The following is a 57,253-nucleotide window of genomic DNA, read 5'->3' on the forward strand; positions in this document are numbered from 1 at the left end:
GTGCAGCTCCTGCTCGGTCAGGTTGCGCCACTGGCCGGGCTTCAGCGCACCGATCTTGATGTTGTCGATGCGCACGCGGCGCAGCTGGGTCACGCGGTAGCCGAACTCGGCCGACATCAGCCGGATCTGCCGGTTCAGGCCCTGCTGCAGGGTGATGCGGAAACCGAACTTGGCGATCCGTGAGGTCTTGCACGGCAGGGTCATCTGGTCATGGATGCGCACGCCGCGGGCCATGCCGCGCAGGAATTCGTCGGTGACCGGCTTGTTCACCGCCACCAGGTACTCCTTCTGGTGGCCGTTTTCGGCGCGCAGGATCTGATTGACGATGTCGCCGTTGCTGGTCATCAGGATCAGGCCTTCCGACTCTTTATCGAGGCGGCCGATCGGGAAGATGCGCTGTTCGTGGCCGACGAAGTCGACGATGTTGCCCTTCACCGTGCTTTCGGTGGTGCAGGTCACGCCCACCGGCTTGTTCAGCACGATGTACACGTGGCGGCGGGCACCCGGCTTGCGGGCAGTCCGCACGCGCAACGGCTGGCCGTCGACCAGCACCTTGTCCTCCTCGCCGACCACCGCGCCGGTGCCGGCGGCATGGCCATTGACGGTGACCCGGCGGGCGGCGATCAGGCGATCGGCCTCCCGGCGGGAGCAGAAGCCGGTGTCGGCGATGTATTTGTTGAGTCGGCTGGTCATCGCCCCATTATCCGGCATCACCGCCCTTCCCGCCTCATGCCGTGGCCAACGGATCCCCGGTTTCGCCATCAAACACCCGGTTACGGCCACTGCGCTTGGCCACATACATGGCGTGGTCGGCCCGTCGCAGCAGCGCCGCCAGGTCATCCTCGGCGGGCCGCCACTGTGCCAGGCCTATGCTCGCGGTCACCTCCAGGCCGGGCACCTGCAGGTCCCGGCAGGTCTCGGTAATGCGCTGGCGCAGGCGTTCCAGCCGGGCGGCGGCGATCTCACGCGGCATTCCCGGCAACAGCAGCAGGAACTCCTCGCCGCCCATCCGCACCACCTGGTCCTCGCTGCGGACAGCGGCGCGAAGCGCGCGGGCCACGGCTACCAGCACCTGGTCGCCGATTTCATGGCCATGACGATCATTGATGTCCTTGAACAGATCGATATCGAGGAAGCCGATCACCAGCGGCCCGCGCTCACGTTCGCCCGCGTGCAGATGCTGGGCCAGCTGGTGCAGGCCGGCGCGACGGTTGGGCAGACCGGTCAGCATGTCGGTCTCGGCGAGCTGGCGCATTTCATCGCGCTGCTGGCGCAGCCGGCCCAGTCGCAGGTTGAGCGCGTAGGCCGCCATCATCAGCAGCCAGGTGACCGCCAGCTGCAGGGCCTCCACCCGATACGCCATCAGCCAGTGCGCGCTGGCGGCGTCGGCCACGATCAGCACCAGCATCGGTGCCAGTGCGGCCAGCCCTGCCAGCGACCAGACATCGCCGCGCAGGCGGGCCCAGACGCCCATCGCCAGCGACAGTGCGCAGCCGACGACAAAGGTCCCCTGCAGAACCTGCGCGACCACGCCCAGACCATCGCGCTGCAACCATGGCACCAGCGCCGCCAGCCCCAGCAGCGACCACAACACCAGGTGCTGGCCCACCCGTGAACGCGGCAGTACCCGGTCGCCGCCGTTCAAGCGCCACAATGCCGGCAATACCAGCGCCTGTGTCGCCGCCGTCAGCGCCAGCAGCCACCAGTCACCGCGACCACCGACCCGCAGCCAGGGTTCGGGATAGCCGCTGAGGCCACCGAGGATCGACTGCCACAGCACCAGCACCAGCGTGGCACCGATGTACATCAGGAAACTGCGGTCACGGGTGGTCAGATAGGCCATCAGCGCCGACAGCGCCAGCGCGATCGCCACGGCGATGCACGCGGCGCGCACCAACAGCCGGGCAGTATCGTTCTGCTGCACCGGGCTGGGCGCACCCAGCTGCAATGTCGGAACCCAACGCGCCTTCAGCGGCGTCTGCCAGGAGACCAGGAAAGGCTCGTGGCTGCCGGCGGCGGGTACCGCGACCATGCCGATGCCCGCACGGAAGCGCGAATCGCGGGTGCGCGCGTCCTGCATGTTGCCGCAGATTTCGCGGTCACCGTGCTGCAGCCGCACTTCGCCGGCAAAGACGTTGAAGACATCCAGCGCCTGCGGCTCGCCGGACCAGCCTCCCGGCGGTGCATCCACCCGTGTCTGCTGGCGCGGGCCAGCCAGCATCTGCGGTGTGCACGCGCGATGGGGGGTGGGTTCGGCCGTCGCGGTGCCGACGAGAAGGTAATCGCGGCCGGCGTCGACGCTGCGCGCATGGCCCAGCCACGGCATTGCCAACCACACCAGCAGCAGGACAAGCACCGCCCCTGTTTCGAAACGCACCTGCCTGCCGCCCACGCCACGTCCTGTTCCTGCTTACGTCCGCGCCCATTGCGCGTCGCCCCTGGCGGCATTATCGCAGCCGAATGCACCGCCGATGTGTAGACCAAAGTGGTGAGGTGTTGGCCGGGCTGCCGCCCGGCGCCCGCAGTAGTGCCGGCCGCTGGCCGGCAACCTCAAAAGCAACAGCGAAAGCGGGCTACCGAGGTGGGCGGGGCGGTATGGGCAGGCAGGACACGCCGTAAACCCATCCATGGGGGTTCGATGGCGCCATCCATGGCGCCAACGGTCCTGCCTGCCCATACCGCCCCGCCCCTGACAGTGTCCCGCCATCTGGTAGATCCACGCCGCGCGTGGATGGATCTCCATCGAGTTCGAGTATTTCGACAATTGATCGAAGAGCATCCACGCATGGCGTGGATCTACGTGTCGACCAAGGTCGACACCCACCAAGAGCACCAAGAGCAGGCCAAGAGCAGGCCATGCCATTCCGACAGATGGCGGAAACCTGTCGAAGGCGGGGTGGGTCCGGTTGCGGGGGTGTCCGCGGCATGGATGCCGCGGCCAAGCCCCCAGGGATGGGTTCACGGCGTCCCCCGCAACCGGGCCCACCCCGCCATCCCACGGAACCCCGCTTTTGCCGTTGCTGTTGCTGTTGCTGTTGAGGTTGCCGGCCAGCGGCCGGCACTACCGCGGGTGCCGGGCGCAGCCCGGCCGCAGCGCCTTCAGCCGGCAGCCGATGGCCCCTGCGTGCCGGCCAACCGCATCGGTCGCAGGTCGGCCAGGGTCAGCCGTTCCAGTGGCTGCGGCCGTTCGATGGCGTAGCCCTGCAGACCCTGCACGCCCATCCCGGCCAGCGCCTCGGCAACTTCATGGGTCTCCACCCACTCGGCCACCACTTCCATCTGCAGTTCGCGGCCCAGTTCGCTGATCGCGCGCACGCTGGCACGGCTGACCGGATCGGTATCCATGTCACGCACGAAGGCACCATCGATCTTCAGCATGTCCGCCGGCAGCTGCCGCAGGTAACCGAACGAGGACAGGCCCGAGCCGAAATCATCCAGTGCCACCCGGCAGCCACGCGCCTTGACCGCATCGATGAAGGCACGCGCCTGGCTCAGATTGCCGATCGCCGCAGTTTCGGTGATCTCGAAACAGAGCTTGGACGCCAGTGCGCGGTTGCGCTCCAGCAGATCGCAGACGAACGCCAGGAATCCTGGTTCGGCAATCGACTGGGCCGACACATTGACGTTGCACAGGCCCAGCTGGCGTACGTGTGCCGGGCACACCTGCAGATGGCGGAACAACAGGCCGAGCACGTGCCGGTCCAATACCACCGCCATGCCGTAGCGCTCCACCGCCGGCATGAACTGACCCGGCAGGTGCAGCACGCCGTCGCTGTCACGCATGCGCACCAGCACTTCGTAGTGCAGGTAGGACGGATCACCCACCTTGGCGATGCGCTGCGCGTACAGCAGCATCCGGTTCTCGGCCATGGCACGGCTGACCCGCTGCAGGCGTTCGGCCTCCAGCCGCCGTTCTTCCAGGGCCAGCCGGTTTTCATTGAAGCAATGCACGCGGTTGCGGCCGGCCTGCTTGGCGGCATAACAGGCACTGTCGGCGGCGCTCATCAACCAGTTCGCGTCCGGTGCCTCGGCCGTCACTTCGACCACGCCCACGCTGCAGCTCAGCTGCGGGCTGCCCTCACTGACCGGGAACGTGGCCTGGCCCAGGTTGCGGATCAGGCGCTGCAGGACGCGCTTGGCTTCGTCCTGGTTGGCGCGGGCGAGGAACACCGCAAACTCATCCGCGCCCAGGCGGCCCACCCAGTCGCCATCACGCACAGCGCCGACCAGGTACTCGGCGAAGCTGCGCAGCATCTGGTCGCCGGCCGCGTGGCCGAAGCTGTCGTTGACCAGCTTGAAGTGGTCCAGGTTGATGTAGCCCAGTGCGTGGGTTCCACCGTCGGAGCGGACCTGCAGCAGGGCCTTTTCCAGCAGGCGCTCGATCTCGCGACGATTGATCAGTCCAGTGAGCGGGTCGTGACTGGCGTGATGCTCTATTTCGCGTGCCAGGGCATGGTTCTGGCTGACATCCTCGACGATGGCGAACACCGACAGGCCACCGCTGGCGGTACGCACGCCGGTGCCGCTCCAGCGTCCCCACACCAGGCTGCCATCGCGACGCCGGAAGCGCAGTTCGCCTGGCCGCAGCTGGCGATCCCAGTCGATACGGCCCGCCTCATCGATCACCAGTTCGCCTTCCATCAGCAGTTCGGCCAGCGACATCTGCAGCAGCACGTCCCGGCGATGGTCGAGGATGTCGGCCATCGCCTGGTTGGCCTCCACCACCCGGCCGGCCGCATCCAGCTTGAGCATGCCGACGTTGGCCTGGTAGAACGCCGCCCGGAAGCGGCTCTCGTGCTCGGTCAGGTCCTTGCCGACCCGGCGTGCCAAGGCCACCGCCATCAGGCTGATCAACAGGACCGACAGGCCGCCCACGGCCAGGGTCGCGATGCGCACTGCGCGGGCCATGCGCAGCAGCGCCTGCGAGAACGCCTGCGCCTGCGCCCGTAACTGGTGGTCGATGCCCCGCAACCGGTGCAGGTACTCATCCACGCTCGCCTCGTCCAGCGGACCGGAGCCATGGCGGCGTTGCAGCTCCTCCGACAGCGCCTGCAGGGCCAACAGGTCCGCGTCGGTCTGGCGCCACAACCAGGTGGCCTCGCGGAAGGCGCCGACATTGCGCGCATGGCGGAACGAGAAGATCAGGCGCGGAATGTCGGCGCGGGCATTGCCACCACGCAGGAAACCGGCCCGGGCTGTCGCCTCGTCCGGTTCGGGTTGCTCCAGCGCCTTGCGGGCCTGCAGGTCACCCAGCGGAACCTGCAGTGCCCGTTGGGCATCCTGCAGATCCTGCAGATGGCCACGCGCCAGATAACGGCTGAGCGCCGCGGTGGCGTCCTGCTGCCCCCGCGACCAGTAGCCCTGCCCTGCGATCCACGCGGTCGATGCCGCCTGCAGCTCCTGGATCACGGCCGACAGCGCAACCAATCCGATCGCCATACCCGTCAACAGCGCAAATCGCAGCCCCAGCCCGCGGGTCATCGGCACCCGTCGACGCTGCTGGTCCATGCCACTTCTACCCATCCTGGATCCCCCGAATGTGCTGCGGTGACAATCTCCTACGGAACTGCGCCAGCCTAGAACCGGGGATGTGTGGACCATGCGAAACCGGACCCGGCCGGTGATCGGCAGCGGCGACCGAGCCTGCCAGGTGCCCTGAAATGACAACGCCAGCCCGGAGGCTGGCGTTGTTCATCTACTTCAGCGCGGCTCAGAAGCTGCGCGGACCGCGCGGCTTGAAGCCATCACGACGCGGCGGACGGCTGTCACGGTCGCCGCCAGGGCCACCCGGACCACCGCGACGCGGACCACCCGGGCCACCCGGACCGCCCGGACCGCCCGGCCCACGCTTGTCGAAGCGCGGCTTGAACGGACGCGGCGCCGGATTGACCTCTTCACCGGCCGCCAACGGGCGCATCTGCAGTTGCTGGCCGGACACCCATACCTTCTGCAGGTGGGTCAGCACGTCCGACGGCATCTGTGCCGGCAGATCCAGCAGCGAGAAGTCGTCGTGGATGTCGATGCGGCCGATGAAGCGGCTTTCCAGGCCGGCTTCGTTGGCGATGGCGCCGACGATGTTGGCCGGCTTCACGCCATGCTGGTGACCGACCGAAATGCGGTAGGTCTCCATGCCCTGCTCCGGTGCACCGCGCGGCGGCACGTCACGGCGCGGGCGCTGCTCGAAGCCACCTTCGGCATCATCACGGCGCGGACCACGCTCGAAGCGCGGACCGCGCTCGTTGCGGTCGCCACGTTCCGGACGCTCGCTGCGCTCGAAACGCTCACGCGGCGCACGCTCTTCGCGCGGTGCGCGCACCGGCGGCTGCAGCAGGAACGGGGTATCGCCCTGCATCATCTTGGCCAGTGCGGCGGCCACTTCGATGGCCGGCACGTTCTGCTCGGATTCGAAGCGCTCCAGCAGCTGGCGGTAGAAGTCCAGACCGCCCTGGCCGAGCGTTTCGGTGATGCGCGAGGTGAACTTGTTGATGCGGTTGTCATTGACCGCTTCCACGCTCGGCAGCTGCATTTCTTCGATCGGCTGACGGGTCGCACGCTCGATCTGGCGCAGCATGCCCTTCTCGCGCGGGGTGGCGAACAGGATCGCTTCACCGCTGCGGCCGGCACGGCCGGTACGGCCGATACGGTGCACGTAGCTTTCGGTGTCGTACGGGATGTCGTAGTTCAGCACGTGGCTGATGCGCTCCACGTCCAGGCCACGGGCGGCCACGTCGGTGGCGACCAGGATGTCCAGCTTGCCTTCCTTCAGCATGGCGATGGTGCGCTCACGCTGGGCCTGCTGCATGTCACCGTTGATGGCGGCAGCGGCCAGGCCACGGGCCTGCAGCTTGCTGGCCAGTTCTTCGGTGCCGGCCTTGGTACGCGCGAAGATGATCATCGCGTCGAACGGCTCGACTTCCAGGATGCGGGTCAGCGCGTCCAGCTTGTGCATGCCGCTCACCCACCAGTAACGCTGGCGGATGTTGGCCGAGGTGGTGGTCTTGGTCGCGATGGTGACTTCGACCGGGTCCTTCAGGTAGGTCTGCGCGATGCGACGGATGGCCGGCGGCATGGTGGCCGAGAACAGCGCCACCTGGCGCTTTTCCGGCAGCTTCTTCAGCACCGCTTCGACGTCGTCGATGAAGCCCATGCGCAGCATTTCATCGGCCTCGTCCAGCACCAGCGTCTTCAGCTCGGACAGGTCCAGCGTGCTGCGGTTCAGATGGTCGATGACGCGGCCGGGGGTACCGACCACGATGTGCACGCCGCGACGCAGGGCCGTCAGCTGCTGGCCATAGGGCTGGCCGCCGTACACCGGCAGCACGCGGAAGCCGGGGATCTTCGAGGAATAGGACTGGAACGCCTCGGCAACCTGGATGGCCAGCTCGCGGGTCGGGGCCAGCACCAGGGCCTGCGGCTTGATCTGCTGCAGGTCGATGTTGGACAGCACCGGCAACGCGAAGGCCGCGGTCTTGCCGGTACCGGTCTGGGCCTGGCCCAGCACGTCGCGGCCTTCCAGCATCGCCGGGATGGTGGCAGCCTGGATCGGCGACGGCGTTTCGTAGCCGATGGCAGTGACGGCCTGCATGACAGAATCGGACAGGCCGAGCTGCGCGAACTGCAGCTGCGCTTGGGTTTCTTGGGACATGGGGAACTCCGAAGGCACTGCCACGAGCATGGCAGGCGAAAAAAAAGGGGGATTCCGCGCTTTGGGCGCCCTTCTTATCGCGTGCCCTGGCGCTGCTCGGTTGGAGCTGAGGTTTTACTCGCTCAGAGCGGAATGATACCGCACTGTTCCTGAACAAGGTGTACAGGAAACTGTCGGCATGCCGTTACGGCCCGCCGTGGCGCACAATAGGCGCCCATTTTACCGCTGCCGGCCCTGCCCTGCAGCGCCTGTCCCAGGAAACCCCGTGCCATGCAGATCCTCGAATTCGACCTCGACGGCGACTACGTCGAACTCAAGCAGTTGCTGAAGCTGGCCGACCTGGTCACCAGCGGCGGCGAAGCCAAGATGGTCATCAGCGAAGGCCTGGTGCTGGTCGATGGTGAGGTCGAGCTGCGCAAGGCCTGCAAGATCCGTGCAGGCCAGGTGGTCGAGTTCAACGACAGCCAGATCCGGGTGCTGGCCGCCGCTTGAGTCAACACGGGGCCGTCAGGCCACGCGTTGGGTCAGGTGGGCGGCAATCAGCTGCCGGAACGGCGCCACCCCCTGCGCCACGCGCAACCCGGCCGCCCGCAACAGGCGTGCCGGCCGGCGGTCGTCGGTATACAGGCTGGCAATCGCATTGGTCGCCTCATACAGCGGCCGCGCCGCCAGCCGATGTCCGCGCTGGTAGCTGCCCAGCATGCCGGCGGCGGCGATGTCCGCCCCGCGCCGCTGCTGCTCGGCGATGCCCTGCGCCAACCGCTGCGCACTGGCCAGGCCCAGGTTGAAACCATGTGCGGTGACCGGGTGCATGCCCACCGCGGCATCACCGATCAGTGCCGAACGTTCGCCGACGAAGCGCTGCGCATACACTCCGACCAAGGGATAGGCCTGCGGCGTCGCCACCGGCTGCATGCGTCCCAACCGGTGTTCGAAGAATCCGCCGATGGCGTCCCCGAACGCGATCTCGTCCATCGCCAGCAGTTCTTCGATCTGCCGCGGTGGCAGCGTGATCACTGCCGATGCCTGGCCTTCGTTGAGCGGCAGCAGCGCCATGGTGCGGCCGTAGCCGAACCACTCCCACGCGGTGTGGTGATGATCGCGCTCGACCTGCATGCGGCAGACCAGCATCGACTTGCCGAAGTCACGCATCTGCGCACCGATGCCGAGCATGCGGCGGGTGCCGGAGAAGCGGCTGTCGGCGCAGACCAGCAGCCGCGCATGCAGCTCGCTGCCATCATCCAGGCGCACCACATGGCCCTGGCTGTCGGCGCGCACCGCCTGCACCTTGCGGCCATCGAACAACTCCAACCCGTCCTGGCCCTGCACTGCCTGCCAGGCCGCGCGGCGGATCAGATGATTGGGCACCAGCCAGCCCAACGGCTGGCCATCGACCTGGCTGCTGGCGAAGGTCAGCGCGAACGGCGAGCCGCCGTTCATCACCCGCGCATCGCGCAGCTCGGCAATCTCGGTGTCGGGCAGGCGTTGCCACAGGCCCAGTTGTTCCAGGCTCTGCCGCGACGCATGGGTCAGGGCGATTTCACGGCCATCGAAGGCGGCCTCGGCCAAGGCCTGGCGCGGCTGCGCCTCGACCAGCCCCACCTGCAGGCCAGTACCAGCCAGCGCGCGCGCGAAGCACAACCCAGCCGGTCCGGCGCCGACCACCACCACGTCCATCCTGCGCATGCGCGCCTCCTGCCGTTGATCCAGTCGCGGCCAGCATAGCGCTGCGTGCCTGACCGGCCTTGATCTGGATCAGCTGCGCGTCACAGCAGCGCGAACACCAGCGCCAGGATCGCCAGGATCGACACCAGCCAGACCAGGCTGCGCACATAGGGAATGCCTGCCGCGTACAGCGGCAGGTACACCACACGGGCCCAGAAGTAGACCTGCGCGGCCAAGGCGGTGGTATCGCTGCCACGCCCGGCCACCACCACCGCGATCGCAGCGGCAGCGAAGAACGGGAAGGTCTCGAAGAAGTTGGATTGCGCCCGCTGCAGGCGCCCTGCCAGCGGGCTCAGCGGCTTGGACGAGTCGTCGCGTGCCGAGGCGTTCCATTTCATCCCGCGCTCGCGGGTGACCACGGTGGAGGCAGCGAAGATGTAGACGAAACCCAGCAGCATCGCCCACGCCAGCATCGTCAGTTCGGTGGCCATCGTCGATCTCCGTCAGGGGCTGGATGCACGCAGGCTGTAGCCGGCCAGGCGCCAGGTCTGGTCTTCGTCGAAGCGGAACGACACCAGCTCGCGGACCGGCTGCGCGCTGTTGGCGAAACGGGTCGGGAAACTGACGTTGATGTACAGGCCTTCAGGCACGGCGGCGCCTGCTGCGTATTTGACCCGGGTGATGGTCGGCTGGCCGCGGCCGGCCATCGCGCCCAGGCGCGTACGGTCCGCCGCAAGCTGGCTGACGAAGGCCGCCTTGGGCACCGCGCGGCGAGCCACGGCCGAGGCGCCGTCCCACAACTCACCCGCCCGATTGGCGTCGACCAGTTGCGCGGCCTTCAATGCGGCGCTGCCCATTTCCGCGTCCTGTTTCTGCACCTGCGCCTGCTGGGCAGCACTCAGCACCGGCGTGGCGGCTGTCGCCGGTTTCGCGGCGGCCGGGGCGCTCGGCGCGGGGCGCGCCGGCGCCGGAGCGGGCGTGGCCGGTGCAGGCGCTTGCGCCAGTGCAGCCAGGGGCAACAGGGACAGCAGCAGGAGCACGCGCTTCATGGACACCGCCGGTTCGATGGAAAGAACCGCAGTCTACGCCAGCGCAGTGAGTGGGCCGTCAGCGCGCCTGGACGCTGCCTTCGACGGCGCCAGCGCCGGCCTGCGCGGCCGGTGCCGCTGGCAGCTGCTCAGCCACTGGCGGCTGCTCCGGCGGTGCCGGCGGCAGCGTGGCCACGTCGATCTCCGACAGCGGACTTTCCTCCGGGCACACCGGATCGGGGAAGCCGAAGCGCTGCTTCAGCGACTGGCCACAGCTGTTGATCGATTCCATGTCGGCGCCATCGCGCTTGCATTGCTGGTCGAAGGCCACCAGGAACGCGTCCTTGCGCTGCACGAAGTCGTCGCCGCAGGCACGCATCTGCTTGATCCGCTCAAGGTCATCCTGCACGGCATTGGTTCCGTCCAGGCCATACTGGCGAAGCTCTTCGGCCGTCAGCAGGCGCAGGCTGCGGTTGGGCACGGTCATCATCAGGTCGGCCACGCCCACTGCCACGCCATTGCGTTGCAGGTAGTCCTTCACGTTGTCATAGACCTCGTGCAGCTCGCGGTTGAGCTCCGCGCGCGACGTGGCCTTGGAACTGATGCGCATCATGCGGTGGATGCCGACCTTGCCGGTCAGCAGGCGGTTGTCACCGGCAGCCAGTACGAACACGCAGGCACTGTGGCAGATCGAGCCCTCGCGCACCCAGATCGTCCAGCCCGATTCACCGATGCTGTCGCCGGCAACGATGGCCGATTCCACCTGGCCACCGCTGGAATCCAGGTCGAGGATGCGCTTGTGGATCTGCAGTTCGTCGGCAACCACGGCCAGCCGCCACATCATCTCGGCAAACCCAGGGTTGATCTTGCCGTTGTAGCGCACGCGCAGCAGGCCACGCTCGGCACATGGCGCCAGCGCCTGCTTCAGCTGTTCGCGCTGCAGCCCTTCCAGTTCGAGGCCATCGCCGCCTTCGCCGGCATAGTCGGTACTGCAGCTGATCCAGGCCTTGCCATTGTCCAGCTGGCTCTGCGGCCAGGGTCGATCGGCCCTGCTGCGCGCCTGCGGCGGCGGTGGCGGCGCATCAGCAGCATTGATCGACACCATGTTTTCGCCATCGCTGGCCGGCGCTCGCGTGGCCTTGTCGGCGGCAGTGACGTTGCCGGGATTCTCCAATTGACTGCAGCCCGCCAGGGCCAGGCACAACAGGGGCAACCAGCGGAGTTTGGCGGACATCGGGCAACCAGCATTCGGACAGGTAAGAACCACAGTCTACCTGCCCATGCCACGCATTCAGCGCGTGCCACTGAACCTGTTCTGACCCTCTGGTTCCATCCGTTTCATTGCAGCTTTACCCACCACTCCATCCACGCATGGCGTGGATCTACCGTGTCGACCAAGGTCGACACCTACCATCAGCAGCCCCGACAGTTCGCAGGAACCTGTCGAAGGCGGGGTGGGTCCGGTTGCAGGGGCGTGAGCGCCATGGATGGCGCGACCGAGCTTACATGGACGTACTTGCAGCGTCCCCTGCAACCGGACCCACCCCGCCTCCCCACAGGAAACCAGCTTCTGCTGTTGCTATTGCTGTTGCTCTGGCCTACGCGGGTGCCGGGCGCAGCCCGGCCTGACCCCCTTCAGCATCCATGTCCGAATATGGCGAGTACTGTCCCCCGGACGCGCCTAGACTGGCGCCATGGATACCGCCCTCGCCCTCGACACAGCCGCCTGCGATCGCGCCCGCCTGGCCCGTGATGCCCGCTTCGACGGCGTGTTCTTCACCGCCGTGCGCAGCACCGGCATCTACTGCCGGCCGGTGTGCCCAGCACCGCCCCCGAAGCCGCGCAACATCACCTATTACCCCACCGCAGCTGCCGCTGCTTCGGCCGGCTATCGCCCCTGCCTGCGCTGCCGCCCCGAACTGGCCCCGTTGGCACAACAGGCGCTGGCAGGACAAGCCGTGCAGCGTGCACTGGCGCTGATCCATGCCGGCTTCCTGCAGGACCAGCCGGTGGCCGACCTGGCAGGGAAGATCGGACTCAGCGCGCGCCAGTTGCAACGCCTGTTCGTCGAACGGCTGGGCGCAACGCCCGGGCAGATCCACGCCACCCATCGCCTGCTGCTGGCCAAGCAACTGCTGACCGAAACCACGCTGCCGGTGACCGATGTAGCACTGGCCGCCGGTTACAACAGCCTGCGCCGCTTCAATACAGCCTTCCTGCAGGGCTGCGGCATGGCGCCTACCGTGCTGCGCCGCCAACACCATCCCCTGGCTGCCGACGATGGCGGGCTGGTATTGCGCCTGGGCTATCGGCCGCCGCTGGATTTCCCGCGGATGTTGGCATTCCTGCGCAAGCGCAGCCTGCCGGGCATCGAGCTGATCGGCGAAGACAGCTACCAGCGTGTGCTGGGCACGCCCGAGCGCCCCACCCTGCTGCGCGTCACCGCCGATCCGAAGCGGCCCGAGCTGCGCCTGCAGCTGGGCGCGGTCGACCCACGCCTGATTCCGGATATCGTGCGCCGCGTACGCCGCGTGTTCGACCTGGACGCCGACCTGCAGCAGGTGCACGCAGCACTGGGCAATGAACCCCTGCTGGCACGGGGCATCGACGAGCGTCCCGGCCTGCGCGTACCCGGCGGCTGGGACGGCTTCGAGGTCGGCGTGCGCGCGGTGCTGGGCCAGCAGGTCAGCGTGGCGGCGGCAACCACGTTCGCGCGCCGGCTGGTCGATGCCTACGGCGCGCATCTGCCCGGCATGCCGTCCGAATTCGACCGGCAATTTCCAGCGCCGGACGTACTGGCCGAAGCGCCACTGGAATCAATCGGCCTGCCACGCAGTCGCGCCGCCACCGTGCGCGCCCTCGCCGCGGCCTGCGCCGGCGGCCAGCTCGACTTCGGGCCAGGCCAGGCACTGGAGGATTTCGTCGCCCGTTGCGTGGCGCTGCCCGGCATCGGCCCGTGGACGGCGCAGTACATCGCGCTGCGTGGGCTTGGCCAACCTGATGCCTTCCCTGCCGGTGATCTGGTGTTGCAGCAGGTGCTGGGCCACGCCCAGGGCCAGCGCCTCAGTGAGCGTGCCACCGAAGCGCGTTCGCAATCCTGGCGTCCATGGCGCGCCTATGCCGTGCTGCATCTATGGCACCTGTCCGGCACTTTCGTTGGAGAACCCTCATGAACCTGTTATTCGATCGCTTCGACACACCGATTGGTGAACTGACCATCGCCGGGGGTGAGAATGGCCTGGCCCATGTCCTGTTCCCGGAAAACCGCCATCCTGCGCGCGGCCGCGAGCACTGGCACTACGCGCCCGGCGCACTGCCCGAAGCGCGCGAGCAGTTGCTGCAGTACCTGCACGGTGAGCGCAGCGATTTCGACCTGGTGCTGGCACCGCAGGGCACGCCGTTCCAGCTGCGCGTCTGGCATGCACTGGCGTTGATTCCCTTCGGCCAGACCTGGAGCTACCTGCAGCTGGCGCAGCAGCTGGGCCAGCCCACCGCGACCCGCGCGGTCGGCGCAGCCAATGGGCGCAATCCGTTGCCGATCGTACTGCCCTGCCATCGCGTGATCGGCAGCAACGGCACGTTGACGGGCTTCGGTGGCGGGCTTGAAACCAAGGCGGCATTGCTGCGGCTGGAGCAGCGACAGGCGCCGTTGTTTGCATGAGGGTTGCTGGCCGGGCTGCGCCCGGCACCCGCTGCAAACCAGAGCAGCGACAACAGCCGAAGCAACAGCAGGCTCTGGATTGCCTGAGGGTTGGTGGGATGGATCGGGTATGCAGGACACGCCGTAAACCCGTCCATGGGGGCTCGATGGCGCCATCCATGGCGCCAACGGTCCTGCATACCCGACCCATCCCACCTCTGACAGGTTCCCGGTGACTGTAGATCCACGCCATGCGTGGATGGAAGCATCCGTCATCTGTCTGGAGAAGAGCCCCCTGTTGTTCAAGGGCGCGGGGATAAGGTGAAATGCGTGGACACGCGGCGCCCAAGGGCGCCGCGTGTCTTTGGTACGTCATTGCTGGGGCTTATCATTGCCCGATGACTTCCGTACGCCTGACCTGCACGCTGGCGCTGCTGCTGCCCTTGGCTGCCTGCACCACCACGCCTTCGCCTTCGACAACCGCTGTGGCAAATGGCACGAACGCGGCCCCGCTCGCGCCGCCGAAGCTGCTGTTGATCTCCATCGACGGCCTGCGCGCCGATGCACTGGATCGCGGCATCACCCCGAATCTGCAGCGGATCATCGAAGGTGGCGTGCGTGCGCGCTGGATGACACCTTCCTATCCGTCGCTCACCTTCCCCAACCACTACACGCTGGTCACCGGCCTGCGTCCGGACCACCACGGCATCATCAACAACAGCATGGACGATGCCGCGCTCGGTCGCTTCGCGCTGCACGACCGCACTGCAGTGACCAACAGCGGATGGTGGGGTGGCGAACCGATCTGGGTGGGTGCCGAGAAGGTCGGCGTGCGCACCGCCACTACGTCATGGCCGGGCAGCGAAGCCGAGATCCAGGGCACGCGGCCCAGCCAGTGGCGCATGTACGACGCCAAGGAACCCTTGCAGCAGCGTGCGCAGACAGTACTCGACTGGCTGTCGCAGACCGATGCCGATGCCCCGCGCCTGACCACCCTGTACATGGAGCATGTGGACAAGGCCGGCCACAACTTTGGCCCGGACTCCAGGCAGTACACCGAGGCCATCGTGGATGCCGACCGGATCATCGGCCAGGTGCTTGATGGCTTGCAGCAGCACGGCCTGACCGATAGCACCAACGTGATCGTGGTCTCCGACCATGGCATGGCGTCGGTGCCGGAAGGCCAGGTGATCGCCATTGAATCAATGGTTGATCCCAGCATCGCGCGCAACGTCAGCCCAGGTCAGTCGGTCGGCTTTACGCCGGTGGCGGGACGTGAGGCAGAAGCCGAGCGTGCCCTGCTCGGTCGCCACGCGCACTACGAATGCTGGAAGAAGGAAAACCTGCCAGCGCGCTGGCACTACGGCACCCATCCGCGCGTGCCAGCGATCGTCTGCCAGATGGATGAGGGTTGGGACGCGCTGACACGCGAGAAGATTGCCAAGCGCGACCACGTCGAGCGCGGCTCGCATGGCTACGACAACGCGTTGCCGTCGATGCGCGCGGTGTTCGTGGCCCGAGGCCCTTCATTCCGGCAAGGCCTGGTGATCGACGGTTTCGACAACGTCGACCTTTATCCGCTGCTGGCGCACCTGCTGCAGGTGCCGGAAGCGGCGAACGATGGCAATCCGGAAACGCTGAAGCAGACCCTGCGTTGAATACGTTGTAGAGCCGAGCCCACGCTCGGCTGCATTGCGCCAGCCGAGCATGGGCTCGGCTCTACAAAAACGTGCATAAAAAAACGCGGCGCCGAGCGCCGCGTTTTCTTTGGACCGGTCGGTCGGCGGATCAGCCGGCCTTGGCCACTGCCTTCTTGGCCACAGCCTTCTTCGCCGGAGCCTTGGCCACGGTCTTCTTGGCAACCGGGGCGGCGGCGCCTACAGCGACCTTGCTCGCGGTGTGCGAACGGGCGTTGCCGTAGCTGGCGTTGTAGCGCTTGCCCTTGGCGGTCTTGCGGTCACCCTTACCCATGTCATCAACTCCTCAAGTGTGAAATCTGGTTACCCCGTTCTGACACGGGTTTGGCGGGACCGTCTTGCTGGACGCCCCCGCGCACGATCGGAAATCCTAGCACGCCGTGCCTAGTGCGCGCAGCTTGCGTCGTGCACGTGCCCGTGGTTCAGGCGCAGATTGACCAGATGCGCGATACCGACCAGCAGCCCGCCCAGGGTCATCACCACGGCGTGCGGCACCGCGTTGTGGTGCAGCGGGTCGTACAGCACGCCGGCCCACAACGCGACCAGGCCGGGAATCAGGAACGCGAGCGCACGCAGCGCGCCATGCCGCCGGTAGCCCCAGACCAGGCTGAACAGGCCCAGCAGGGTCACGAACACCACCAACGCTTTTTCCACACCATCACTGAGCCAGAAAGACAGGCCCAGCGAGGGTGCAGCGGCCAGCAGCAGCGGAATCACCGCGCAATGCACCGCGCACAACATCGAACCGGTGGCGCCGAAGCGATCGAGCAGGTGGCGCAGGCGTGAGGGCAAAGGCATGACTTCCAGCAGGGCGGCGAATCGTTATGGAATAATATAACATCCATTCCCGACCCGCACGGTTTCCCTCCCCCTGTCCCGCCGACGGGATTCGTGCGCCACCCGATTGATACATTGTAACAAAGGACCGCCCATGCCCTCCCACCACCCTCGTTTCAAGCCGCATTCCCTGGCCTTGGCGCTCGCTGCGCTGCTGCCGTCCGTCGCCTTTGCGGCCTCCGACGATGATTCGCATCGTGACCGCCACCTGACCGAGCTGTCCTCGGTGCAGGTCACCGCGTCGCCACTGCAGGGGGATGCCGAATCGCTGGCACGCCCGGTTGAGGTGCTGGCCGGTGAGCGCCTGGATGAGCAGAAGGCCGGCACCCTCGGCGACACCGTCGCCAAGCTGCCCGGTGTGCAGAGCACGTTCTTCGGCCCCGGCGTCGGCCGCCCGATCATCCGCGGCCAGGAAGGCCCGCGCGTGGCCGTGCTCTCCAACGGCATGGGCAACATGGACGCCTCCACCGTCAGCGCCGACCACGCCACCAGCATCGAGCCGTTCCTGGCCGACCAGATCGAAGTGCTGAAAGGCCCAGCGACCCTGCTGTTCGGCAGCGGCGCGATCGGCGGCGCAGTGAACGTGGTCGATGGCCGCATCGCCCGCGAACTGCCGGACCGTCCGCTCAGCGGCCGCGCCGAACTGCGCGGCAACTCGGTCAACGACGAGCGCAGCGGCATGTTCCGCCTTGACGGCGTGAGCGGCAATGTCGTGCTGCACGTGGATGGCCTGGTGCGCAATGGCGACGACTTCCGCATTCCCGGCTACGCGGTGATCGACGGCCTGGAAGACCACCACGACGACCACGACCACGCAGGCGAGGAAGGCGAAGAGCCGCGTCGCGGCCGCCTGGACAACAGCTCGATCCGCACCCGCGCCGGCGGCGTCGGCGCCACCTGGCTGGGCGAAGGCGGCTACTTCGGCGTCTCGGCCAGCACCTACCGCACCAACTACGGCATTCCCAACGGCGCCCACGTGCACGCCGACGGCGATGACCACGACCATGGTCACGACCACGACCATGGCGAGGAGGAGGAAGGTGAAGAGCATGACGTGCGCATCGACATGGTGCAGAACCGCTTCGAGACCAAGGCCGGCATCTACAACCCGGTCTCGTTCCTGAAGAACATCAACGCGCGCGTGGCCTACACCGACTACGAGCACGTGGAACTGGAAGCCGGCACGCCGTCCACCCGCTTCACCAACCGCGGCATCGAAGGCCGCCTGGAGGCAGTGCAGCAGCAGATCGGCGGCTGGGACGGCGCCTTCGGCCTGCAGGTCGGCAACAGCGATTTCGGCGCGAAGGGTGAAGAGGCCTTCGTGCCGGATACCGGCACCAAGAACATCGGCGTGTTCGTGCTGCAGGAAAAGCAGTTCGGTCCGTTCAAGCTGGAACTGGGCGGCCGCCACGACCAAGTCAAGCTGGACCCGACCGGCGACTACCAGCGCCGCAAATTCGATGCAACCAACCTGTCGGCCGCCGGCATCTGGAAGCTCAACGATGCAGTCGACCTGCGCATCGGCGTGGACAGCTCCGAGCGCGCGCCGACCAATGAAGAGCTGTACGCCGCCGGTGCGCACATCGCCACCCGTTCGCTGGAAATCGGTGATGCCAACCTGAAGACCGAGCGCGGCCAGCGCATCGAACTGGGCATCCACACCCACAGCGAACGCCTCGATTTTTCCGCCGCGATCTATCAGACCAAGTTCAAGGACTTCATCTACCTGGCTGACACCGGCGTGACCGAGAGCCTGCCGGTGCGTGCCTGGACCCAGCAGGACGCTGTATTCAAGGGCGCCGAAGCCGAAGCGCTGGTACACCTGTTCGAAGGCGGTGCCGGCGATTGGGACCTGCGCGTGTTCGGCGACTACGTGCAGGCCAAGCTGGACGGCAACGGCAGCCGCACCCTCGACATCGCCGTGCCGCACGGTGACCACAACCACAACTACAGCGTGGAACTGGCCAACACCGGTTACCTGCCGCGCATCGCACCGGCCCGTGTTGGCGCCGACCTGCGCTGGGCGAAGGATGGCTGGCGTGCCTCGGTCGGCGCGGTGCGTTACAGCCGACAGAAGGATGTGGCGCAGAACGAAGAACCGAGCAACGGCTATACCCTGGTCGATGCGCACCTGGCCTACCGTTGGGACCGCAGCGACAGCAACAGCTACGAGCTGTTCCTGGACGGCAGCAACCTGACCAACCGCGAGGTGCGTCCGCACACCTCGCTGCTGAAGGATTACTCGCCACTGCCGGGTCGTGGCGTCGCTTTCGGCATTCGCGCGTTCTTCTGATGGGGCATCCACGCATGGCGTGGATCTACTGGAAAGTGCGTCCACGCATGGCGTGGATCTACTGGAAAGTGCGTCCACGCATGGCGTGGATCTACCGACTTTGACGGCAGCGTGCTGCTGTTCTCTCCCGGGGGGCCAGATTGGCCCCCCGCTTTTTTTGAAGCCCCCAATCAGCCATCACGCAAACGTCACAAAGATGTGCGTACGACAACAAGCGGACAATCCCGTCGCCATTCGTCTCTCGCCATCCGGACATGTTTGTCCGAAAATGAAGCCATGACCACCCAACGTGCCGATGCTGCTGCCCGCCGAGCCCTCATCCTCGATGCCGCCGACCATGTGTTCGGCCAGCATGGGGTCACCGCGCCACTGGACCTGGTGGTCGAGCGTGCCGAAGTCGGACGCGCCACCCTGTACCGCAACTTCCCCGACCGTACGGCACTGATCCAGGCGCTGCTGCAGCGCACGGTCGACCGCATCCGCCGGCAGATCGAGCAGCTCGGCGACCGAGACGACGCCCTTTTCGAAGTCTTCGAAGGCATGGCCCAACGCATCATTGATTCACCCGCATTGGCCGACTACTGGCGCGCGGTCGATTCGGACGTGCCGGCCATGCGCACTGCACGCGAGACCGTGCGCGACCTGCTGGAAGCGCCCATTGCCCGCGCCAAGGCCGCTGGCTTGTGCCGGCCCGACCTGGAGAAGACGGATATTTCACTGATCTCCGGCATGCTGGGTGCGGCCCTGCGCGGCAAGACCCGCGATGAGCGCGCCCAGCTGGCCGGGCGTGCCCTGCAGCTGCTGCGCGGGGGACTCCAGGGAGCAGCCACCGGGGAACGTTGATGGTGCAGCCGTACCTCAAGCCGATTCCGGATTGGGAAGAGCACGAGAAGCCGACCATGCCCGGTTCGGCGTCGATGCCGTGGCACCCACCCTATCGGCGTGCAGCGTATGCACTGGTGTCGCTGCTGGTGGCCATCACCGGCGGCCTCGGCAACGCGCTGGTAACGGCCAACCTGCCCTTCCTGCAGGGGCAGCTGTCACTCACGCCCACCCAGGGCAGCTGGCTGGTCGCCGCCTACGCCATGGTCAACGTGACCGCCAACCTGCTGGCCTTCAAGTTCCGCCAGCAATACGGCATCCGCCTGTTCGCCGAGATCGGCCTGGGACTGTATGCGGCGCTGGCGGTGCTGCACCTGTTCGTCGGCAGTTTCGAGACCACCATGCTGACCCGCGCCGCCAGCGGTTTCGCCGGTGCTGCCTGTTCGACGCTGGGCACGCTGTACATGCTGCAGGCACTGCCGCGGCGCTTCACCGGCAACCTGCTGGTGGTTGGCGTGGGCCTGTCGCAGCTGGCGGTGCCGATTGCCTGGATCGTATCGCCGGGCCTGGTCGATACCGGCCAATGGCACCAGTTGTACTCGTTCGAAGCGGGGCTGGCGCTGTGCGCGTTTGCCGCCGTGGTCCTGCTGAAGCTGCCGCCGGGTGTGCAGGTGAAGGCGTTCGAACCGCTGGACTTCCTCACCTTCGCCCTGCTCGCGCCCGCCGTCGCCCTGCTGGTGATCGTGCTGGCGCAGGGCTACACGCGGTGGTGGCTCAACACGCCGTGGCTGGGCTGGGCGCTGATCGCCTCCATCGCGCTGACCACCACCGCACTGATCATCGAACACTACCGGCGCAATCCGCTGCTGCAGATCCGTTGGCTGTCGACGCTGCCGGTGATGCACTTCATCGTCGGCGCCTTCCTGATCCGCTTCCTGACCACCGAACAGTCCTACGGCGTGGTCAACCTGATGCGCACCCTGGGCATGGGGCCAGACCAGATGCGGCCGCTGTTCGTGGTGATCCTCGCCGGCGTAGTGACCGGCATCGCCGGCGCGGCGATCACCTTCGGCCCGAAGCGGCTGATCGCCCAGCTGCTGATGGCGATCCTGCTGCTGGGCGCGGCCGCGTTCTTCGACCAGCACCGCACCAGCCTGGACCGTCCGCACGACTTCTACATCAGCCAGTTCCTCGCCTCGGTCGGTGCCGGCATGTTCATGGGCCCGCTGATCATGCTCGGCATTTCCGCCGCGCTTAAACAGGGCGTGGACCACATGATCACCTTCCTGGTGACGCTGTCGATCACGCAGACGCTGGGCGGCCTGGCCGGTTCGGCCGTGCTGGGAACGTTCCAGCTGCATCGCGAGCAGCTGTATTCCAGCGCCCTGACCAGCCAGCTCGATCCCGCCGACCCGGTGGTGGCACAGCGCCTGCGCATCCAGCAGCAGCTGTACGCAGCGCAGATCACCGACCCGGTACTGCGCAGCGCGCAGGGCAGCGCGCAGCTGGCGCAGACCACCCGCCGCGAAGCCAACGTGCGTGGCTTCAATGATGTGTTCACCCTGAGCGGCTGGCTGGCGATCGGTTTCCTGTGCTGGTTGCTGCTGCTGTCACTGCGTACCGCCGTGCGCAAACAATGGCGCAAGCGCCATCCTTCCTCCCCCGCTGCGGCTGCGACCGCGGCACCGCGCTGAGTCCACCGCCATGCCTCCCGTCCCGCCCCGTCCAGACGACACCGACGCTGCCGAGAACGTCACCCCGCCACCGCCCACCGATGCGGCGCCCGCGGCGACGCCTGCCGCGCCCGCCGCCGCACCGAAGTACCTCAAGCCAAGTTCGCGCAGCGTGGTGGTGATGGTGGTGGTGGCGTTGCTGGGCATCGCACTGATCCTGCGCGCCTGGCATCTGTGGCCGTTCACCAGCAGCGTGATGGTGACCGACAACGCCTATGTGCGCGGGCAGATCACGGTGATGGCGCCACAGGTCAACGGTTACGTCACCGAGGTGCTGGTGAAGGACTTCCAGCATGTGAAACAAGGCGAGCCGCTGCTGCGCATCGACGACCGCATCTATGCACAGCGGGTGGCGCAGGCCCAGGCGACGCTGGACAGCGCGCGCGCGGCCCTGGCCAATTCGGACCAGTCACAGGCGCAGAACCGCGCGCAGATCGCTTCGGCGCAGGCCACGTTGTCGGCCGGCCAGGCCGAGCTGCAGCGCTCGCGCAATGAAGCCAGGCGCTACGAGGAACTGGCGGCACAGCAACTGGTGTCGATCAACGACCGCGACAAGTTCCGCACCAGCCAGGCCTCGGCGCAGGCCAGCGTGCAGCAGTCGCAGGCACAGATCCGTATCGCCGAGGAGACCCTGGTCTCGACCCAGGTCGCGCGCAAGAGCCTGGAAGCGCAGGTGGAGAGTGCGCAGGCGCAGCTGGAACTGGCGCGCATCGACCTGGCCAATACGGTGATCCATGCACCGCGCGATGGCCAGATCAGCGAAGCCAGCGTGCGCGTGGGCCAGTATGTGGCGGCCGGTTCGCAGCTGCTGTTCCTGGTGCCGGATGCATTGTGGGTGGTGGCCAACTACAAGGAAGGCCAGACTTGGAAGATGGCGATCGGGCAGCCGGCGTCGTTCTCGGTGGATGCATTCCAGGGCCAGGTACTGCGTGGACGGGTAGAGGAAATCGCACCAGCCACCGGATCGGAGTTCAGCGTGCTGCGCCCGGACAATGCCAGCGGCAACTTCACCAAGGTGGTGCAGCGGCTGCCGGTGCGGATTTCCATCAACGGAGAGCAGCAGCTTGCGGCGCGGTTGCGGCCGGGCATGTCGGTGATCGTGCGGGTGGATACTGCAACGAAGCCGATGGACTAGGCCCTGGCGTGCTTGGCTGCGCGGCTTCGTCGAAGACCCGGCCACGGTCAGGTTCCGTGCGCATCAGCCACGTGAATCAAGAGATGAAAATCAAAAGCAGAAGCGCGCGGCCGCGCATTTCTGTAGCGTCGAGCCAGGCTCGACTGCTTTGCCCCAGGAACTGACAACAACCATGAAATTCAACGCACTGGCCCGCAAGGCGGCCAAGGGCCCTGCGCCGCTGGAGCACGGCGGTGCGGTCGAGGTGGAAGACCTGATCGGCTTCGTACTGGAGCATGGCGTCGAGGGTGCGGCCGAGATTGAACGCCTGTGTGCGCTGCATGGCTGGCGCGAGGCGTTCCAGTACAACGACGATGGCACGCACTTCGCGCCGATGGCGCCGTGGGCGAAGGCCTGTGCTGCGTTCGGGTACGGTGGCATTGCGGCGATGCTGCCGCTGCTGGATCAGCAGCGCATGGCGACCTATGTGATCGGGGTGCTGGAAGAGGTGCGCAGCGAGGACTCTGTTGCGGCCCTGCTGGCGTTCTGCGGACAGGCCGATTTCAGCCAGGACGATCCCACGTCAGCGCCGTGGCGGGCGTTGGGCGCGCTTAACATGCTGCTGTCGTTCGACAGGGGGGTGGCAGTGTCTGCGGATATCCAACAGGCGTTGCTGCAGCGGGTACAGCGCGCGTGGGGCCAAGCGCCGACGCCGCCACGGCAGTGCCTGGCACTGTATGCCGTGCGCGGCGCACACGTGGCCGACGCGTTGGACTGGGTACAGTCGCTGGTGCTGGAGGATGCGGAATTGCTCGCCGCGCGCAAGGCCGTGCTGAAGCACCTCAGGGGCCGGATACAGGGTTGAAACTGCCGGCCAGCGGCCGGCACTCCCCTTCCGTCAGCCGGCGCAGCGGGCGCAGAGCCCGTGCACTTCCAGCGTCTGTGCCTGCGGCTGGAAGCCGAGTTCCTTGGCGCGCTTTTCAAGCTGGGTCACGATCTCGCGGTCTTCCAGTTCCACCGCGCTGTGGCAGCTGTTGCAGATCAGGAACGGCACCGAATGGGCTGCACTGCTGGGGTGGTGGCAGGCCACGAAGGCATTGACCGACTCCAGCTTGTGCACGAAGCCATTGGCCATCAGGAAATCCAGCGCACGGTACACGGTGGGCGGGGCGTCAGCGCCCACACCCTTGCCGTTGCGCACCCACTCCAGCAGCTCGTAGGCCTTGACCGGCTTGCCGGCCTCGGCGATCAGCTTGAGTACGTTGGCGCGGATCGGGGTCAGGCGCAGCCCGCGCTCACGCGAGACACGCTCGACCACCGCCACGAAATCCGAAGCGTCGTGGACATGGTGGTGCGGGGCCGTACAGGCGGTTTTGGCGGACATGCGCGTTCTCCAGTTCGGGCGTAGGCCGGTAGGCTCAGGCCGTTGCTACCTTGGTGATGGCCACATCGATGCGTTTCAAGGCCTGCTCGCGGCCGGCCAGGTACACGGTATGGGAAATGTCAGGACTGACCTGGGTGCCGGTGATGGCCACGCGCAGCGGCTGGGCGACCTTGCCCATGCCCATTTCCAGCGCTGCGGCAGCATCGTGCAGGGCCACGCCCACGGCTTCGGCGGTCCACTCCGGCAGGGCCGCCAGCAGCTCGCGGGCCTTGCCCAGCGGCAGTTCCGCACCGGCCTTGAAGTGCTTGGCCACGGCCGCTTCATCGTATTCGTTCAGCGGCTGGTACCAGACCACGGCCTTCTCGGCCATTTCCTTCAGGGTCTGCACGCGTTCGCGCAGGGCGATCACCACGTCCACCGGCGCCGGGCCAGCGGCCACGTCCAGGCCCAGCTTCTGCAGCTGGTAGACCAGGTGCGGCGCGATCGCGGCCGGTTCCTCGGTCTTCAGGAAGTGCTGGTTGACCCAGCCCAGCTTGGCCATGTCCAAGCGCGAGGCCTTGGAATTGCAGTCCTTCACATCGAACAGGTCGATCAGTTCCTGGCGGCTGAACAGTTCCTGGTCGCCGTGCGACCAGCCCAGCCGGGCCAGGTAGCTCAGCAGCGCGTCGGGCAGATAGCCAGCGTCCTTGTACTGCATCACATCGGCCGCGCCGGTGCGCTTGGACAGCTTGGCGCCCTGCTCGTCCAGGATCATCGGCATGTGGCCGAACTTCGGCACCGGCGCGCCGATGCCTTCGTACAGGTTGATCTGGCGCGGGGTGTTGTTGATGTGGTCGTCACCACGGATGACCTCGGAGATCTTCATGTCCCAGTCGTCCACCACCACCGCGAAGTTGTAGGTGGGGTAGCCGTCCGGGCGGAAGATGACCATGTCATCCAGCTCGCTGTTTGCGATCTCGATGCGGCCCTTGATCAGGTCATCGAACACCACCGTGCCTTCAAGCGGGTTCTTGAAGCGGATGACGCGGTTCGGGTCGTCCTTGCGCGGCAGGCCCAGCTCGCGCGCAGCGCCGTTGTAGCGCGGCTTCTCCTGCTTGGCCATGGCGGCCTCGCGCATGGCGTCCAGCTCTTCGCGGGTTTCGTAGGCGTAGTACGCCTTGCCGTCGGCCACCAGCTGCTCGGCCACTTCCAGATAGCGGGCCACGCGGTCGGTCTGGTAGATCGGGCCTTCGTCGTAGTCCAGGCCCAGCCACTCCATCGCCTCCAGGATCGCGTCGATCGCGCCCTGGGTGCTGCGCTCGCGGTCGGTGTCCTCGATGCGCAGCACGAACTCGCCGCCACGATGGCGGGCCTCCAGCCAGCAGTACAGCGCGGTGCGGGCGCCACCGATATGCAGGTAGCCGGTGGGACTGGGGGCGAAGCGGGTGCGGCAGGTCATGGAGGACTCGAGGAACGGGTATCCCCCGATTTTACCAGCCCTCCGCCCCCTGCGGAAAAAGGGGCGGAGGGGATCAAGTCGCTATTGCCAAGCTCGTGGAAGGCGCACGGGCGACGGAGGGGAGAAACGACTTGATCCCCTCCGTCCCCTTTTCAGGGCTCGGGCTTGCGCGGGAACGGCTGCTCGCGCATGGCGGCGTGGTAGGCGAAGGAGGCGACGATGGCGGCGGCCTGCTTCAGGTCTTCCGGTTCGGCATGGTCCCAGGTGTCCAGGTGGCTGTGGTGGACGTTGCTGAAATAGTCCAGTTTGTCCTGGATGAACTGGAAGCCCGGCAGGCCGATGCGGTCGAAGCTGATGTGGTCGGTGCTGCCGGTGTTGCGGGTGGCCACCGTGGTTGCGCCCACGTCATGGAACGGGGCGAGCCACGCTTCGAAGATCGGCATGGCCGCCAGGTTTTCCTGTGCATAGATGCCACGGAAGCGGCCCGAGCCGTTGTCCATGTTGAAGTAGACCTGGAACTTGCCGTAGTCGCGGGTCTTCTGCAGTGCACCGGTCGGCTCGCGCAGCGAGGCCGGCAGCGCCTTCTGCGCTGGGTCGGTGGGTTCCGGGAAACGACCAAAGTGCTTGGCCACATAGGCCTGCGAGCCGATCAGCCCCTGCTCCTCGCCGCTCCACAGCGCCACCCGGATGGTGCGCTTGGGCTTGGCGCCAGTAGCCTTGAGGATGCGCATCGCCTCCATCATCACCGCCACGCCGGCCGCATTGTCGGCCGCACCGGTACCGCTGTGCCAGGAATCCAGGTGCGCGCCGATCATCACCACCTCGTCGGGCCTGCTGCTGCCACGGATCTCGGCCAGCGTGTTGTAACCGGGCTGGTCGGCCTCGTCGGTGAAACGGGCGGCCACATCCACGCGCAGGCGCACGGTCTGCTTGGCCTCCAGCGCGCGCACCAGCGGATTGAAGTGCTCGGCGATCATCGCCAGTTCGGGGATGCCGACCGATTCGCCGGCCTTGCGCGAGCCGCCACCGGCCACGCGGATGATGCCGTTGTCCCAGCCGCTGATGCTGATCGCGGCCAGCGCGCCTTCTTCGACGAAGAACGCGTTGACCTTCGCCGCCAGCGCCTGCTTCTCCTGGTATTCCTTGACCCGCTTGGCACGGTCGGCGGCCGCGTCCTTGTCCTTGGGCAGGGTGAACTCCTGCAGGCCTTCCAGCGAGGTGGCGTCGTGCCGGTGCGAATCGGCGTCGGTGCCACGCTTGTACTCGCGGGCCTCGCCCAGCAGCAGGATCCTGCCGCGCAGCTTGCCGCGGTACTTCTCGATGTCTTCCGGCTTCTTGATCTCGACCTGCACCAGCTCGCCTTCGACCGGGCCCTTCGTACCGGGGGTCCAGGCCTTGGGCAGCGCATGCAGCGGCTGCACGCGATCACCCAGCATCTCCACGCTGGCCGAGGTGAATTCCCAGCCTCGGCCGAATTCGTCGAAGGCTTCGTCATGGACATTGTCCAGCTTCCATTCGCTGAACTTGCCACGGGTCCAGGCATTGGCGCGACCCATCGCCGGCGAATTGGTCAGGCGCGGCCCGATGCGTTCGGTGAGGTAGCTGAAGGTGTCCATCACCTGCGATTTGTGGAACGCCTGCTGGCGGATCTTGCCGACCATGTCCAGGTCCACCGGCTCGCGCTGCTGCGCCACCGCATTGCCACCCATCGCCAGCGCTACGGCCAGCACGCCCCACTTCAGCACATCGCACCCCTGCCCTTCGGCTCGATCATCAACCGGTCGAGTCTAGCCAGCCGGGGCGCGTGGCCCCCGTCCCATCGGTCATGGGCAGGGCAGAGGCGTGCGAACCAAGGTTCGCACCCACCAGAGGTCCAGTAGATCCACGCCATGCGTGGATGACCCCCACCCTCAACCCTTCCACCCCAGCCACAACTGCGCGCGCTCGGGCAACAACAACAGCCAGTGCCGCTGGTCGATGCTGCTGCAGCCGAACACCGCAGCATGCTCCGGCCAGTCCGACGGCAGTCCGTCGATGCCGATCTCCGACAATGCTGCCGCCCCGGCCTTCCATGGCCGGTAACGCGGCACCCTGCCTGCAAGTGCACCGCGTCCTTGCCGCGCCTCCCGCAACCAGTCCAGCCCACGCCGCTGCAATCCCTCGCAGGTGACGGCGGCCAACTGGAAGCGGACCAGGCCGGGCGCGATCCGTGCCCCCGGCAAGGCCGCCAGTACCCCATGGGCCTGCAACAGCGCATCCACTTCCAGCAGGGCGGGAATGCCCTGCCGTGCCCGTTGCTGCAATCCTTGGCGCCAACCCATGGCGTGCTCCTTACTTCTGCTCGGCCAGGGCGTACCAGTCGACCCGGCGGGTCACCCACATCGCCAGTGCCAGGATCACGAACAGCAGCAGCGACCCCATCAGCAGTGCGTTGTTTTCCGACACCAGCAGCCCATACAGCGCGCCATACAGCACAGTCAGCATCGCGGCAAAGCCCAGGCCCCGCTTCCAATGACCCAGCACGTTGGCCAGATACACCGCCTGCAGGCTGATGCAGGCCAGGGCGGAGACCAGGTAGGCCTGCCAGAAGGCGATGTGCTCGGACAGGCTGATCAGCAGCAGGAAGAAGATCGCCAGCGCCAGGCCGACCATCAGGTACTGCAGCGGGTGGATACGCAGCGACTTGATCAGTTCGAACAGGATGAAACCAACAAACGTCAGCACCACGAACAGCACGCCGTACTTGGATGCGCGGTCGGCCTGGGTATAGGTATCGACCGGGTCCACCAGCGAGACCTGCACCGCCTGCGCATCCAGATCATCGCCCTCGTGCAGTCGCTGCTGCGCGTCCGATGCCAGCGAGGACACGGCCCAACGTGCATCGAAGCCCTGTGCATCAACACGCCGCTCGTTCGGCAGGAACGCACCGGCAAACGACGGGTGCGGCCAGCTGGAACGCAGCGCGATCTGATTGTCATCACCCACCGGCACCACCGACAGGGAGCGGCTGCCATCGAGCTGCAGCTCCAGCTCCACGCTGCTGGCCGCCAGGGTGCCGCCGGTGGTGGCGATGCCGGTGATCGGTGCATGCAGCCCACGCCCCAATGCGGATGCGCCGGCCACGCCCGGCAGCAGCTTGACCTGCTGCCCATCAACCCGCAGGTTCGGTGTACCGACCAGGCCGCGCGCATCGGACACGCCCAGCGCGATGTAGGCTTTGCCATAGGTCGTGCCATCGTGCTCCGGGTAGTCATCCTCGCTGAAGGTCGCCTTGAGCTGGCCATTCCAGCTGTACACGGGCACCTTGAACAGGCCGACCGAGCGCTGGCTCGGCAGCAGTTCGCCACTGACCTGCAGGGTGGCCGGCGGCTGCAGCCAGTAACCCTGCGTGGTCTGCAGCTCGGTCTTCTTGTTGCCCTGCGCATCGACCACCTCCACCAGCTCGCGCTTGGACCAGGGCACCACGCGCACCGGCCCGACCACGCGCTGGGTGCCGGCACGGCTTTCGGCCACCCGCGAATAGGCCTCTTCGCGATAGGCGCTGCGCTCGGTGATGACGCCGCGGATCAGGAACAGCGGGATCAGCAGCAGCAGGATCAGGCCGCCGACAATGGCGAACCGCAGCAGCATCTTCAGGGATTTCATCGTCCGTCCTCGTTGGAGAGGACTGCAGGATGGACCGCTGCGGTGAGCAGGGTTTGTGGCGAATTTGAAGCGAGTGTGAAGTCAGCGCCGCTGCCGTTGACCCGGCATCGCCAGCGGCAGCCACAGGCTGGCCACGGTGCCACCTTCTTCGCGCGGCTGCAGGCTGGCGCGGCCGTCATGCAGGCGCGCCACTTCCTGCACGAAGGGCAGGCCGAGGCCGGAACTGCGGCGGCCGGTGCCGGGTCGGGCCAGCGAATAGAAGCGCTCGAACACGCGCTCGCGTGCGTAATCGGGAACGCCCGCGCCCCGGTCGGCAACCTGCAGGCGTACACCCTGCCCATCCACCTGTGCGTCCAACTGCACCTGTGCGCCGGGATGTGAGAACGCAACGGCGTTGTCGATCAGGTTGTGCAGCGCTTGCCGCAGCAGATACCCATCGCCCTGCACGCGCAGATCAGGCACCTCGTCGATAAGCAGCTCGACACCTGCGGCCTGCGCGCGAACCTGCGCCGCCGCCGCGACTTCCTTCAGCAGTGTGGGCAAGGCGATCGGATCACGGGTCTGCAACCAACCGTGCTGCTCGACCTCGGCCAGCGCCAGCAGCTTGTCGATGGTTTCGGTCAGCCGTTCCTGCTGGTCGACGATGCTGCGTGCGAAATGCGCACGGTCGGCATCGGCCATCGGCTCCTGCAGCAGTTCGGCTGCACCGCGGATCGCCGCCAACGGGCTTTTCATCTCATGGGTCAGCGATTGCACGTACTGCTCGACGTACGCCTTGCCTTCCAGCTTGCGCCGCATGGTCTCCAGTGCCTGGCCAAGCTCGCCGATCTCATCGTTGCGCCGCTTCGGTGGCGGCACCGGTTCGCCGGCGCTGACCGCCCGTGCATAGCGGCTGAGCTGGCCCAGGCCATTGGTCAGCCACATGGTCACCAGTACGCCCACCAGTGCCGACAGGCCGATCAGCCACGCGCCACGTTCGATGATGGCGCGCTGGCTGGCGGCAATGAACGGATCGATGCTGCGGTTGGGCTGGGCCAGGCTGAGCACGCCGATCAGGGTGTTGCCATCGACCGGGTCGTATACCGGCGCGGCCACGTGCATCACCGTATTGCTGTCATCGCCCGGCGTTTCCGGGCTGGAGCGCGCACCGTACTCGCCACGCAGAGTGCGATAGACATCGTTCCAGCGCGAATTGTCGCGACCCACGTCGCGACCCAGCGAGTCGTAGATCACGATGCCCTTGGCATCGGTGATCGTCACCCGGTAGTCCAATGCACGCTTGGGGAAGCGCCAGACCATCGCCTTCAGGTCGCGCTGCCGGGCCTTGGCCAGGTTGCGGGTGAAGCTGCCATTGCGGATGGTGCCGGCCTTGACGTCGGCCGCGGCCATCTCGGCCAGCACGTTGGCCGCATCCACCAGCGTCGACTCCATCGCCTGGCGCACGCCGGGCTTCACTTCATTGACGAACACGCGCATCACGAAGAACGCGGCGATGCCCACGATCAGGAAGAAGCCCAGGAACAGTTTCAGGACCAGACGCACGCGTCAGACCTCCAGGGCGTAGCCGAGGCCGCGATGGGTGCGGATCGGTTCACCGCTGGCGCCAGCCGCACGCAGCTTGGCGCGCAGCGTTTTGACGTGGGTGTCGACGGTGCGGTCAGCGCTGTCGGCGGCGCTGTCCCAGCCACGGTCCATCAACTGGGCGCGGCTGAGGATCGCGCCGGGGCGCTGCAGCAGCGCCTCCAGCACGGCATATTCATAGCGGGTCAGGTCCAGCGCACTTCCCTGGAAGCGGATGCGGCGGCCTTCGCGGTCGATGGCGAAGGCACCGTGCTCCTGCCAGCCGCTCTCGGCACCCGGGGCGGTCGGAGCGGGTGTGGCACGCCGCAGACGGGCGCGCACCCGCGCCACCAGCTCGCGTGGCGAGAACGGCTTGGCCATGTAGTCGTCGGCCCCCAGCTCCAGGCCCAGCACGCGGTCGAGCTCGTCGTTGCGCGCGGTCAGGAAGATCACCGGCACCTGCGCCACCGGCCCCGGCAGGGCCCGCAGCCGGCGGCAGACCTCGAAACCACTGAGGTCCGGCAGGCCCACGTCCAGTACCACCAGGTCGATATCGCCGGCCTGCAGCTGCTGCAGGGCCAGCCCGCCCAGCAGGCAATGGCTGGCCGCATAGCCCTCGCTGCGCAGCGCATAGAGCACGGTTTCGGCGATGGCAGCTTCGTCTTCGACCACCAGGACATGGGTAACAGGCGCTGTCATGGCGCGCAGCATAGCCGCTGCGGCCCTTGCCCCGTACACTGCCGCCCATGAACTATCGCCACGCCTTCCACGCCGGCAACCATGCCGATGTCCTCAAGCACATCGTGCAGCTGGCCCTGATCGACAGCTTCAAGCGCAAGGACAGCCCGTTCTTCGTGCTCGACACCCACGGCGGCGCCGGCCGTTACCTGCTGGCCAGCGAAGAAAGCCGCAAGACCCTGGAAGCCGAATCCGGGGTCATGCGGCTGATGGCCCAGCCCAAGCTGCCGGAGGTGGTCGAGCGCTACCTGAAGGCCGTGCAGGCCGACAATCCGGTGGGCGCGATGATCAGCTACCCGGGCTCGCCGCTGCTCAGCGCGCAGGCCATGCGCCCGCAGGACCGCATGGCGGTGTGCGAGTTGCAGGCGGACGAAGCCGCTTCGCTGAAGACCCTGTTCGCCCATGACAGCCGCGTCGGCGTACACCCCGGTGACGGCTACGCGCTGCTGCGCTCATTGCTGCCGCCCAAGGCCAACGGCGCCAAGATCGGTCGCGGCCTGGTCCTGATCGATCCGCCCTACGAGGCCCAGGACGCCGAGTACCAGGCGATCCTGGCAGCGCTGGCCGAGACCCTGGCACGCTGGCCGCAGGCGACCTGTGCGGTCTGGTTCCCGATCAAGCAGCGCCGCACCATCCTGCATTTCCTGCGCAAGGCCGCCGCATTGCCGGTGAAGTCGGCCGTGACCATCGAGTTCCTGGTGCGCCCGGACGACTCGCCGCTGCGCCTCAACGGCAGTGGCATGCTGGTGCTCAATGCGCCCTGGCAGTTCGACCGCGTGGTCGGCCCGGCGCTGCCGGCGCTGCGCCAGCACCTGGGCGAACCCGGTGCCAGCACCCGCCTGGACTGGCTGAAGACGGCCGAATAGGCGCCTTCACGAGGCTGTACGACCGTGAGCCTTTCGTTCACGGAATGCAGCCCCGGTGATGACACAATCGATGGACCACCAAGGAATCACCCGGTATGGCCACTCGCAACCGCATGCCGCCCTGGCATGAGATCTTCAAGGCTCCCAGCGGCCACGAGCTGCTGATCCGCCCCATCCGCCCGGAAGATGGCGCGCCGCTGCAGGCCGCCTTCAGCCTGTTCGGGCCGGAAGAAATCCGCGACCGTTTCCTGCAGTCGGTAACCGAACTGTCGCCGGAAACCACCCAGCGCCTGACCCACCCCAACCCGAAGACCGAGATCACCCTGGTCGCCGCCGAGTCGCTGCCGGCCGGTGAGGCCGTGGTCGGCGCGGTGGCCCGTGCCTCGATCATTCCCGGCACCCGTGAAGCCGAGTACGCAATCCTGATCAGCCGGTTCCTGATCGGCCAGGGCCTGGGCCGCCAGCTGATGCGCAAGCTGGTGAAATGGGGCCGTGGCAAGTATCTGGACCGCCTGTATGGCGATGTCGCCGCCGAGAACGAGCCGATGAAGCAGCTGGCCGCCTCGCTGGGCTTCAAGCCGGTACCGCACCCGAACGGGGCCGAAGGCCTGGTGCGGATGGTGCTGGAACTGGACAACTGACGGCAGCGCCGGGCCCTGCCCGGCACGCATTGCGGTAGTGCCGGCCGCTGGCCGGCTCCACCGATACCCCGCAGCATCATGAGGCTGCCGGCCAGCGGCCGGCACTACCCAGCGGGCTTCGATCGGGCTTCTGCTAAAATCTGCGGTTCATGTCGCGTACTCCCTACCCCGCCCCGCCGCTGCCCCGTGCCGGCCAGCTCCGCGCCTGGTGGCGCGCCCCCGCATCGCCCACTGCCCTGGCCTGGTACCTGGCCCAGGCAGCGCGCACGCATGACGCCCCGGTCCTGGTGGTGGCCCGTGACAACCACGGTGCCAACCAGCTCGAAGCGGACCTGCATACCCTGCTGGGGGGCGACCCGAGCCTGCCGGTGGTGGCGTTCCCGGACTGGGAAACGCTGCCCTACGACCGCTTCAGCCCGCACCCGGACATCATTTCGCAGCGCCTGTCGGCCCTGCACCGCCTGCCCACGCTGAAGCGGGGCCTGGTGATCGTGCCGGTGCAGACCCTGCTGCAGCAGCTTGCCCCCCGCAGCTACGTCATCGGCGGCAGCTTCAATCTGGAAGTTGGCCAGCGCCTGGACCTGGAAGCGGAGAAGCGTCGCCTCGAAAGCGCCGGTTACCGCAACGTGCCGCAGGTGATGGACCCGGGTGACTTCGCCGTGCGTGGCGGCCTGCTTGACGTCTACCCGATGGGAGCCGACGAGCCGCTGCGGGTGGAGTTGCTGGACGAGGACATCGATTCGATCCGCGCCTTCGATCCGGAAAGCCAGCGCTCGCTGGACAAGGTCGAGTCGGTGCACATGCTGCCGGGCCGCGAAGTACCGATGGACGATGCCAGCATCGCCCGGGTGCTGGCCACCCTGCGCGAGCGCTTCGATGTCGACACCCGCCGCAGTTCGCTGTACCAGGACCTGAAATCGGGCCTGGCGCCGGCCGGCATCGAGTACTACCTGCCGCTGTTCTTCGAGCGCACCGCCACCCTGTTCGACTACCTGCCTGCCGGCAGCCTGCCGGTGGTCTGTGTCGGCGCCGCTGAAGCAGCAGAGACCTTCTGGACGCAGACCGGCGAGCGCTACGAGCAACGCCGCCACGATGTTGAACGGCCGCTGCTGCCACCGTCGGCGCTGTACCTGTCTCCGGACCTGCTGCGGGAGCGCCTGAACGACGCCCCGCGCATCGAAGTCTGGGCTGCCGATCACGCCCGCATCGCCGACGCGCATGCGCTCGGCGACCAGCCGTTGCCGCCACTGCCGGTGGCCGCGCGCGAAGCGCCGGCCGCTGATGCACTGAAATCCTTCCTCGGCCATTACCCTGGCCGCGTGCTGATTGCCGCCGATTCACCCGGCCGTCGTGAGGCCCTGCTGGAAGTGCTGCAGGCTGCCGAGCTGAAGCCGCCGGTGGTGGCCGATCTGCTGTCCTTCCTGGCCAGCGACGAACGCTTCGCCATTGCCGTGGCACCGCTGGAAGACGGCTTCGCATTGGATGCGCCGCACATCGCGGTGCTGACCGAACGCCAGCTGTTCCCCGAGCGCGCCGGCAGCACCCGGCGCACGCGCCGTGCCGGTCGCGAGCCGGAAGCGATCATCCGCGATCTGGGCGAGCTGACCGAAGGCGCGCCGATCGTGCACGAGGACCATGGCGTTGGCCGCTACCGGGGCCTGATCGCGATGGACGTGGGCGGCATGCCCGGCGAGTTCCTGGAAATCGAATACGCCAAGGGCGACCGCCTGTACGTGCCGGTCGCGCAGCTGCACCTGATCAGCCGCTATTCCGGCGCCTCGGCCGAGACCGCGCCGCTGCATTCGCTGGGCGGCGAGCAGTGGAGCAAGGCCAAGCGCAAGGCCGCCGAGAAGGTGCGCGATGTGGCCGCCGAACTGCTGGAGATCCAGGCCCGCCGCCAGGCCCGTGCCGGTCTGGCGTTGCACGTGGACCGCGCGATGTACGAGCCGTTCGCCGCCGGTTTCCCGTTCGAGGAAACCCCCGACCAGCTGGCCGCCATCGATGCCACCCTTCGTGACCTGGCCAGCAGCCAGCCGATGGACCGCGTGGTCTGTGGCGACGTCGGCTTCGGCAAGACCGAAGTGGCCGTGCGCGCCGCGTTCGCTGCCGCCAGCGCTGGCAAGCAGGTGGCGGTGCTGGTGCCGACCACGCTGCTGGCCGAGCAGCATTACCGCAATTTCCGCGACCGCTTCGCCGACTATCCGATGAAGGTCGAGGTGCTGTCGCGCTTCAAAAGCACCAAGGAGATCAAGGCCGAGCTGGAGAAGGTCGCCGCCGGCACCATCGACGTGATCGTCGGCACCCATCGCCTGCTGCAGCCGGACGTGAAGTTCAAGGACCTGGGCATGGTCATCGTCGACGAGGAGCAGCGCTTCGGCGTGCGCCAGAAAGAGGCACTGAAGGCGCTGCGTGCCAACGTGCACCTGCTGACCCTGACCGCTACGCCGATTCCGCGCACGCTGAACATGGCCATGGCTGGCCTGCGCGATCTGTCGATCATCGCCACCCCGCCACCGAACCGGCTGGCGGTGCAGACCTTCATCACCCAGTGGGACAACGCGTTGCTGCGCGAGGCCTTCCAGCGCGAGCTGGCACGCGGTGGCCAGCTGTACTTCCTGCACAACGACGTGGAAAGCATCGGCCGCATGCAGCGCGAGCTGTCCGAGCTGGTACCCGAAGCGCGCATCGGCATCGCCCATGGGCAGATGCCCGAGCGCGAGCTGGAAAAGGTGATGCTGGATTTCCAGAAGCAGCGCTTCAACGTGCTGCTGTCGACCACGATCATCGAATCGGGCATCGACATCCCCAACGCCAACACCATCATCATCAACCGCGCCGACCGCTTCGGCCTGGCCCAGCTGCACCAGCTGCGTGGCCGCGTCGGTCGTTCGCACCACCGCGCCTACGCCTACCTGGTGGTGCCCGACCGTCGTTCGATCACCCCGGATGCAGAGAAGCGCCTGGAGGCGATCGCCTCGATGGACGAACTGGGCGCCGGCTTCACCCTGGCCACCCACGATCTGGAGATCCGTGGTGCCGGTGAACTGCTGGGCGAAGACCAGAGCGGGCAGATGGCCGAAGTGGGCTTCAGCCTGTACACCGAACTGCTGGAACGTGCCGTGCGCAGCATCCGCCAAGGCAATCTGCCCGACCTGGATGCCGGCGACGAAGTACGCGGCGCCGAGGTCGAGCTGAATGTCCCGGCGTTGATTCCGGACGACTACCTGCCGGACGTGCACACCCGCCTGACGCTGTACAAGCGCATTTCCAGCGCGCGCGACAGCGAGGCGTTGCGCGAGCTGCAGGTGGAGATGATCGATCGTTTCGGCCTGCTGCCGGATGCGGCCAAGAACCTGTTCGCCATCGCCGAACTGAAGCTGCAGGCCAACACGCTGGGCATCCGCAAGCTGGACCTGGGCGAGAACGGTGGCCGCATCGTGTTCGAATCCAAACCGAACATCGATCCGATGGCGGTGATCCAGCTGGTCCAGAAACAACCGAACCTCTACGCCATGGACGGTCCGGACAAGCTGCGCGTCAAGCATCCGCTGCCGCTGCCCGAAGACCGTTTCAATGCCGCACGCGCGCTGCTGTTGACCCTGGCCCTGCGCTGATTGATCTCCAAGGTGCCGATCCGCCGCGGGCGGCAGACCGGCACCCTTTCCGTTTCCTGCGCCCGCGACAAGGAGTGTTGCCGTGAATCGTTTCGCCCCCCTTCTGCTGGCCACCAGCCTGGGCCTGCTGGCCGCCTGCCACAGCGGCATGAGCAACCGCGATTACCTGCTTGAGAATGTCGCCAGCTGGAACGGCACGGTCAGCATGGTCGAGCAATGGACCAACGGTCCGAACGGCGAGTCCTTCCATGCGTCGCTGCAGGACGGCAAGAGCATGCAGCAGCATCGCTTCGGCCTGAAGAACGCGCACAAGGAAATTGCCGACCGGCTGGTCTTCGTCCAACAGTTCACCCATGGCAAGGACGCCGATGCACTGCACCAGAACCTGCTCGATTCCCTGAAGAGCACCGAACAGATGTTCGCGGTGATGGAACAGCTGGCCGCGCTGCCCGATGGCTACAGCGAAGAACAGGTCACCCCGCTGCTGCAGACGCTGGACGAGGCCGTGACCAAGATGGACGAAGACATGCAGACCCTGAGCGATGCGCAGGACGCCTTCGCCAAAGCCCATCGCATCCACCTGCAGACCACCGGCTGAGCCAGGCCGCCCCGGTTGCCGACGCGGCCGGGGCGACGACACGCTGCACGACTGAACGCACGACCCCACGCAATACGGTCGATGCGTCCCGCGAAACACCGATGCGGGTACCCTATGCGCCGCCCCGGCCCGCTCTCGCGGGCCTTTCCGTTTCCTGCGCGCCTTCGCCGCGCCGCCAGTTCCGATGCCCCTGCCCAGACCTCCCGACCTCCTGCACGCGCAGGCCTGCCTGATCGACGCCCTGTCGATGTCGCTGCAGATGCGCGATGCCTATACCCGCCACCACTGCGACCGCGTGGGCCTTCTTGCACAGCACCTTGCCCTGCATTGCGACCTGGATGAGGAAGCCTGCGCGCAGGTCGGTCTGGCTGCGCGCTTCCACGATATCGGCAAGATCGGCATTCCCGATGACGTACTGCTGAGCCCGCGTCGGCACAGCGATGAAGAGCGCGCGATCATGCGCGAGCATCCAGTACGTGGCGAACACATCTTCCTGGCCACCGGCCGCAGCGATGCGGCACCCGTCGCTCGCCTGATCCGCGCGCACCATGAAGCGTTCGACGGCAGCGGTTATCCCGATGGCCTGCAGGGCGAGAACATTCCGCTGGGCGCTCGCATCGTCACCATTGTCGATGCCTACGATGCGATGACCAGTGCACGCCCCTATCGCGCGGCGATGGAGCATGAAACGGTGCTGCAGATTCTTGATGAGCAGGCCGGTGGTCTGGTCGATCCCTACGTGCTGCAGCGCTTTCACGGCATGCTCAAGCACGAGCCTGCGCTGCTCTGAGGTGCACTGCCCGGAGATTGCCGTCGGACTTCCCTAGGGGCGCTTGCCGCGGGCGCGCGACCTCAACGGAATGCCCGCCATCGCACTGAAGGCAATCCCGCCCAGCAATCCAAAGAAGCCGCCCACCGGGAAGCAGAAGATGAGCCCCCAACCAAGGTCCATCAGCAGAATATCCAGGTAGCCCTCTTCCGGCGGCCAGGCGGCCCGCAGCATCAGCATGATGCCGCCGATCAACGTAGCGCCGACGCAGACCGATACCCAGCCCAGCCGTCGACGCCAGCGAAGCAAGCCGATCCAGAGGCCACAGGCCAGCACCGCCAGCGTGATCGACACCACGATCTCGGGCAGCACGGCGCGAAGAAGGCCGAGGTAGTACGGGGTCCTGCCAAGGGTCAGCGCGAACACGATCAGCACCACCACCAGGCCCACCCAGGGCACGATCGCGCCAATGGTCATGCCCAGCCATAGGGGCCGACGGTGCCCGCACGCCGGCATCGGTGCGACCACGGCAGCAGGTGATGTGTTGCTGGATTGGTATGGATTGATGCTCATGGCCGTCCCTGGGCCCTGTGCAGGGCGTGCGCATCCTAGCGCATTCATTGCGGTCGATGCCGTTGCAGGCAGGCGGAAACAGGAAGGCCCGGCGTTCGCCGGGCCTTCTGCATTACGGCCACATGCGATCGCTTACCAGATCACCACGCGCTTGTCGTCGGCGCGCACCATCGCATCACCGGCCTTGCACTGGAACGCCGCGGCATACGACGGCATGTTCGACGGCGCACCGTTGGCACGGAAGTTGGCCGGTGCGTGCGGATCGGTGTTCAAGCGCACGCGCAGCTCACCGTCGGTGAAGTTGCGACGCCACACGGTGGCCCAGTTCATGAAGAAGCGCTGATCCTGGCTGTGACCGTCAACCTCAACGTTCGCCTTCGGGTTTTCCTTCAGCGCCATCTGCAGTGCGTCGTATGCCACGGTCAGCCCACCCAGATCACCGATGTTCTCACCCAGGGTCAGCTTGCCCTTCACGAACACGCCCGGCACCGACTCGTAGCCGTCGAACTGCGCCACCAGCTGGTCGGTGCGTTCGGTGAAGGCCTTGCGGTCGCTGTCGGTCCACCAGTTGTCAAAGTTGCCGTTGGCAGCGAACTGGCTGCCCGAGTCGTCGTAACCGTGCATCATCTCGTGGCCGATGACCGCACCGATGCCGCCGTAGTTCAGCGCCGGATCGGCCTTGGCGTCGAAGAACGGCGCCTGCAGGATGGCGGCCGGGAACACGATCTCGTTCTTGGTGGCGTTGTAGTAGGCGTTGACAGTCTGCGGGGTCATGCCCCACTCGGTCTTGTCCACCGGCTTGCCGACCTTGTCCAGCATGTAGCGGTAGTTGAACGCACGCGCGGCCTGCATGTTGCCCAGGTAGCTGTCGCCGTTGGTCTGCAGGCCCGTCCACTCGCGCCACTTGTCCGGATAACCGATCTTCGGGGTGAAGCTGGCCCACTTTTCCAGGGCCTTCTTCTTGGTCTCTTCGCCCATCCACGGCAGCTGCTCCAGGCGGGCCTTCAGCGCCACCGACAGGTTCTCCACCAGGTGCTGCATGGCCACCTTGGATTCGGCCGGGAACACGGCGTCGACATACAGCTGGCCGAGGGCTTCACCCATGCCGCCGTTGACCGACTCCAGCACGCGCTTCCAGCGCGGCTGCATTTCCTGCTGGCCGCGCAGGGTCTTGCCATAGAACTCGAAATTGGCCTTCTCGAACTGGCTGCTCAGGTACGGCGAGGCATCGTCGATGGTGTGGAAGCGCAGGTAGGACTGCCAGGTGGCGGCCGGCACGTCGGCCAGCATCTTGTCCATTTCGCTGAAGAAGCCCGGCTGGGCCAGCGAGAACTTCTGCGCGGCCGGCACCTTCAGGGTGTCGAACAGCGCGGTCCAGCTGAAGTTCGGGGTCAGCTTGTCCGCGTCGGCGGCGCTGAGCGGGTTGTAGCGCTTGGCCGGGTCACGCATCTCGATGCGCGACATCGAGGCCTTGGCCAGGCGGGTCTCGAACGCCATCACCGCCTTGGCCTGTTCGGCAGCCTGCGCGGCGTCAACGCCGGACAGGGTCAGCACCTGCGCGATATAGGCAACGTAGGCGTCGCGGATCTTGGCCTGCGACTCGTCGAAGTAATAGCCCTTCTCCGGCAGGCCGAGGCCGCCCTGGCCGACGTAGGCGATGACGTTGGCCGAATCCTTGTAGTCGGCGTTGGCAAACAGCGAGAACAGCGCGCCCTGACCCTGCGCCTGGCTGTCGCGCAGGTACTGGGTGATGGCGGCCGTATCGTTCAGCGCGGTGATCTTGTCCAGCGTCGGCTGCAGCGGCGCCAGGCCGGCGGCCTCGATCTTCGCTTCGTCGTTGCCGGTCTTCCAGATGTCGCCGATCTTGGCTTCCACCGAGCCGGCCTTGGCCTGGCTGGCGGCAGCCTGCTGCACCAGCGCGTGCTGCACTTCCAGCGAGCGCTCGCGCAGGATCTCGAAGCTGCCCCAGGTGGTCTGGTCGCCCGGCACCGGGTTGGCCTTCAGCCACTTGCTGTTGACGAAGCCGTTGAGGTCGGCGCATGCGGCGATGGACGGATCCAGGTCGGCGCTGTTGAGCGAGATCAGCGCGGTCTTGATCTGCGACTGGTCGAACGCCGGCTTGGCAGCGTCGGCAGCGGGCGCGGTCTCGTTCTTGCCACAGGCGGCGAGCGAGGCGGCGATGGCGATGGTCAGGCCCAGCGGGACAAGATTGCGGACATTCATGGCGTGTCTCCAACGGCGAATCGTCCAGCGTAGCCGCTGCGGCGATGGTGGGGACCGGCCAAAGGTCACAGGGGGAACGTCCGTGATCGCAATCGGGTAGGTGCGGACCGTTGGTCCGCACACACCCAGCAGAGGAATACCCACCGACGGTGGGTATCTACTTCGCCTTGCCCTGGTTGGCGACAGCTTCAGCGGCCTTGCGTGCCGCCTCCGGGTCACCCAGGTAGCGGAATGACTTCACGGTGAGGTCGTCGTTCAACTCGAACAGCAACGGAATACCGGTCGGGATGTTCAGCTCGAGGATTTCCTCGCGCGAGACGTTGTTGAGGTACTTGTACAGCGCGCGCAGCGAGTTGCCGTGGGCGGTGACCAGCACGGTCTTGCCGTCCTTCAGCTGCGGCGCGATGGCGTCGTGCCAGTACGGCAGCACGCGGTCCAGGGTGGTGGCCAGCGATTCGGTGCCCGGCAGTGCATTGCGGTCCAGGCCGGCGTAGCGACGGTCATGGATCGGGTGGCCCGGATCTTCCAGGTCCATCGCCGGCGGCGGGATGTCGTACGAACGGCGCCACACCTTGACCTGGTCTTCGCCGTGCTTGGCGGCGGTCTCGGCTTTGTCCAGGCCCTGCAGGCCACCGTAGTGGCGCTCGTTGAGGCGCCAGGACTTGCTGACCGGCAGCCAGTCCTGATCAAGCTCGGCCAGCGCACCCTGCAGGGTGTGGATGGCGCGCTTGAGCACGGAGGTGTGGGCGACATCGAACTGCAGGCCTTCCTCGCGCATCAGACGGCCGGCGGCAGCCGCTTCCCGGCGCCCCTGCTCGGTCAGGTCGACGTCGACCCAGCCGGTGAAGCGGTTGTCCAGGTTCCACTGGCTCTGGCCATGGCGCAACAGTACGAGTTTACGGGTCACTGCAGGGTCTCCAACGCGAGGAAAGGCAGGCGACCATTGTAGCCCCGGCGCCCGCTCACCGCGCCGTGGCTGTGGGGATGCCATCCTGTGGCCGATGAATACCGTGATCGACCCCGGGCGCTGGCAAGGCAGCGTCAGCGCCGCGCGCGAGCAGCAGAAGCAGCTGGCCACCCGCGTGCAGCGCCAGGACCGTCTACCCACCAGCGTGCGCTGGCTGGCCGGGCTGGATGTCGGCTTCGAGGAAGACGGCGCGATCACCCGCGCGGCAGCCGTACTGCTCGACGCCCAGAGCCTGCAGCCGGTGGCGCAGGAAATCGCCCGCATCCCCACCGTGATGCCCTATATCCCCGGCCTGCTCAGCTTCCGCGAACTGCCGGCGCTGCTGGCGGCATTGGCGCTGCTGCCGCGAACGCCGGACCTGGTGTTCGTCGATGGCCACGGCATCAGCCATCCGCGCCGGCTGGGCATCGCCGCACACCTGGGCGTGGTGACCAACCTGCCGAGCATCGGCGTGGCCAAGTCGAAGCTGGTTGGCCGCTTCGTCGAGCCTGGTCCCGAGGCTGGCGCGCATACGCCGTTGATGGATGGCAGCGAGCAGCTCGGCTGGGTGCTGCGCAGCAAGCTGCGCTGCAAGCCGCTGTTCATCGCCGGCGGGCATCGGGTCAGTGCCGATACCGCGCTGGCCTGGGTGCAGCGCACGCTGCGCGGCTATCGCCTGCCCGAGCCGACCCGGCTCGCGGATCGGCTGGCCTCGCGGCGCGACGAGCAGAAGAAGTAGCGCAGAGCTGATACCGCTCAGCGATGCACGTGACCGCGATGACCCTGTGCATCGGTCGCTGCATGATCGTGCCCAGCGTGATCGTCGTCCTTCGCCGCCGACGGCTGGCCACAGGCTTCGCCACAGTGGTCGGCTTCGACCTGCAGGGTCACGTGCTCAATGCCGAAATCATCGTGCAGGCGATCACCGAGTTCACGTCGCAGGCGATCAGCGTCCTCGCCTTCGCGCATCACGATGTGTGCGGTCAGCGCCGGCGTGCTGGACGCCAGTGCCCATACGTGCAGGTCATGCACATCCAGCACCGCGTCGTGGTCCGACAGGCGCTCACGCACCTTGGCCACATCCATGCCCTTGGGCACGCCTTCCAGCAGGACATTGACCGCTTCGCGCATCAGCACGTACGTGCGTGGCAGCACCCACAGACCAATCAGCACGGCCAGGATCGGGTCGATCGGTTTCCAGCCGGTCCACTGGATCAGCAGCGCACCGGCAATCACCGCCACCGAGCCGAGCATGTCGGCCCACACTTCCAGGTAGGCCCCCTTCACGTTGAGGCTCTCGCCACTGCCGGCCTGCAGCAGGCGCATGGAAATCATGTTGATCACCAACCCGGCCGCAGCGATCACCAGCATGCCGGTGGAGGCGATCTCCTGGGGTTGGCGGAAGCGACCGATGGCTTCCCACAGGATGTAGCCGGCAACCACGAACAGCATCGCGCCGTTGATCATCGCGCCCAGGGCTTCAAGGCGTGCATAGCCGTAGGTGCGGCGCGCATCCGGCGGGCGCCGGCTCAGGCGCACGGCCACCAGCGCGATCATCAGCGCCAGGGTGTCGGTGGCCATGTGCGCGGCATCGGACAACAGCGCCAGGCTGTTGGTCCAGAACGCACCGACCACCTCCACCACGAGGAAGGTGGAGGTCAGGCCGAGCGCCCACCACAAGGGCTTCTCGTGGCGGATCTCGGATGGCAGGTGATCGTGGTCGTGACCCATGGCAACAGCTCCTTTGCGATGGAGGCAGGCTACGCCGGCGGGCGTTGGGAAACTATCACGGTGTTTATAACATTGCAGGCGTGCACGGCCGATGCCGCCGGGCATGTTCCGGCGCTACCGGTGTGACATTCCCGCCTGCGGTAGCGCCAGGCCATGCCTGGCGAACGCAGCGGATCAGAACCCGAAACGCAGGCTGGCCCAGTACGCGCGGCCGGGTTCGTTGTAGGTCGCCGCACCGGCATCGCTGCTGTTGGCCTCGCGGAACAGGCGCTTGTCGGCCAGATTGTTGACGCCGAAGCCCACGCTGACCGTGTCGGTCACCTTGTAACGCGCGCTCACGCCCCAGACGTTGTACGCGCCGCGGGTCTGCAGTGCGATCGACGCATCGCAGCTGCCGGTGCAGCGTGGGTCGTTGTTGATGTTGGCCGTGGCCGGCTCCTGCTTGCCGTAGAAGGTTCCGGTCAGCAGCAGCGACAGCTGCTCGGTGGCCTGCCAGTCCAGCATGGTGTTGACGGTGTACTTGGGAATCACCGACAGCGGCTGGCGCGTGGTCTTGTTCTCGTTCTCCACCATGTAGGTGAAGTTGTTGCTCCACTTCAAGCGACTGCCCTGCTCGCCCAGCAGCGGAATCACCAGGTTGCCTTCCAGGCCCTGCACGATCGCCTTCGGTGCGTTCTCCCAGCGGAAGATGCGGCCGCGGCCATCAGCGGTCAGGCCGATCTGGTCGTAGCCGGCCTGGATCTTGTCCTTGTAGTCGTTGTGGAAGTACGTCAGCGAGGCCTGCCAGCCGCTCTGCGGTGCCCATTCCACGCCCAGCTCCTTGTTCAGGCTGGTTTCCGCCTTCAGGTCAGCGTTGCCGCGCATGTAGCAACCAGCGCCCAGGCTCGGCAACGCATTCGGGCAGCCGTTGCCGCGGGTGTAATACAGATAATCCGGATTCGACTGGTACAGGTTCGGTGCCTTGAATGCACGGGCGATGCCGCCCTTCACGACCCAATCGCTGTTGAGACGGAACTGCGCATTGAAGCTCGGGCTGGTGTTGTTACCGAACTGGCTGTGGTGGTCGAAGCGCAGGCCGGGCGTCACGATCCAGCGCTCACCCAGGTAGATGTTGTCTTCCACGTAGACGGCGGTGGTCTGTGCATCGGCCTTGCCGCGTGCACGATCGGCCGACAGGCCCGGGAAGCCGCCACCGCTGCTGCTGGATTGACTCATGGAGTAAGGATCGGTCAACCGGCTGTCGAGGTATTCGAAGCCCAGCGTCCACACATTCCCGGCACCGCCAAGCGTGGTCGGGAAGCTCACTTCGCCGTCCAGCTGGTAGTTGCGCAGGCGCGAGGTCGACCAGTCAGCGCCATTGAAGCTGCCTTCCGGGCCACCAGCCAGGCCTTCGTTGATGCGCGAATTGTTGACCCCTTCCACTGCTGCCGTCAGCCGCGAGCTGACATCACCCCAGCGTCCGCGATGGGTGATCGCGCCGGTGCTGCGGTACATGCGGTTGGTCTCGGCCTGCTGCTCGGCCAGCGCGGCCAGGTCGACGCCGGTGGAGGTTCCGGTGGTGCTGACCGCACGGTCGCCGGCATAGATGTTGCCCTGGCGGCTGGTGCCGGCTTCGAACTCGACCACCTGGTTGGCGGTCACGTCCCAGCGCAGCAGCGCGTTGACATCACGGTTCTTGACACCCTCGCGGCCCGCCGGCGGCACCGCGTTGGCGGCGGTGGCGAAGGTGCGGTTGAGATCCAGCGAATCGGCATCGGTCTTGTTGAGGTTGCCGTACAGCCGGAACGACAGCGTGTCGCTCATCGGCCCGCTCAGCTGCAGGCCAACGCGCTCGCTGCCACCTTCGGCACTGTGCTCGGGTACCAGGCCGTACAGGTCAACCGCACCGGTCAGGTCGCCGGTCGGGCGCTTGGTGATGATGTTGACCACGCCGCCGGATGCACCCGAGCCATAGCGCGCCGCCGCCGGGCCGCGCAGCACTTCGATGCGCTCGATCATTTCCGCCGGCACCCAGTTGGTATCGCCGCGCGTATTGCGCTCGCCGCTGCGGCCCATACGCACTGCGTCGCGTGCGCCCACGCGCTTGCCGTCGATCAGGATCAGGGTATTTTCCGGGCCCATGCCGCGCAGATCGATCTGCCGGTTGTTGCCGTACTGGCCCGACGCGCTGTTGCCGGTCAGATTCACGCCGGGCATCGTGCGCAGCAGTTCGGCGATGTCGTTGACCGGCGGCCGCTTGGCGATGTCCTCAGCGGTGATGGTGGAAGTACCCAGCGCCTGCCGCGCGATCTGCGAGGCAGTGACATGCACGGTATCGATATCGGTGGCATCGGTTTCCGCATGTGCGGTGACCGCAGCCGCAGCCAGCAGCGCGGCCACGGCAAGCGCCAGCGGGCGCGGTGAATGAGTGTGTGCAGGCATGTTCTGGACCTTCTGGCAGGGCAGCGGAAGCCTCTGGCATAGGGCACGAGGCGGCGACGGGGGGAGGCGGAACGATCACTGCGGGATGCCCGCAGGTCACTTCCTGCCGTCATTTTTCCACAAATGCGAGTGATTCTCAAATGCGTCAACGCATTGCGGCGTCGGCTGGCATGTGCTTTGTCCGCGTTTTTCGCCCTGCATGGCGCTTAAACTGGCTGGCTAACCTGCCATCAACCGCCGACAGCTGCGGCCGATACCGTGGTCTGTTGTGCGCCGCTAGAGATCGACGTGGATACACCCCAACTGGACGAAGCCAGCCAACCGCTGGCCCAGGCCTGGCAGCAGTGCCTGCTGCAGGCCGGCCCCGCCGCCGCCGCATTGCTGCATGCCGTGGCCGCTGATGCACCGCCGACGCTGGCGCAGCGCTTCTACGAGGTGCTGCTGCAGGACACGCGGGCGCGCCGCTTCCTGTCGCATGAACAGGTCAAGCAGCGCCTGCAACCGGCGATGCAGCGTTGGCTGGCCCAACTGCTGACCACCGATGCGGATGGAGTCGCCGCCACGGTCGCCGCACAGCGGGTGATCGGCGATGTACATGCGCGGGTCGGCATTCCGGTTGACCTGGTGACACGCGGTGCGCGTGTGCTCAAGCACGAACTGTTCGTCCGCCTGCGCACCGACGCCACTGACAGCGACACCGCCTTCGCTGCCATCGATTGCCTCAGCGCGATCATGGACATCGCTATGGAAGGCATGACCCTGGCCTATACGCACGCCCGTGAGCGCTCGTCGCGCACCGATGCGGCGTACCGGTTGTTCTCGCTGGTGCAGAACGTCAGCACCGAGCGCGAGCGCCAGCGTGCCCTGCTGCTGGATTGGGAGAACAGCCTGCTGTACACCCTCGCTGGCCATGCGACAGGCGCCGACAACGCGAGCCTGGCGACCTCGGAGTTCGGCCTGTGGTTCACCCACAAGGGCATTCCCAGCTTCGGCGAAAGCAGCGAAACACAGCAGGTCGGGAAGCTGATGACACGCATCGACAGCAGCCTGCAGCGCGCCACGGATGAAGATCCGGCGCGGCGGCTGACGGCCCTGCCGATGATCCGGGAAGACCTCGCCACCATCCGCAACCTGATGACCCTGCTGTTCGAACGCATCGGCGAACTGGATGCGGGCAGCGATGCGTTGACCAATCTGCTCAACCGGCGCTTCCTGCCGACCGTGCTGCGCCGTGAGATCGAATTGTCCACGCGCAACCACACGCCATTCTCGCTGCTGCTGCTGGACCTGGATCATTTCAAGGCGATCAACGATGGCCACGGCCACGACGCCGGCGACCGCGCGCTGCAGCACGTGGCCGCTCTGCTCGGCCAGCAGACCCGCGGCAGCGACTACCTGTTCCGCTACGGCGGCGAAGAGTTCGTGGTGGTGCTGGTGGCGGCCAGCGAATCGCAGGCGGAGGTGATCGCCGAAAGCCTGCGCCGGCAGATCGCGCAATCGCCGATCACCTTGCCCAATGGACAGACGCTGGGGTTGACCGCGAGCATCGGCGTGGCCGGACACGATGGGCATCCCGATTACGAACGGCTGATGGCGCGCGCCGATGCGGCGATGTATGCGGCCAAGCGGCAAGGCCGCAACCGCGTGGTGGTGGCCGACGAAGCACTGCCCGAAGCACCAGGACGGTGCGCACTGCAACGTTGAGGCAGCAGCGCGCGCGATGGCGTTGAACCGCTTCGACGCTACGGGGCGGCGTCGCGCGGAATGCGCCACGTCGCCCACCACGCCAAGGCCAGCAGAGCGATGCCCGCTCCCAGCGCGCACACGGCCGGCCACCCGTAGCGCGCCTGCATCCAGGTGCCTGCGGCAGCGCCCATACCGCTGCCCACCGCATAGAACAGCATGTACAGCGCCACCAGGCGCCCATGCTGTTCGGCCGGTGCGCGCAGCAGCAGGGCCTGGTTGGACACATGCAACGCCTGCCCGCCCAGGTCCAGCACCACCACGCCCAGCAGCAACAGCGCCAGCGACTGCGGCAGGCCCAGCAGCGGCGCCCAGGCCACCAGCATCAACAGCAGCGCGCCCAGGCTCACCCGGTGGGCAAAACCACGATCCATCCAATGCCCGACCCTTGCTGCCAGCAGCGCGCCGATGATGCCCGCCAGGCCCAGCGCGCCGATGCCAGCGGTCGACCAGCTCAGGGGCGGCGCCGACAACGGCAGTGGCACCGCCGCCCAGAACACATTGAGACCGGCAAACAACAGCAGTGCCAATGGCCCACGTTCGCGCAGTGCCCGATCCTGCAGCAGCATCTGGACCATGGAGCGCAGCAGCTCGCGCCAGGCCGGCGGCATTGCAGGCACCGGCACGTGCGGCAGCCGCCGCCACAGCAGCAGCGCCAGCGCCGCCATCAGCAGTGCCGACAGCACGTACACCGCGCGCCATCCCGCCACGGCGGCGACCGCCCCGGACACCACGCGTGCCGACAGCAGGCCGATGAAGACGCCGCCCTGGACCATGCCAACCACCCGCCCGCGTTGCTCCGGTGCAGCGAGGTTGGCGGCGTACGCGATCAGCCCTTGGGTGAGCGCAGTACCGAGCAGCCCTGCCAGCAGCATGCCCGACAGCAGCCACGCGGTGCTGCGCGCGGCAGCCAGCCATAGCAGCGCCACCACCAGCGCCAGCAGTTGCGCGCGCAGCAGTCGGCGACGGTCGCCACGGTCGGCCAGCGGCAGCAACCCGAGCAGGGCCAGCACGCTGCCGGCCTGGGTGGCAGCCAGCAGTGCACCGGCCACCGCGGCATCCAGGGCGAAATCGTGGGCCAGGCGCTCCAGCAGCGGCTGCGCGAAGTAGACGTTGGCCACGCTGGCACCGGCAGCAATAGCGAGCAGGCCCAACAACGGGCGGGACAGCGAAGGCATCATCATCGTGGTTGCAATTTGAAACTACGTGCACGGTAGCGCCACTGGTTTTAAACTGCAACCACAATCGAGGACATTCCCCATGCACGCCAACAGCCCCTGCCCCGTGGCCCGCAGCGCCGATCTGCTTGGCGACCGCTGGGCGTTGCTGATCATCCGCGATGCCTTCGATGGGATCAGCCGCTTCGGCGATTTCCAGCGCAGCTTGGGCGCGGCGCGCAACATCCTCAGCGACCGCCTGCGGCGACTGGTCGAGGCGGGGCTGCTGGTGCAGCAGCCTGCCGCCGATGGCAGCGTGTACCAGGACTATGTATTGACCGCGGCCGGCCAGGACCTGTTCCCGTTGCTGGTCGCGCTGCGCCAATGGGGCGAACGGCATCGCTTTGCCGCTGGTGAGGCGCACTCGCAGCTGATCGAATCCAGCAGCCGCCGGCCGTTGCCCTACATGCAACCCCACGGACGCGACGGCCAGCCTCTGCATGCCGCCGATACCCGCGTGCGCAAGCTCAAGGAATGAGGCCGGGCCTGATCCGCCCGTTCACGCACACCCGCGGTGCCCTCCGGCGGTTAGCATCGAGCATCCCCTGCCGCTGAACGCCGCCGATGCCGAACTCCGCCCGCACCCTGTCGATCCTGCTGCCGCTGGTCCTGCTGCTGGCCGCACCACTGGCCTCGGCCCGCGACGTGGCAGCACCCGCAGAGCACGTGGACAGCGATGGTCCTTACGTATTCCGTGAAGGCGCGCAACTGAAGGCGCAATGGATCTGCCAGGACAAGGTTGAAACCCACACCGTGCAGGCCGGCACCGGGGGCACGGATGTTGCCGCGCACTGCGGCTACCCGCATGCGGTGCACGTACTGCCGCCGAACGTGCCATCGGTATCGGTGCTACCGGCCGTGCCACGCATCGTCGCGGTGTCCGACATCCACGGCCAGTACGCCCTGCTGGTCCGCCTGCTGCGCGCCAACCGGGTAATCGACGCGCAGGACCGCTGGGCGCTGGGCACCGACACGCTGGTGATCGCGGGCGACGTGTTCGATCGCGGCCCACAGGTGACCGAAGCGTTCTGGCTGCTGTACGGCCTGCAGCAGCAGGCGGCGGCCGCCGGTGGCGCGGTGCATTTCGTGCTCGGCAACCACGAGACCATGGTGCTCTATGACGACCTGCGTTACGTCAACCCGAAGTACCTGCGCAGCGCGCAACTGCTCGGCCGCAGCTATCCGCAGCTGTATGGTGCCGACTCGGTGATCGGCCAGTGGCTGCGCACGCGCCCGGTGCTGCTGCGGATCGGCGACACCCTGTTCCTGCACGGCGGCATCTCGCCCGATGCCGTGCAGATGGCATTGGACCCTGCCCACACCAACGCCGCCTACCAGGCCTCCCTGGGCATTCCCAAGGCCGAGGTGAAGGCAGACCCCGCCACCGCGCCGCTGTACGACGGCAAGACCAGCCCGATCTGGTACCGCGGCTACTTCGACGGACGCCTGGATACCGAGGGCGTGCAGGCCGTGCTCGACCGCCTTCAGCTCAAGCGCATCGTGGTCGGCCACACGTCCATGCCACATGTCAGCAGCTTCCACGACGGCCGCGTGATCGCCATCGACAGCAGCATCAAGAATGGTGAGAACGGCGAACTGCTGTTCATCGAGGACGGCAAGCTCAGTCGGGGCCTGCTGGACGGTTCGCGGGTGCCACTGGCCAAGGGCGAGACCGGGCTGCAGGACTGAACGAAGGGCCAGCGTCGGGCTGGCCCCGGTCCCCCACGCCCGCCACCTGCACCCGGTTTGCCGCTACCCTCGGCAGCCGAGAGGCCCGCCCTGTCCAGCGGGCGGCCCATCCGCCCCCAGGAGCCCCGCGCATGCGCGTTCTCATCGCAGAAGACGATCCCGACATCGCCTCAGGCCTGTGCGCCTCGATGCGCCGGCAGGGCCACGTGGTCGACCACGTGGACAACGGCGCGCATGCCGATGCCGCACTGAATTCCACCCAGTACGCACTGCTGGTGCTGGACCTGGGCCTGCCCCAGCTGGATGGCCGCGACGTGCTGCAACGGCTGCGCCAACGTGGCGATGGCCTGGCCGTGCTGGTGGTCACCGCACGCGATGGCCTGGCCGAGCGCGTGCGCGTGCTCGACCTGGGCGCCGACGACTACCTGGTCAAGCCCTTTGCGCTGGACGAATTCGAAGCACGCGTGCGCGCACAGCTGCGCCGGGTCACCAGCAACGGCAACCCCGACCTGCGCATCGGCCGGCTGCGCCTGGACCTGACCGGGCACCGGGTGTGGATCGACGAGCAGACCCTGGAGCTGACCGCGCGCGAATTCGGCCTGCTATCCGCCCTGGCGGTGCGTGCCGAGCGCATCGTGTCCCGTGCGCAGTTGGTGGAAGCGCTGTGCGACTGGGGCCAGGACCTGACCGACAACGGCCTGGACATCGCCCTGCACCGCCTGCGCCGCAAGCTGCAGCCGGGCGGCATGGGCATCCGCACGGTGCGCGGGCTGGGCTACATGCTGGAAGACGCCGGCGCGTGATCAGCGGACCGCCCAGCCTGCGCCGGCGCCTGCTCGCCTTCCTGGCGCTGCCGATGCTGGGTCTGTTGACCTTCAACACGCTGCTGGCGTACTACGTGGCGTTGGACTACTCCAACCGCATCCACGACCGCAACCTGACCGACGACACCGTCTCGTTCGCTCAAATGCTCAGCACGATGCCGGTCAGCAGCGACCTGTCCCCGCAGGCACGTTTCCTCATCGAGTACGACCCCGACGGTCACCGCTACTTCAACGTCGACAGCAGCCGCCTGGGCACCATCGCCGGCAATGCCGATTTCAGCGCCTATGCACCATCGCAGGACTGCAGCGGCGTGCATCCGGCGCTGTACGAAGGTGAATTGAACGGCCAGCAGGTGCGCATGTCGACGGTCTGCACCCAGACCATGAACGATCCGCAGGACCAGCTGGCGGTGACCGTGGCCGAAAGCATGGCCGACCGCCGCCAGCGCGCTCGCGAGATCCTGATGATCGTCATTCCGCTGATGACCATGCTGGCCCTGGGAATGGCGGCGCTGGTCTGGTTCGGGGTCACCCATGGCCTGCGCATCCTGACCCCGTTGACCTCGCGCCTGGCCCAGCGCCGCGGCGAGCTGGCACCGATTTCCGATGCCGACGTACCGGAAGAAATCCAGCCACTGATCAGTACCATCGATGGCCTGTTCGCACGGCAGGCGGAAATGATCACGCTGCAGAACCGCTTCATTGCCGATGCCGCCCACCAGTTGCGCTCGCCACTGGCGGGCATGGCACTGCACGTGGACCAGGCACTGGCCCACGGCGATCCGGAGACGGTGCGCGAAGCGCTGCAGAACATCCGCCGGCTCAACCAGCGCACCGCGCGCGTCAGCACCCAGCTGCTGGCGTTGAGCCGTGCCCAGACCGTGCCGGAGACGGTGGAGGCGCTGGACCTGTCCGAACTTGTGCCGCAATGGGTGGGCATGCGCGTGCCCGAAGCGATCCGCGATGGCATCGACCTCGGCTATCTGGGCCCGCAGCAGCCCGTGCGGATACTGGGCAACGGCGCCCTGCTGCACGAAGCGCTGGACAATCTGATAGACAACGCCCTGCGCTACGCAGGCACGGAGGCGACCGTCACGGTAGGCGTGCAGGCGCTGGACGACAACGATGTCGAGCTGTACGTCGAAGACAACGGCCCCGGGGTACCTGAAGACGTGATGTCGCGGCTGGGGGAACGCTTCTTCCGCGCGCCCGGCACTGCCGCCAGCGGCACTGGCCTGGGCCTGGCCATCGCTCATGAGGCCGTCGAGCATCTGGGCGGGCGCCTGGGTTACCTCAACCGCCCCGGTGGCGGCCTGAAGGTGTCCATCACCATACCGTTGCTGAAGGGCCCTTGATCCAGCCCGGCCGTTGAAAGGTTGCCGAAAATCGCGCTTGCGATGCTGAGCTTCCCGACTGCCGCGCTGGAGCCGACTGGTGCCTGCATCCCATGAGTTTTTCCTTCCCGGTGGCCCGCAGGGCGTTCTGCTGATCCATGGTCTGACCGGCACGCCGGCCGAGATGCGCATGCTGGGCAAAGGGCTGAACAACGCCGGCTTCAGCGTGCACGGCGTGCAGCTGCCGGGCCACTGCGGCAGCGTCGAGGACCTGCTGCAGACCCGCTGGGAAGAGTGGTACCAGGGCGTGGAAGATGCGGCGGCGAACCTGCGCGGCAAGGTTGACCAGTTGTTCGTCGGCGGGCTGTCGATGGGTGCGGTGCTTGCGCTGGCATTGGCGGCGCGCCGCCCGGACTGGGTCTCCGGCGTGGGCGTGTACGGCGCCACCTTCCGCTACGACGGCTGGAACATTCCGGCCGTCGCGCGCTTCTCGTTCCTGCTGCCGTGGTTCAAGCGCCTGGGCATCGGCCGCGACCGCATGTTCATGGAAGAGCCGCCATATGGCCTGCGCGATGAGCGCCTGCGTGCGCAGGTCAGCGCCGCCATGCTGTCCGGTGACAGTGCCGCTGCCGGCCTGCCGGGCAATCCGTGGCATGCGTTGGCCGAAATGCGTGCGCTGAGCAGCTGGACGCGCCGCCACCTGCACCAGGTCACGGCACCCTGCCTGGTGATGCACGCCCGCGAAGACGACGTGGCCAGCATGGGCAATGCCGAACTGGTGATCTCACGCGTCAGCGGACCGACCGAACTGGTGGTGCTGGAAGACAGCTACCACATGATCACCATCGATCGCGAACGGCGCGAGGTGATCCGTCGCAGCGCGCGTTTCTTCAGCGACATTGGCGAACGTGCGGGCGCGCTGCAGGCGGTCGCCTGAGATGGGATCGCTTGCCACCCTGCTGTGGCTGGTCAACGTGGTGCTCGACACCGGCGGCCAGCTGGCCTTCAAGGCTGCCGCCAGCGACCCGCAGGACGGCGAAGGCCTGCAGCGTTGGAAGCACATGTTCGGCCGTCCTTGGCTGTGGCTTGGCATCGCCTGCTACGTGCTTGAGTTCGTCGCCTGGATCGCCTTCCTGTCGCTGGTCCCGTTGTCGCAGGGCGTGCTGCTCGGCTCGATCAACATCGTTGCGCTGATGGTCGCCGGCCGCATCCTGTTCCGCGAGCGGCTGACGCCGTTACGGGTGACCGGCATGCTGCTGGTCAGCGCCGGCGTTGCCGTCGTTGGAGCCGGAACATGAGGCGGCTGTATCTGGTCGGCTTCCCGCTGCTGATGGCCTTCGACACCTTGGCCCAGCTGTGCTTCAAGTATGCCGGCGACGCCGCGCTGCCGGTGGAGGCCAACACCGCATGGCTGCTGCGCGTGCTGTCGCAGCCCTGGGTGTACGGCGCGATGCTGGGTTACGTCGGCGCGTTCTTCACCTGGATGAGTCTGTTGCGGCACGCGCCGATCGGCCCTGCATTCGCCGCTTCTCATCTGGAAGTGATCAGCGTGCTGCTGCTTTCGGCGTGGCTGCTGCACGAGCCGTTGACGCTGCATCACCTGATCGGTGCGGTGCTGATCGTGGCCGGCATCATCTGCCTGGGCCGTGCCGAGGCGGATGATCCACATGCTGCAACCGAACCAAGCCCGTGAGCCTGCTGTCGCGCGAATTGCCGCCCACCGCCGGCCTGCCGTTGCAGGCCAGCGATTTTCTTCCCGGCGGTGGCGACCTGCGCACGATTCTCGCCGAACAGCTGGGCACGCCACCGCTGCAGCTGACCTGCTCGGGCACCCACGCCCTGCTGATCGCCCTGCGCACCCTGCGCAGGCGCGCGCCGCAACGCGATACGGTGATCCTGCCGGCCTATACCTGCCCGCTGGTGCCGATTGCCGTGCACAGCCTCGGCCTGCGCATACAGCTGTGCGATACCCGCCGCGACCACTTCGACTTCGACCCGGCTGCCCTGCATGCCACAGCCAATGCGCGCACGCTGGCGATCATTCCCACGCATCTGGGTGGGCGTATCGCCGATGTCGATCGCGCCTGTGCGATCGCGCACGGCGTCGGCGCGTGGGTGATCGAGGACGCTGCGCAGGCACTGGGTGCCCGCGTGGCCGGCAACAGCGTGGGCCTGCGCGGCGATATCGGTTTCTTCAGCCTGGCAGCCGGCAAGGGCCTGAGCCTGCATGAGGGCGGCCTGCTGCTGACGCATGACGAAGCACTGCGTGCGGCATTGATCGAGCAGGGCGCAGGACACACGCCCTTCAGCCTGCGCTGGGAGCTGACCCGCAGCCTGCAGCTGCTGGGCCTGGCGGCCTGCTACCGCCCTTCCCTGCTGTCGCTGGTGTATGGAAATCCGTTGCGGCGTGCCCTGCGCCGTGGCGACCTGGAAGATGCGGTGGGTGATGTGTTTCCGTTGGACATTCCGCAGCATCGCGTCAGCCGCTGGCGGCAGAACGTCGGTGCGCACGCAGCGCAGCGCCTGCCCGCCTTCCTGCAGGCGGCCCGCCTGCGCGCGCTGCAGCTGCGCGTGCAGCTGGAATCACTGCCTGCCGTTGAAGTGGTGGACGGAATGCCTGGCACCCTCGGCACCTGGCCGATGCTGATGCTGCTGCTGCCCAGCGAACGTGCGCGTGACAAGGCGCTGTCCGCGCTGTGGCAGCGCGGCCTGGGTGTCAGCCGCATGTTCATCCATGCCTTGCCGGACTACGCCTATCTGCGTGGCATCGTTGCAGATGCGCACGTACCCAATGCCCGCGACTTCGCCGCCCGCTGCCTGACCGTGGGCAACAGCCCCTGGCTGACCCCTGCAGACACCCGCGAGATCGTGAAGGTGCTGGCGGCCCAGTAGTGGCTGAAGCCCGGCGAGGCCTGCTTCGCGTCACTGGCTGAACGCTTCCCGAGTGCCTCTGTTCAAGCTTTCAGGCGGAAAGGAACGAGAAAGACGGCCTGCCTACATTGGCCCCGTCGCCGGCATCGTGCCAACGCCTCTCTTCATCGACGGAGCTGCCCATGCAATGGAGCATCCTGTGTGACTTCGATGGCACCATCAGCCTCGAGGACGTCATCGATTCACTGTTGGAAAAGTTCGGCCAACCCGGTTGGCAGCAGCTGGAAGATCAGTGGCGCTCGGGTGAGATCGGCTCGCGTGAATGCATGCAGGGCCAGGTCCGTCTGCTGAAGCTGGATCCGGCCACACTCGATGCACACCTGGACCAGGTACGGATCGATCCGGGCTTTGCCGCCTTCGTCAATCGCGCACATGCGTTGGGCCTGCCACTGCGCATCGTCAGCGACGGTCTGGATTACGCGATCCATCGCATACTCGCCAACCATGGCCTGCCGCCGCTGCCCGTAGTGGCCAACCATCTGCGCTGGTGTGACGGCCATTGGCAGCTGGAATCCCCCTACCAGGCGGAAGGCTGCCGCAGCGGCACCTGCAAGTGCACCTGCGCGGCGCAGGCGCGTGGCGACGAAGCCCCTCGTGTGCTGATGATCGGTGATGGCGCTTCGGATTTCTGCGTATCCGAACACGCCGATTTCGTATTCGCCAAGCGTCGCCTGATTACCCATTGCGCAAACGCCGGCATCCCCCACGCCGCCATCGACACCTTCCACGATGCTGCCGCGCTGCTGCCGCGCCTTCTCGACGGCAGCCTGCTTCAGCCCTCGCTTCCGCGGTTGCTCGCCACCGCCTGATCGCTCCGCCCGTTGCTTCCTTCGAATGTCCTCTCCGGAACCGAACCGATGAATATTTTTGACAAGAACGCCGATGCCGCCATCACCGATGCGCAGCTGCTGGCAGACGAAGCCCGCTACAGCTCCTTCGGCGACACCGTGCACTACGTCGATCCGCCGAAGATTTTCCAGCGCTGCGAAGGCAGCTACATGTTCGATGCCGCCGGCACCCCGTACCTCGATCTGCAGATGTGGTACTCGGCCTGCAACTTCGGTTACGCCAACCAGCGCCTGAACGATGCGCTGAAGGACCAGATCGACACCCTGCCGCAGGTCGCCAGCCAGTATCTGCACCCCACGCGCGTGCAGCTGGCCAAGACCATCGCGGTGGACATGCACGAGAAGTTCGGCCTCGACGGCCGCGTGCACTTCAACGTCGGTGGCGCGCAGGCGGTGGAGGATTCACTGAAGATCGTCCGCAACGCGCGCAACGGCAAGAGCCTGATGTTTGCGTTTGAAGGCGGCTACCATGGCCGCACCCTCGGCGCCTCGTCGATCACCTCCAGCTACCGCTACCGCCGCCGCTACGGCCACTTCGGCGAACGCGCGATGTTCATCCCGTTCCCGTATCCGTTCCGTCGTCCGAAGGGCATGACCCCCGACGAGTACTCCGACCACTGCGTGCACCAGTTCGAGCGCCTGTTCGAAAGCGAGTACAACGGCGTATGGGATCCCAAGGTCGGCCAGGCCGAGTACGCCGCGTTCTACGTCGAGCCGATCCAGGGCACCGGCGGCTACGTCATTCCGCCGCGCAACTTCTTCAAGGGCCTCAAGCGCGTGCTGGACAAGTACGGCATCCTGATGGTCGTCGATGAGATCCAGATGGGCTTCTGGCGCACCGGCAAGCTGTGGTCCATCGAACACTTCGGTGTCACCCCGGACGTGCTGGTGTTCGGCAAGGCACTGACCAACGGCCTCAACCCGTTGTCGGGCCTGTGGGCGCGCGAAGAACTGATCAATCCGACCGTGTTCCCGCCGGGCTCCACCCACTCCACCTTCAATTCCAATCCGCTGGGTACGCGCCTGGGCCTTGAAGTGTTGAAGCT

General features: G+C 66.8%; 50 protein-coding genes (2 of these 50 only partly in view). 26 read left to right on the forward strand and 24 right to left on the reverse strand.

Translation table 11 applies throughout. From position 1 onward, the window contains the following. From HUT07_RS13055 to HUT07_RS13070, 4 genes are all read right to left on the reverse strand, one after another. Window positions 1-693: the 5' portion of a pseudouridine synthase gene (locus HUT07_RS13055; protein WP_176021287.1), read on the reverse strand. Its footprint begins 30 nt before the window's first position; 693 of the gene's 723 nt are visible here — the first part of the coding sequence; its start codon is at window positions 691-693; its stop codon lies beyond the left edge, outside the window. Window positions 694-727: 34 nt separating this feature from the next. After that, on the reverse strand, window positions 728-2,392 hold the full coding sequence (locus tag HUT07_RS13060; RefSeq protein ID WP_176021288.1) for a GGDEF domain-containing protein: 1,665 nt from the start codon (window positions 2,390-2,392) through the stop codon (window positions 728-730). A 707-nt stretch (window positions 2,393-3,099) separates the two neighbouring features. Then, complete coding sequence (locus tag HUT07_RS13065; RefSeq protein WP_176021289.1) at window positions 3,100-5,523, reverse strand: EAL domain-containing protein; 2,424 nt, start codon at window positions 5,521-5,523, stop codon at window positions 3,100-3,102. A 187-nt stretch (window positions 5,524-5,710) separates the two neighbouring features. Then, window positions 5,711-7,645: a DEAD/DEAH box helicase gene (locus tag HUT07_RS13070; protein ID WP_176021290.1), complete on the reverse strand. Its 1,935-nt coding sequence runs from the start codon at window positions 7,643-7,645 to the stop codon at window positions 5,711-5,713. 270 nt (window positions 7,646-7,915) lie between these two features. Here HUT07_RS13070 and HUT07_RS13075 point away from each other — a divergent pair, with 270 nt between their 5' ends. Continuing rightward, complete coding sequence (locus tag HUT07_RS13075; protein ID WP_025877723.1) at window positions 7,916-8,137, forward strand: RNA-binding S4 domain-containing protein; 222 nt, start codon at window positions 7,916-7,918, stop codon at window positions 8,135-8,137. Window positions 8,138-8,152: 15 nt separating this feature from the next. Here HUT07_RS13075 and ubiM read toward each other — a convergent pair whose 3' ends face one another. From ubiM to HUT07_RS13095, 4 genes are all read right to left on the reverse strand, one after another. Next, window positions 8,153-9,331 carry a 5-demethoxyubiquinol-8 5-hydroxylase UbiM gene (gene ubiM, locus HUT07_RS13080; RefSeq protein ID WP_176021291.1) on the reverse strand — a complete coding sequence of 393 codons (1,179 nt, stop codon included), beginning with the start codon at window positions 9,329-9,331 and terminating at the stop codon, window positions 8,153-8,155. An 80-nt stretch (window positions 9,332-9,411) separates the two neighbouring features. Continuing rightward, the gene (locus HUT07_RS13085; protein WP_108266164.1) at window positions 9,412-9,801 is read right to left on the reverse strand and encodes an MAPEG family protein; all 390 of its coding nucleotides are present in this window, start codon (window positions 9,799-9,801) and stop codon (window positions 9,412-9,414) included. 12 nt (window positions 9,802-9,813) lie between these two features. Beyond that, a complete protein-coding gene (locus HUT07_RS13090) occupies window positions 9,814-10,359 on the reverse strand; it encodes a DUF4019 domain-containing protein (protein WP_176021292.1) in 546 nt (181 codons plus the stop codon). Between the two features lie 58 nt (window positions 10,360-10,417). Beyond that, window positions 10,418-11,572 (reverse strand): hypothetical protein, encoded by a 1,155-nt coding sequence (locus HUT07_RS13095; RefSeq protein WP_176021293.1) that lies wholly within the window; start codon window positions 11,570-11,572, stop codon window positions 10,418-10,420. A gap of 460 nt (window positions 11,573-12,032) precedes the next feature. Between HUT07_RS13095 and HUT07_RS13100 the strand changes: the two genes are divergently transcribed. Then, complete coding sequence (locus HUT07_RS13100) at window positions 12,033-13,511, forward strand: DNA-3-methyladenine glycosylase 2 (RefSeq protein ID WP_176021294.1); 1,479 nt, start codon at window positions 12,033-12,035, stop codon at window positions 13,509-13,511. Continuing rightward, window positions 13,508-13,999, forward strand: a complete 492-nt coding sequence (locus tag HUT07_RS13105; protein ID WP_176021295.1) for a methylated-DNA--[protein]-cysteine S-methyltransferase — start codon at window positions 13,508-13,510, stop codon at window positions 13,997-13,999. The genes HUT07_RS13100 and HUT07_RS13105 overlap by 4 nt, the downstream gene beginning before the upstream one ends. A gap of 367 nt (window positions 14,000-14,366) precedes the next feature. On the opposite strand, the gene HUT07_RS20470 is transcribed toward HUT07_RS13105, so the two are convergent. Further along, window positions 14,367-14,522, reverse strand: a complete 156-nt coding sequence (locus tag HUT07_RS20470) for a hypothetical protein (RefSeq protein WP_254898865.1) — start codon at window positions 14,520-14,522, stop codon at window positions 14,367-14,369. On the opposite strand from HUT07_RS20470, the gene HUT07_RS13110 reads away from it, so the two are divergent. Next, on the forward strand, window positions 14,512-15,636 hold the full coding sequence (locus HUT07_RS13110) for an ectonucleotide pyrophosphatase/phosphodiesterase (RefSeq protein ID WP_254898866.1): 1,125 nt from the start codon (window positions 14,512-14,514) through the stop codon (window positions 15,634-15,636). The two genes, HUT07_RS20470 and HUT07_RS13110, sit on opposite strands and share 11 nt — an antisense overlap. A 130-nt stretch (window positions 15,637-15,766) precedes the next feature. Here the strand turns inward: HUT07_RS13110 and HUT07_RS13115 are convergent, their stop codons facing one another. Together HUT07_RS13115 and HUT07_RS13120 are read right to left on the reverse strand one after the other, a co-directional pair. Beyond that, a complete protein-coding gene (locus HUT07_RS13115; protein WP_025879339.1) occupies window positions 15,767-15,949 on the reverse strand; it encodes a 30S ribosomal protein THX in 183 nt (60 codons plus the stop codon). A gap of 110 nt (window positions 15,950-16,059) precedes the next feature. Further along, entirely contained in the window at window positions 16,060-16,473 is a 414-nt protein-coding gene (locus HUT07_RS13120; RefSeq protein WP_025879338.1) for a MerC domain-containing protein, read from the reverse strand. 133 nt (window positions 16,474-16,606) lie between these two features. Here HUT07_RS13120 and HUT07_RS13125 point away from each other — a divergent pair, with 133 nt between their 5' ends. The 5 genes from HUT07_RS13125 (at window position 16,607) to HUT07_RS13145 (ending at window position 23,339) form a co-directional block, all read left to right on the forward strand. After that, the gene (locus HUT07_RS13125; RefSeq protein WP_176021297.1) at window positions 16,607-18,805 is read left to right on the forward strand and encodes a TonB-dependent receptor; all 2,199 of its coding nucleotides are present in this window, start codon (window positions 16,607-16,609) and stop codon (window positions 18,803-18,805) included. A 276-nt stretch (window positions 18,806-19,081) separates the two neighbouring features. Next, window positions 19,082-19,648: a TetR/AcrR family transcriptional regulator gene (locus HUT07_RS13130; RefSeq protein ID WP_176021298.1), complete on the forward strand. Its 567-nt coding sequence runs from the start codon at window positions 19,082-19,084 to the stop codon at window positions 19,646-19,648. Then, window positions 19,648-21,321 (forward strand): MFS transporter, encoded by a 1,674-nt coding sequence (locus HUT07_RS13135; protein ID WP_176021299.1) that lies wholly within the window; start codon window positions 19,648-19,650, stop codon window positions 21,319-21,321. The genes HUT07_RS13130 and HUT07_RS13135 overlap by 1 nt, the downstream gene beginning before the upstream one ends. Before the next feature lie 10 nt (window positions 21,322-21,331). Beyond that, a complete protein-coding gene (locus tag HUT07_RS13140; protein WP_176021300.1) occupies window positions 21,332-22,495 on the forward strand; it encodes an HlyD family secretion protein in 1,164 nt (387 codons plus the stop codon). 172 nt (window positions 22,496-22,667) lie between these two features. Then, window positions 22,668-23,339 carry a hypothetical protein gene (locus HUT07_RS13145; RefSeq protein WP_176021301.1) on the forward strand — a complete coding sequence of 224 codons (672 nt, stop codon included), beginning with the start codon at window positions 22,668-22,670 and terminating at the stop codon, window positions 23,337-23,339. A gap of 33 nt (window positions 23,340-23,372) precedes the next feature. Here the strand turns inward: HUT07_RS13145 and HUT07_RS13150 are convergent, their stop codons facing one another. From HUT07_RS13150 to creB, 7 genes are all read right to left on the reverse strand, one after another. Then, window positions 23,373-23,858: a Fur family transcriptional regulator gene (locus HUT07_RS13150; RefSeq protein ID WP_025879333.1), complete on the reverse strand. Its 486-nt coding sequence runs from the start codon at window positions 23,856-23,858 to the stop codon at window positions 23,373-23,375. A gap of 34 nt (window positions 23,859-23,892) precedes the next feature. Next, on the reverse strand, window positions 23,893-25,296 hold the full coding sequence (gltX, locus tag HUT07_RS13155; RefSeq protein WP_176021302.1) for a glutamate--tRNA ligase: 1,404 nt from the start codon (window positions 25,294-25,296) through the stop codon (window positions 23,893-23,895). 152 nt (window positions 25,297-25,448) lie between these two features. Then, a complete protein-coding gene (locus HUT07_RS13160) occupies window positions 25,449-27,041 on the reverse strand; it encodes a M28 family metallopeptidase (RefSeq protein ID WP_176021303.1) in 1,593 nt (530 codons plus the stop codon). Window positions 27,042-27,206: 165 nt separating this feature from the next. Then, window positions 27,207-27,617 carry a hypothetical protein gene (locus HUT07_RS13165; protein ID WP_176021304.1) on the reverse strand — a complete coding sequence of 137 codons (411 nt, stop codon included), beginning with the start codon at window positions 27,615-27,617 and terminating at the stop codon, window positions 27,207-27,209. A gap of 10 nt (window positions 27,618-27,627) precedes the next feature. Continuing rightward, window positions 27,628-28,941 carry a cell envelope integrity protein CreD gene (gene creD, locus HUT07_RS13170; protein ID WP_176021305.1) on the reverse strand — a complete coding sequence of 438 codons (1,314 nt, stop codon included), beginning with the start codon at window positions 28,939-28,941 and terminating at the stop codon, window positions 27,628-27,630. Between the two features lie 81 nt (window positions 28,942-29,022). Further along, window positions 29,023-30,483, reverse strand: coding sequence for a two-component system sensor histidine kinase CreC (creC, locus tag HUT07_RS13175; RefSeq protein ID WP_176021306.1), 1,461 nt, complete (start codon window positions 30,481-30,483; stop codon window positions 29,023-29,025). Window positions 30,484-30,486: 3 nt separating this feature from the next. Continuing rightward, window positions 30,487-31,212 (reverse strand): two-component system response regulator CreB, encoded by a 726-nt coding sequence (gene creB, locus HUT07_RS13180; RefSeq protein WP_176021307.1) that lies wholly within the window; start codon window positions 31,210-31,212, stop codon window positions 30,487-30,489. A 35-nt stretch (window positions 31,213-31,247) separates the two neighbouring features. Here creB and rlmJ point away from each other — a divergent pair, with 35 nt between their 5' ends. From rlmJ to HUT07_RS13205, 5 genes are all read left to right on the forward strand, one after another. After that, window positions 31,248-32,105, forward strand: a complete 858-nt coding sequence (gene rlmJ / locus HUT07_RS13185) for a 23S rRNA (adenine(2030)-N(6))-methyltransferase RlmJ (protein ID WP_176021308.1) — start codon at window positions 31,248-31,250, stop codon at window positions 32,103-32,105. Window positions 32,106-32,200: 95 nt separating this feature from the next. Further along, window positions 32,201-32,746, forward strand: coding sequence for a GNAT family N-acetyltransferase (locus tag HUT07_RS13190; RefSeq protein ID WP_025879325.1), 546 nt, complete (start codon window positions 32,201-32,203; stop codon window positions 32,744-32,746). Between the two features lie 149 nt (window positions 32,747-32,895). Further along, window positions 32,896-36,360 (forward strand): transcription-repair coupling factor, encoded by a 3,465-nt coding sequence (mfd, locus tag HUT07_RS13195; protein WP_176021309.1) that lies wholly within the window; start codon window positions 32,896-32,898, stop codon window positions 36,358-36,360. A gap of 82 nt (window positions 36,361-36,442) precedes the next feature. Next, complete coding sequence (locus tag HUT07_RS13200) at window positions 36,443-36,958, forward strand: hypothetical protein (protein WP_176021310.1); 516 nt, start codon at window positions 36,443-36,445, stop codon at window positions 36,956-36,958. 184 nt (window positions 36,959-37,142) lie between these two features. Beyond that, window positions 37,143-37,748: an HD domain-containing phosphohydrolase gene (locus HUT07_RS13205; protein ID WP_176021311.1), complete on the forward strand. Its 606-nt coding sequence runs from the start codon at window positions 37,143-37,145 to the stop codon at window positions 37,746-37,748. Between the two features lie 33 nt (window positions 37,749-37,781). Here the strand turns inward: HUT07_RS13205 and HUT07_RS13210 are convergent, their stop codons facing one another. The 3 genes from HUT07_RS13210 to gpmA all read right to left on the reverse strand — a co-directional run bounded on the left by HUT07_RS13210 (window position 37,782) and on the right by gpmA (window position 41,430). Further along, entirely contained in the window at window positions 37,782-38,204 is a 423-nt protein-coding gene (locus HUT07_RS13210; RefSeq protein ID WP_176021312.1) for a hypothetical protein, read from the reverse strand. 228 nt (window positions 38,205-38,432) lie between these two features. Continuing rightward, the gene (locus tag HUT07_RS13215) at window positions 38,433-40,523 is read right to left on the reverse strand and encodes a M13 family metallopeptidase (protein WP_176021313.1); all 2,091 of its coding nucleotides are present in this window, start codon (window positions 40,521-40,523) and stop codon (window positions 38,433-38,435) included. Window positions 40,524-40,680: 157 nt separating this feature from the next. Continuing rightward, entirely contained in the window at window positions 40,681-41,430 is a 750-nt protein-coding gene (gpmA, locus tag HUT07_RS13220; protein ID WP_089239721.1) for a 2,3-diphosphoglycerate-dependent phosphoglycerate mutase, read from the reverse strand. Window positions 41,431-41,524: 94 nt separating this feature from the next. Between gpmA and nfi the strand changes: the two genes are divergently transcribed. Next, window positions 41,525-42,208, forward strand: coding sequence for a deoxyribonuclease V (gene nfi, locus HUT07_RS13225; protein ID WP_176021314.1), 684 nt, complete (start codon window positions 41,525-41,527; stop codon window positions 42,206-42,208). Between the two features lie 17 nt (window positions 42,209-42,225). Here nfi and HUT07_RS13230 read toward each other — a convergent pair whose 3' ends face one another. Together HUT07_RS13230 and HUT07_RS13235 are read right to left on the reverse strand one after the other, a co-directional pair. Then, window positions 42,226-43,200, reverse strand: coding sequence for a cation diffusion facilitator family transporter (locus tag HUT07_RS13230; protein WP_176021315.1), 975 nt, complete (start codon window positions 43,198-43,200; stop codon window positions 42,226-42,228). Window positions 43,201-43,374: 174 nt separating this feature from the next. Beyond that, the gene (locus tag HUT07_RS13235; RefSeq protein ID WP_176021316.1) at window positions 43,375-45,621 is read right to left on the reverse strand and encodes a TonB-dependent siderophore receptor; all 2,247 of its coding nucleotides are present in this window, start codon (window positions 45,619-45,621) and stop codon (window positions 43,375-43,377) included. A gap of 288 nt (window positions 45,622-45,909) precedes the next feature. Here HUT07_RS13235 and HUT07_RS13240 point away from each other — a divergent pair, with 288 nt between their 5' ends. Then, complete coding sequence (locus tag HUT07_RS13240; protein WP_176021317.1) at window positions 45,910-47,325, forward strand: GGDEF domain-containing protein; 1,416 nt, start codon at window positions 45,910-45,912, stop codon at window positions 47,323-47,325. Window positions 47,326-47,363: 38 nt separating this feature from the next. Here the strand turns inward: HUT07_RS13240 and HUT07_RS13245 are convergent, their stop codons facing one another. Next, the gene (locus HUT07_RS13245; protein WP_176021318.1) at window positions 47,364-48,548 is read right to left on the reverse strand and encodes an MFS transporter; all 1,185 of its coding nucleotides are present in this window, start codon (window positions 48,546-48,548) and stop codon (window positions 47,364-47,366) included. A 76-nt stretch (window positions 48,549-48,624) separates the two neighbouring features. Between HUT07_RS13245 and HUT07_RS13250 the strand changes: the two genes are divergently transcribed. The 10 genes from HUT07_RS13250 to HUT07_RS13295 all read left to right on the forward strand — a co-directional run. Further along, window positions 48,625-49,059: a helix-turn-helix domain-containing protein gene (locus tag HUT07_RS13250; protein ID WP_176021319.1), complete on the forward strand. Its 435-nt coding sequence runs from the start codon at window positions 48,625-48,627 to the stop codon at window positions 49,057-49,059. 86 nt (window positions 49,060-49,145) lie between these two features. After that, window positions 49,146-50,270, forward strand: coding sequence for a metallophosphoesterase (locus HUT07_RS13255; protein WP_176021320.1), 1,125 nt, complete (start codon window positions 49,146-49,148; stop codon window positions 50,268-50,270). A 131-nt stretch (window positions 50,271-50,401) separates the two neighbouring features. Beyond that, on the forward strand, window positions 50,402-51,073 hold the full coding sequence (locus HUT07_RS13260) for a response regulator (RefSeq protein ID WP_100464099.1): 672 nt from the start codon (window positions 50,402-50,404) through the stop codon (window positions 51,071-51,073). Further along, window positions 51,070-52,449, forward strand: a complete 1,380-nt coding sequence (locus HUT07_RS13265; protein ID WP_176021321.1) for a sensor histidine kinase — start codon at window positions 51,070-51,072, stop codon at window positions 52,447-52,449. Before HUT07_RS13260 ends, HUT07_RS13265 begins: the two co-directional genes overlap by 4 nt. A gap of 79 nt (window positions 52,450-52,528) precedes the next feature. Continuing rightward, window positions 52,529-53,365 carry an alpha/beta fold hydrolase gene (locus HUT07_RS13270; protein WP_176021322.1) on the forward strand — a complete coding sequence of 279 codons (837 nt, stop codon included), beginning with the start codon at window positions 52,529-52,531 and terminating at the stop codon, window positions 53,363-53,365. 1 nt (window position 53,366) lies between these two features. Continuing rightward, a complete protein-coding gene (locus tag HUT07_RS13275) occupies window positions 53,367-53,726 on the forward strand; it encodes an EamA family transporter (RefSeq protein ID WP_025873780.1) in 360 nt (119 codons plus the stop codon). Next, complete coding sequence (locus HUT07_RS13280) at window positions 53,723-54,121, forward strand: DMT family transporter (RefSeq protein ID WP_089239700.1); 399 nt, start codon at window positions 53,723-53,725, stop codon at window positions 54,119-54,121. Before HUT07_RS13275 ends, HUT07_RS13280 begins: the two co-directional genes overlap by 4 nt. Next, window positions 54,118-55,320: a DegT/DnrJ/EryC1/StrS family aminotransferase gene (locus HUT07_RS13285; RefSeq protein WP_176021323.1), complete on the forward strand. Its 1,203-nt coding sequence runs from the start codon at window positions 54,118-54,120 to the stop codon at window positions 55,318-55,320. The genes HUT07_RS13280 and HUT07_RS13285 overlap by 4 nt, the downstream gene beginning before the upstream one ends. A 161-nt stretch (window positions 55,321-55,481) precedes the next feature. Next, window positions 55,482-56,168, forward strand: coding sequence for an MtnX-like HAD-IB family phosphatase (locus tag HUT07_RS13290; RefSeq protein ID WP_176021324.1), 687 nt, complete (start codon window positions 55,482-55,484; stop codon window positions 56,166-56,168). A gap of 48 nt (window positions 56,169-56,216) precedes the next feature. After that, window positions 56,217-57,253 carry the 5' portion of an aminotransferase class III-fold pyridoxal phosphate-dependent enzyme gene (locus tag HUT07_RS13295; protein ID WP_176021325.1) on the forward strand. Its footprint extends 364 nt past the window's final position, so only the first 1,037 of its 1,401 coding nucleotides appear in the window; it begins with the start codon at window positions 56,217-56,219; its stop codon lies beyond the right edge, outside the window.

The organism is Stenotrophomonas sp. NA06056 (assembly GCF_013364355.1).
In the GTDB taxonomy this organism is placed as follows: domain Bacteria; phylum Pseudomonadota; class Gammaproteobacteria; order Xanthomonadales; family Xanthomonadaceae; genus Stenotrophomonas.

What these genes read in the sequence shown, in the direction of transcription:
- HUT07_RS13065 (WP_176021289.1), bottom strand. Translation starts at nt 5,523, where the DNA reads ATGGGTAGAAGTGGCATGGACCAGCAGCGTCGACGGGTGCCGATGACC.
- HUT07_RS13070 (WP_176021290.1), bottom strand. Translation starts at nt 7,645, where the DNA reads ATGTCCCAAGAAACCCAAGCGCAGCTGCAGTTCGCGCAGCTCGGCCTG.
- HUT07_RS13075 (WP_025877723.1), top strand. Translation starts at nt 7,916, where the DNA reads ATGCAGATCCTCGAATTCGACCTCGACGGCGACTACGTCGAACTCAAG.
- ubiM (WP_176021291.1), bottom strand. Translation starts at nt 9,331, where the DNA reads ATGCGCAGGATGGACGTGGTGGTGGTCGGCGCCGGACCGGCTGGGTTG.
- HUT07_RS13085 (WP_108266164.1), bottom strand. Translation starts at nt 9,801, where the DNA reads ATGGCCACCGAACTGACGATGCTGGCGTGGGCGATGCTGCTGGGTTTC.
- HUT07_RS13090 (WP_176021292.1), bottom strand. Translation starts at nt 10,359, where the DNA reads ATGAAGCGCGTGCTCCTGCTGCTGTCCCTGTTGCCCCTGGCTGCACTG.
- HUT07_RS13095 (WP_176021293.1), bottom strand. Translation starts at nt 11,572, where the DNA reads ATGTCCGCCAAACTCCGCTGGTTGCCCCTGTTGTGCCTGGCCCTGGCG.
- HUT07_RS13100 (WP_176021294.1), top strand. Translation starts at nt 12,033, where the DNA reads ATGGATACCGCCCTCGCCCTCGACACAGCCGCCTGCGATCGCGCCCGC.
- HUT07_RS13105 (WP_176021295.1), top strand. Translation starts at nt 13,508, where the DNA reads ATGAACCTGTTATTCGATCGCTTCGACACACCGATTGGTGAACTGACC.
- HUT07_RS20470 (WP_254898865.1), bottom strand. Translation starts at nt 14,522, where the DNA reads ATGGAGATCAACAGCAGCTTCGGCGGCGCGAGCGGGGCCGCGTTCGTG.
- HUT07_RS13115 (WP_025879339.1), bottom strand. Translation starts at nt 15,949, where the DNA reads ATGGGTAAGGGTGACCGCAAGACCGCCAAGGGCAAGCGCTACAACGCC.
- HUT07_RS13120 (WP_025879338.1), bottom strand. Translation starts at nt 16,473, where the DNA reads ATGCCTTTGCCCTCACGCCTGCGCCACCTGCTCGATCGCTTCGGCGCC.
- HUT07_RS13125 (WP_176021297.1), top strand. Translation starts at nt 16,607, where the DNA reads ATGCCCTCCCACCACCCTCGTTTCAAGCCGCATTCCCTGGCCTTGGCG.
- HUT07_RS13130 (WP_176021298.1), top strand. Translation starts at nt 19,082, where the DNA reads ATGACCACCCAACGTGCCGATGCTGCTGCCCGCCGAGCCCTCATCCTC.
- HUT07_RS13135 (WP_176021299.1), top strand. Translation starts at nt 19,648, where the DNA reads ATGGTGCAGCCGTACCTCAAGCCGATTCCGGATTGGGAAGAGCACGAG.
- HUT07_RS13140 (WP_176021300.1), top strand. Translation starts at nt 21,332, where the DNA reads ATGCCTCCCGTCCCGCCCCGTCCAGACGACACCGACGCTGCCGAGAAC.
- HUT07_RS13145 (WP_176021301.1), top strand. Translation starts at nt 22,668, where the DNA reads ATGAAATTCAACGCACTGGCCCGCAAGGCGGCCAAGGGCCCTGCGCCG.
- HUT07_RS13150 (WP_025879333.1), bottom strand. Translation starts at nt 23,858, where the DNA reads ATGTCCGCCAAAACCGCCTGTACGGCCCCGCACCACCATGTCCACGAC.
- gltX (WP_176021302.1), bottom strand. Translation starts at nt 25,296, where the DNA reads ATGACCTGCCGCACCCGCTTCGCCCCCAGTCCCACCGGCTACCTGCAT.
- HUT07_RS13165 (WP_176021304.1), bottom strand. Translation starts at nt 27,617, where the DNA reads ATGGGTTGGCGCCAAGGATTGCAGCAACGGGCACGGCAGGGCATTCCC.
- creD (WP_176021305.1), bottom strand. Translation starts at nt 28,941, where the DNA reads ATGAAATCCCTGAAGATGCTGCTGCGGTTCGCCATTGTCGGCGGCCTG.
- creB (WP_176021307.1), bottom strand. Translation starts at nt 31,212, where the DNA reads ATGCTGCGCGCCATGACAGCGCCTGTTACCCATGTCCTGGTGGTCGAA.
- rlmJ (WP_176021308.1), top strand. Translation starts at nt 31,248, where the DNA reads ATGAACTATCGCCACGCCTTCCACGCCGGCAACCATGCCGATGTCCTC.
- HUT07_RS13190 (WP_025879325.1), top strand. Translation starts at nt 32,201, where the DNA reads ATGGCCACTCGCAACCGCATGCCGCCCTGGCATGAGATCTTCAAGGCT.
- mfd (WP_176021309.1), top strand. Translation starts at nt 32,896, where the DNA reads ATGTCGCGTACTCCCTACCCCGCCCCGCCGCTGCCCCGTGCCGGCCAG.
- HUT07_RS13205 (WP_176021311.1), top strand. Translation starts at nt 37,143, where the DNA reads ATGCCCCTGCCCAGACCTCCCGACCTCCTGCACGCGCAGGCCTGCCTG.
- HUT07_RS13210 (WP_176021312.1), bottom strand. Translation starts at nt 38,204, where the DNA reads ATGACCATTGGCGCGATCGTGCCCTGGGTGGGCCTGGTGGTGGTGCTG.
- HUT07_RS13215 (WP_176021313.1), bottom strand. Translation starts at nt 40,523, where the DNA reads ATGAATGTCCGCAATCTTGTCCCGCTGGGCCTGACCATCGCCATCGCC.
- nfi (WP_176021314.1), top strand. Translation starts at nt 41,525, where the DNA reads ATGAATACCGTGATCGACCCCGGGCGCTGGCAAGGCAGCGTCAGCGCC.
- HUT07_RS13230 (WP_176021315.1), bottom strand. Translation starts at nt 43,200, where the DNA reads ATGGGTCACGACCACGATCACCTGCCATCCGAGATCCGCCACGAGAAG.
- HUT07_RS13235 (WP_176021316.1), bottom strand. Translation starts at nt 45,621, where the DNA reads ATGCCTGCACACACTCATTCACCGCGCCCGCTGGCGCTTGCCGTGGCC.
- HUT07_RS13245 (WP_176021318.1), bottom strand. Translation starts at nt 48,548, where the DNA reads ATGATGATGCCTTCGCTGTCCCGCCCGTTGTTGGGCCTGCTCGCTATT.
- HUT07_RS13250 (WP_176021319.1), top strand. Translation starts at nt 48,625, where the DNA reads ATGCACGCCAACAGCCCCTGCCCCGTGGCCCGCAGCGCCGATCTGCTT.
- HUT07_RS13255 (WP_176021320.1), top strand. Translation starts at nt 49,146, where the DNA reads ATGCCGAACTCCGCCCGCACCCTGTCGATCCTGCTGCCGCTGGTCCTG.
- HUT07_RS13260 (WP_100464099.1), top strand. Translation starts at nt 50,402, where the DNA reads ATGCGCGTTCTCATCGCAGAAGACGATCCCGACATCGCCTCAGGCCTG.
- HUT07_RS13275 (WP_025873780.1), top strand. Translation starts at nt 53,367, where the DNA reads ATGGGATCGCTTGCCACCCTGCTGTGGCTGGTCAACGTGGTGCTCGAC.
- HUT07_RS13280 (WP_089239700.1), top strand. Translation starts at nt 53,723, where the DNA reads ATGAGGCGGCTGTATCTGGTCGGCTTCCCGCTGCTGATGGCCTTCGAC.
- HUT07_RS13290 (WP_176021324.1), top strand. Translation starts at nt 55,482, where the DNA reads ATGCAATGGAGCATCCTGTGTGACTTCGATGGCACCATCAGCCTCGAG.